General features: G+C 75.1%; 28 protein-coding genes (1 of these 28 cut by a window edge). 10 read left to right on the forward strand and 18 right to left on the reverse strand.

The window, feature by feature from the left end:
• Window positions 1-117: 117 nt before the first annotated feature.
• Together ACZ51D_RS19640 and ACZ51D_RS19645 are read right to left on the reverse strand one after the other, a co-directional pair.
• A complete protein-coding gene (locus ACZ51D_RS19640; protein ID WP_465624198.1) occupies window positions 118-483 on the reverse strand; it encodes a hypothetical protein in 366 nt (121 codons plus the stop codon).
• Between the two features lie 441 nt (window positions 484-924).
• Window positions 925-1,248 carry a hypothetical protein gene (locus ACZ51D_RS19645; protein WP_465624200.1) on the reverse strand — a complete coding sequence of 108 codons (324 nt, stop codon included), beginning with the start codon at window positions 1,246-1,248 and terminating at the stop codon, window positions 925-927.
• Window positions 1,249-1,390: 142 nt separating this feature from the next.
• On the opposite strand from ACZ51D_RS19645, the gene ACZ51D_RS19650 reads away from it, so the two are divergent.
• Together ACZ51D_RS19650 and ACZ51D_RS19655 are read left to right on the forward strand one after the other, a co-directional pair.
• On the forward strand, window positions 1,391-1,930 hold the full coding sequence (locus ACZ51D_RS19650; protein ID WP_465624202.1) for an ArsR/SmtB family transcription factor: 540 nt from the start codon (window positions 1,391-1,393) through the stop codon (window positions 1,928-1,930).
• Complete coding sequence (locus ACZ51D_RS19655) at window positions 1,927-3,213, forward strand: MFS transporter (protein ID WP_465663035.1); 1,287 nt, start codon at window positions 1,927-1,929, stop codon at window positions 3,211-3,213. The genes ACZ51D_RS19650 and ACZ51D_RS19655 overlap by 4 nt, the downstream gene beginning before the upstream one ends.
• Window positions 3,214-3,340: 127 nt before the next feature.
• On the opposite strand, the gene ACZ51D_RS19660 is transcribed toward ACZ51D_RS19655, so the two are convergent.
• Together ACZ51D_RS19660 and ACZ51D_RS19665 are read right to left on the reverse strand one after the other, a co-directional pair.
• Window positions 3,341-4,171, reverse strand: coding sequence for a YhjD/YihY/BrkB family envelope integrity protein (locus tag ACZ51D_RS19660; protein ID WP_465663037.1), 831 nt, complete (start codon window positions 4,169-4,171; stop codon window positions 3,341-3,343).
• Between the two features lie 267 nt (window positions 4,172-4,438).
• Complete coding sequence (locus ACZ51D_RS19665) at window positions 4,439-5,470, reverse strand: substrate-binding domain-containing protein (protein ID WP_465663039.1); 1,032 nt, start codon at window positions 5,468-5,470, stop codon at window positions 4,439-4,441.
• 408 nt (window positions 5,471-5,878) lie between these two features.
• On the opposite strand from ACZ51D_RS19665, the gene ACZ51D_RS19670 reads away from it, so the two are divergent.
• The 8 genes from ACZ51D_RS19670 to ACZ51D_RS19705 all read left to right on the forward strand — a co-directional run bounded on the left by ACZ51D_RS19670 (window position 5,879) and on the right by ACZ51D_RS19705 (window position 17,759).
• Window positions 5,879-7,999, forward strand: a complete 2,121-nt coding sequence (locus ACZ51D_RS19670; RefSeq protein WP_465663041.1) for an alpha-galactosidase — start codon at window positions 5,879-5,881, stop codon at window positions 7,997-7,999.
• Between the two features lie 190 nt (window positions 8,000-8,189).
• Window positions 8,190-8,996 carry a DeoR/GlpR family DNA-binding transcription regulator gene (locus ACZ51D_RS19675; protein WP_360503621.1) on the forward strand — a complete coding sequence of 269 codons (807 nt, stop codon included), beginning with the start codon at window positions 8,190-8,192 and terminating at the stop codon, window positions 8,994-8,996.
• A 324-nt stretch (window positions 8,997-9,320) separates the two neighbouring features.
• A complete protein-coding gene (locus tag ACZ51D_RS19680) occupies window positions 9,321-10,319 on the forward strand; it encodes a substrate-binding domain-containing protein (protein ID WP_465624212.1) in 999 nt (332 codons plus the stop codon).
• Between the two features lie 47 nt (window positions 10,320-10,366).
• Window positions 10,367-11,962, forward strand: a complete 1,596-nt coding sequence (locus ACZ51D_RS19685; protein ID WP_465624214.1) for a sugar ABC transporter ATP-binding protein — start codon at window positions 10,367-10,369, stop codon at window positions 11,960-11,962.
• Window positions 11,959-12,999 (forward strand): ABC transporter permease, encoded by a 1,041-nt coding sequence (locus ACZ51D_RS19690; RefSeq protein ID WP_360503613.1) that lies wholly within the window; start codon window positions 11,959-11,961, stop codon window positions 12,997-12,999. Before ACZ51D_RS19685 ends, ACZ51D_RS19690 begins: the two co-directional genes overlap by 4 nt.
• Before the next feature lie 130 nt (window positions 13,000-13,129).
• Complete coding sequence (gene galT, locus ACZ51D_RS19695) at window positions 13,130-14,242, forward strand: galactose-1-phosphate uridylyltransferase (RefSeq protein ID WP_465663043.1); 1,113 nt, start codon at window positions 13,130-13,132, stop codon at window positions 14,240-14,242.
• Window positions 14,239-15,369: a galactokinase gene (gene galK, locus ACZ51D_RS19700; protein ID WP_465663045.1), complete on the forward strand. Its 1,131-nt coding sequence runs from the start codon at window positions 14,239-14,241 to the stop codon at window positions 15,367-15,369. The genes galT and galK overlap by 4 nt, the downstream gene beginning before the upstream one ends.
• Before the next feature lie 290 nt (window positions 15,370-15,659).
• Window positions 15,660-17,759, forward strand: coding sequence for an alpha-galactosidase (locus ACZ51D_RS19705; RefSeq protein WP_465663047.1), 2,100 nt, complete (start codon window positions 15,660-15,662; stop codon window positions 17,757-17,759).
• 146 nt (window positions 17,760-17,905) lie between these two features.
• On the opposite strand, the gene ACZ51D_RS19710 is transcribed toward ACZ51D_RS19705, so the two are convergent.
• From ACZ51D_RS19710 to asnB, 14 genes are all read right to left on the reverse strand, one after another.
• Window positions 17,906-18,361, reverse strand: coding sequence for a hypothetical protein (locus tag ACZ51D_RS19710; protein ID WP_465663049.1), 456 nt, complete (start codon window positions 18,359-18,361; stop codon window positions 17,906-17,908).
• Between the two features lie 5 nt (window positions 18,362-18,366).
• Window positions 18,367-20,904: a penicillin acylase family protein gene (locus ACZ51D_RS19715; protein ID WP_465622574.1), complete on the reverse strand. Its 2,538-nt coding sequence runs from the start codon at window positions 20,902-20,904 to the stop codon at window positions 18,367-18,369.
• 107 nt (window positions 20,905-21,011) lie between these two features.
• Complete coding sequence (locus tag ACZ51D_RS19720) at window positions 21,012-22,295, reverse strand: ATP-grasp domain-containing protein (RefSeq protein ID WP_465663051.1); 1,284 nt, start codon at window positions 22,293-22,295, stop codon at window positions 21,012-21,014.
• Between the two features lie 2 nt (window positions 22,296-22,297).
• Entirely contained in the window at window positions 22,298-23,500 is a 1,203-nt protein-coding gene (locus ACZ51D_RS19725) for an argininosuccinate synthase-related protein (RefSeq protein WP_465663053.1), read from the reverse strand.
• A complete protein-coding gene (locus ACZ51D_RS19730) occupies window positions 23,497-25,326 on the reverse strand; it encodes a non-ribosomal peptide synthetase (protein WP_465663055.1) in 1,830 nt (609 codons plus the stop codon). The genes ACZ51D_RS19725 and ACZ51D_RS19730 overlap by 4 nt, the downstream gene beginning before the upstream one ends.
• A gap of 72 nt (window positions 25,327-25,398) precedes the next feature.
• Window positions 25,399-28,515: a non-ribosomal peptide synthetase gene (locus ACZ51D_RS19735; RefSeq protein ID WP_465663057.1), complete on the reverse strand. Its 3,117-nt coding sequence runs from the start codon at window positions 28,513-28,515 to the stop codon at window positions 25,399-25,401.
• Window positions 28,512-34,028: a type I polyketide synthase gene (locus tag ACZ51D_RS19740; protein WP_465663059.1), complete on the reverse strand. Its 5,517-nt coding sequence runs from the start codon at window positions 34,026-34,028 to the stop codon at window positions 28,512-28,514. Before ACZ51D_RS19740 ends, ACZ51D_RS19735 begins: the two co-directional genes overlap by 4 nt.
• A 270-nt stretch (window positions 34,029-34,298) precedes the next feature.
• On the reverse strand, window positions 34,299-42,989 hold the full coding sequence (locus ACZ51D_RS19745) for an amino acid adenylation domain-containing protein (protein ID WP_465663061.1): 8,691 nt from the start codon (window positions 42,987-42,989) through the stop codon (window positions 34,299-34,301).
• Window positions 42,986-47,467 (reverse strand): type I polyketide synthase, encoded by a 4,482-nt coding sequence (locus tag ACZ51D_RS19750; RefSeq protein WP_465622561.1) that lies wholly within the window; start codon window positions 47,465-47,467, stop codon window positions 42,986-42,988. Before ACZ51D_RS19750 ends, ACZ51D_RS19745 begins: the two co-directional genes overlap by 4 nt.
• A gap of 76 nt (window positions 47,468-47,543) precedes the next feature.
• Window positions 47,544-48,281 (reverse strand): aspartyl/asparaginyl beta-hydroxylase domain-containing protein, encoded by a 738-nt coding sequence (locus ACZ51D_RS19755; RefSeq protein WP_465622559.1) that lies wholly within the window; start codon window positions 48,279-48,281, stop codon window positions 47,544-47,546.
• Window positions 48,282-48,285: 4 nt separating this feature from the next.
• Window positions 48,286-54,759 (reverse strand): amino acid adenylation domain-containing protein, encoded by a 6,474-nt coding sequence (locus ACZ51D_RS19760; RefSeq protein ID WP_465663063.1) that lies wholly within the window; start codon window positions 54,757-54,759, stop codon window positions 48,286-48,288.
• Window positions 54,756-56,501 (reverse strand): non-ribosomal peptide synthetase, encoded by a 1,746-nt coding sequence (locus ACZ51D_RS19765; RefSeq protein WP_465663065.1) that lies wholly within the window; start codon window positions 56,499-56,501, stop codon window positions 54,756-54,758. The genes ACZ51D_RS19760 and ACZ51D_RS19765 overlap by 4 nt, the downstream gene beginning before the upstream one ends.
• Window positions 56,498-57,241 carry an aspartate/glutamate racemase family protein gene (locus ACZ51D_RS19770; protein WP_465622593.1) on the reverse strand — a complete coding sequence of 248 codons (744 nt, stop codon included), beginning with the start codon at window positions 57,239-57,241 and terminating at the stop codon, window positions 56,498-56,500. Before ACZ51D_RS19770 ends, ACZ51D_RS19765 begins: the two co-directional genes overlap by 4 nt.
• Window positions 57,238-57,671: the 3' portion of an asparagine synthase (glutamine-hydrolyzing) gene (gene asnB / locus ACZ51D_RS19775; protein WP_465663067.1), read on the reverse strand. 1,450 nt of this gene lie beyond the right edge of the window; the window shows 434 of its 1,884 coding nt (coding positions 1,451-1,884); the start codon falls outside the window, past its right edge; the stop codon is at window positions 57,238-57,240. Before asnB ends, ACZ51D_RS19770 begins: the two co-directional genes overlap by 4 nt.

Raw genomic sequence — 57,671 nt, forward strand, 5'->3', positions numbered from 1 at the left:
CTCCCCAGGAGTACTACGGCGCGCCCGCCGCCGGCCACCCACTCCGGCGGGGACGCGTCGAGGACGATCACAGATCGGACGGCCCGTTGGCCGGCCCGTCCGACCGGATCGTCGGCCTCAGTGGTACCAGGCCGTGTCGTTGCTCTGGCTGCCGTTGGAGATCGCCATGGCCACCGCGTGGACGACGCTGTCGTGGTAGAACTGGCCCGTGTCACCGCTCCCGCCAGGCCCGAAGGAGATGGTCTGGGAGCTCATCGCATGGGTTTGGTCGTTCCGATCGAAGATGGTCAGCCAGCAGGTGGTGGTGTACGAGTCCAGGTGGCCGTAGGCCCAGTTGGCCGCGAGGTTCAGATGGCCGATGCAGCCCGGAACCGAGATGCTGACCGAACCGGTCGTGCCGGCGTGGGCGGTTCCCGACATGCCGACAATACTGATGCCGGCCAGCGAGGCGGCAGCGATCATTGCTCCGATACGACGACGCATGGTTCCTCCGTGGTTCGTTGGCCCCGGGGCACTGGAACGGTGGACAACAGCGACCTCTGGCATGGGGCGCCCCCTGTCGTTGTCCGCACAGCAGTCTGCCCGTGCACCGGCAGGTCGAGGAACGACGTTGGCCGGACGTTTCCCTGACACTTCGTCCGGTGCGCGGCCCGTGCCAGGCCGACCTCCCTGCCGACCCGCCTACCGCTGGGTGAGCGCCCGGGCGACCAGTGGCTCCGGGGCGTCAGCGGTGGCGTCCACGCGTACGTCACCGCTGACGCGAACCCGGGCTTCAGGGCACCGAGATGGGGCTGCCCGTCATCTGGTACCACGCCGACCTTTGGTACCTCGCCGACCTTCTCGGACTCCCCGACGCCCTGGGCTGCCGCCCGCGCGGCACCCGGCGTGGCAGGTCGGCTCTCGGCCGACGTGGTACCTCCGGGATCAGGCGCCCCAGCCGTAGGCGTCCTGGGTGGAGAGCTCCCGCCAGACCTTCGGTTCGATCTGCGTCGTTACTCCTGCGGCTTCGAACATCGGCCGGATCTCGGAGTCCTGCTCCTGGAAGAACGACTCGAAGCTCTGCCGGTCGGGCCACTCGTCCAACACCATCAGGCGGCTACCGTCCTCGGTGCCGTAGAAGCGGTGGGCGATGAGCCCATGACGCTTCGCCGCTTCGAGGACCCCGTGGAAGGTCTTCCTGTTGTCCTGGGCGTACTGCTCCAACGCCTTCGGATCGCCGGCGACCTCCAACGTCAGGATCACGGACATGGCTCCTCCTCTGCAGTCACGGACATGTACGGAGATATTGGCAACAAATGCTCCACAACCGGGGCAAACACGCTGCACCGCCTGCGCTCGGCCGGGCGAAACCCCCTTGACCAATGGTCAAGAGTCGTTGACCATTACTCGCATGCCTACCGATGATCTTCCCGAGACGTTCCACGTCACCACGGACGAGCAGCTACGCGCCGTCTCCAATCTCACGCGTCACCGGATCATGGCCGTGCTCCGCTTCGAGCCCGCGACGATCACGCAGATCGCCGAGCGGGTGGGCCTCGCGAAGGGGAGTTCCAGCTACCACGTACGACTGCTCGAACGGGCCGGCCTGGTGAAGGTGGTGCGAACCCGGAAGGTCCGGGGGGTCACCGAGCGGTACTACGCCATGGCCGCGCGGTCGATCGAGCTGCCGGATCCGGGCGAGGGAGGGCCCGACGTGCTGATGCGGCATGCGGTGGCGGACCTCGAGGCGTCGCCGGCCGACGGCGAGCGCCACGTACGGATGGCGCATCTGCGGCTCACCGAGGAGCAGTTCGCCGAGCTGGGGGCGCGACTGCAGGCGCTGGCGGACGAGTACCGGGAGCTGTCCGATCCGTCGCTGCCGGACGCGTCACTCGTCTTCGCACTCTTCCACCCGGCACAGCGCGCGCAGGCCGAAGGGGACGCCAAGTGACCTACGACGTCAAGAAGTTGCCGACCGGGTTCGGACGGCTGTGGACCGCTCAGACGGTGTCCTCGCTCGGTGACGGGGTGTCGCATGCCGCGCTGCCGCTGCTCGCGCTGACGTTGACGCGGGATCCGATGGCACTCGCCGTCGTCACGGCCGCCGGAACGCTGCCGTGGCTGCTCTTCGGGGTGCTCGGCGGTGCGCTGGTGGACCGCTGGGACCGTCGGCGCACGATGTGGGTCACGGACGCGGCGCGTGCGGTGCTGCTTGCGATACCGGCGGCAGCGGCCGCGCTCGACGTGCTGAGCATTCCGCTGCTCGCGGCCGTCGCCTTCCTGCTCGGCCTCGGCGGACTCTTCTTCGACACGGCCGCCACGGCCTATCTGCCGGATCTGCTCGGCCGCGACACCGCGCTCCTGGAGCGCGCCAACTCCCGCCTGCGTGGCGCCCAGACCGCCGCGTCCGGCTTCGCGGGGCCGCCCGCGGGCAGTGCCCTGCTCGCGCTCGGGCGGGCGCTTCCGCTGCTCGCCGACGCGGTGTCGTTCGCGCTCTCCGCGGTGCTCGTACGGTCGCTGCCTGCCGCACCCCGGCCCGTACCGCAGGCCCGTGAGTCGCTGCTGCGGCAGGCCCGGGCCGGCGCGTCGTACGTCTTCCGGGATCGGTTGCTGCTGGGGCTCGCGCTGCGTCCGGCGGTCGGGAACATCGCCTTCCTCGCCGTGGAGACCGTACTCGCCCTGTTCGCGCACGATCGTCTCGGCGTCGGCACCTTCGGCTTCGGCCTGCTCCTCACGGCGGAGGCCACCGGCGGTCTGCTCGGCGCGGGCATCGCCTCCTTCCTCGGCCGACGGCTCGGCACCGGCGCCGCACTGACCTGCACGGCCGCGGTCGAGGGACTCGCCATCCTGGGCCTTGCCGCCGCCCCGAACCCGTACGTCGCCGGCCTCGCGCTCGCCGTCTGCGGAGCGGGCATGGGCGCCACGATGGTGCTCGGCCCCTCCCTCCGGCAGACGATCGTCCCCGCCCACCTGATGGGCCGGGTCGCCTCCACCTCCCGCATGCTCGGCATGTGCGCCGCCCCCTTCGGCGCCTTCCTCGGCGGCTGGCTGGCCACCACCTACGACGTACGCACCCCGCTCTACGCCGCCGCCGGCCTCCTCCTCACCATGACCGCCGTCACGTCGACCATGACGAGCAACCGCCGGGTCGAGGCGGCGCTGCGTGCCGCCGCCCCGGTCGATGGTCCGGATCAGCAGGAATCCCGGGTTCCCGTTCACGCGGGCGCCAAGTGAGGTCCTGACCGGGCCGGCGTCGCGTACGGCGAAGGCCTGGTAGGTGAGGGTCAGTGGGCTGACGTCCGGGTTAAAGAGGTGTTCCTGGGTCCTGCCGTGCACGGCGTGGGCGTTCCACGGGAGCCGGTCAGCGGTGCTTCGGGTCCTCGGGTCCGTGGTGCCGGGAGAACTGCTCCCGAGCCGGACGCCAATGCGATCGAATCTGCTCCACCAGGCTCTCCCACTCGCGCAGGACCTCGTCGTGGGGAGGGCGCTGCCCCCGACGGATCCGGCCGAGCTCGTCGCCGACCTCCCGTCCGAGGGCCGCCGATCCGACGACGACCAGCATGACGGTGAAGAGCGCCGAGATCATCGCGACGACAGCGCCCACCGGGCCGTAGCGAGTGGTGTAGGAATCGAAGAGGTGCGGCAGATAGACGGTCGCGCCGACCGAGTAGGCCGATGTCAGGACCGCCCCGACGACGGCGAACGGGAGCAGCTCCCGCCAGGCGATCCGCTGTGCGGAGAGGAGCCGGCCGCTCCAGAGGAAGAAACCTGCCGTCAGCGGCGCCTGGCACAGAGACACTGTCAGTTCGAGGCGCCCACGACCGAGCTCGACGCGCAGCCAGCCGGTGACGACCAGGTACGCCAGGAGGACGAGAACCCACCGCAAGCCGTTCGGTGTGTTGCGCACGCTGAGCGGCTTGAGCTGCCAGGTCTGTTCGAACAACCGCTGCGCGGACCGGGTGAAGCTCAACACGGAGATCACCAGGAAGAGAGTCCCGAGGACGCCCTCGCCGGCGGTCGCGTCGGTGGCCGACGAGAAGAGCTGTCTGACCGCCTCGGCTCCACCGCTGGTGAGGCCGTACCGACTGATGATCGGGTTCGCGACGTCCTGGCGTCCGACGAGGCCGAGGAGGGCGCTGGTGAGCATCGCGAGCGGGACCAGCGCCGCCAATGCCCCGGAAGCCAGCGCCATCGACCGGTCGAAGCCGACGATTCGCTGGAAGCGGTTGACGACGCGCAGCGTGAAAGCCGGACGGAACCAGAACGTCAGCGTCTTGGTGAGGCGCTCGTGGTTGATGTGTGCCGTGCCGCTCTCCTCGGGTATCGGAGCTCCGCAACGACGCGAGCCTAGCGCGACCGCCCTGCCCGGGAAGGTTCCGACGCGGACGCGGGTGCGAACGGCCTTCGGTCCGGGCGGGGAGGCTGAGACCGGCCCCGACCGCTGTCGCTTCCAGGGCCGTCAGGTGCAGACGGCGCCGGACGCCTGCCAGTTGGAGGGGTCGACCATGGTGGCGGGGACGGTGGTCTCGCGCGGGAGCGCCTTGTCGTCCTTCAGCCGGTCGACCATCTGTTGGACGGCGAGCGCGCCGACCTGGGAGCCCTTGAGGAGGAGCGCGGCCCGCATCGCGGCGGGCTTGCCGGTCAGCCAGTCCTTGCAGGCGAGGTAGGCCCCGATGCCGACGCCGATGACGTTGTCCGGTCCGAAGCCCGCCTCACTCAGGGCCTGGATGCCGCCCTCGGTGTCCTCGTCGTTGCAGCCCCAGACCACCCAGTGCTTGACGCCGGGTTTGGAGGTGAGGGCGTAGGCGGTTCGGCGGCGGGCGTCCTCGACGGTGTTGGCCGCCCACACCTTCGCGGTCTTCAGCGCCGCACCGCCGTGGACGGAGAACGCGTCCACCGCCGCGTTCATGCGGTCCCGGCAGACCGGGATGTCGCTGTTCCCGATCGACAGCGTCCAGGTGTCGGCGGCCTTCCAGCCGGCCTTGGTGTATTCGCCGGCCGCGCGTTCACCCACCGCGGCGCCCATGGTGGCGCCGTTGAAGCCGACCCGGGGCACCAGTCCGTTGGCGAAACAGGCACCGGGATCGGTGTAGTCGGCGCAGATCTGGTCGTCGGCGGAGAGCAGGGGCAGGCCGGCCTGGCGGGTGAGGGCGACGAGTTCGGGGCCCACGGATGGGTCGGGCACGACGGCGATGAGGCCACCCGTCTTGTGGTCGATCGCCTTCTTGGCCTCCGTGAGCGAGCGGTCGCGGTCGTTGCCGACGTCCACGAGGGTCAGCTCGACGCCGAGCTCGCGGGCCTTGGCCTTGGCCCCGGCCGCCTCGTCGACGAAGTAGCCCTGGTCGCCCTGCTTCTGCAGGAAGGTGATGGAGATCGGGCCGTGGCCCGAGGTGCCCGGCCCTTCGCCCGAGCACCCGGTCAGCGCCAGGGCGAGAGCGGCCGCGCCGGCCGCGGCGGCGGGTGCCGGTCGGCGGGCTCGAGTGGAGCGCATGGCCTGGTTCCTTTGAACGGCGACCGTCCGGTGTGCGGCCGGCGGAGCGGATGAGTGCGAAGCGCAGGAGGGCAAGAGCGTAGGAGCGTGGGAGCGCAGAAGGGCAAGGCAGAGCGAATGTGACGGTTTGAACGTTCAAACCGATCAGAAGCCAACGTGTTCGAACGCAGAGCTGCTAGGAAACGCCACGTTCACCTGGCCGTCAAGATCTCGCGACGACGAGATGCAGGCCGATACCCGCTCGTTATCGCTCCTGGGAACGGCACTTGAGTCGGACCGGGGCGAGCCACTAGCCTGCGCCTGCCCCTGTTGAGGCCTGAGTGGCTTCCGTCGGCTCTCGACATTACTCAACACATCTCAACAGGCGATCGCTCTGGCACCCCCACTGCCCACCATCTTGGAGCACCCATGCGCCCACGCCTGCGCCCACGCCTGCGCTCATTCACCGCAGGGTCACCCCGCGCCATAGCCGGTGCGCTGCTGTCGCTCGCCCTGGCGACCTCGGGCCTCGGCGCCGTCGCGCTGACCACCGCCACCCCGGCCGCCGCCCTGGACAACGGCACCGCCCTCACCCCGCCGATGGGCTGGAACTCCTGGAACTCGCTCGGCACCAACGTGACCGAGCAGCAGGTCAAGCAGACCATCGACTTCATGTCCGCCAACGGCCTGGTGGCGGCCGGCTACGACACCGTCACGATCGACGACGGCTGGTCGCTGTGGCACCGCGACGGCCAGAGCACCGACCTCGTGCGGACCTCGTACGGTTCGATGCAGCTCTACGACGCGGCCGGGAACCCGGTCGCCGGCACCGACGGCACCGGCAACGACCCCACCTCCGGCCATCTGGTCCCGCGCGCGGACACCTTCCCCTCACAGACCGTCAACGGGCAGACCGTCAACGGCATCCAGTACCTGGCCTGGTACGCCCACAGCAAGAACATGAAGTTCGGGCTGTATGCTACCGACACCTACCTCACCTGCCAGATGCACCCCGGCAGCCTCGGCCACGAGACGACCGACGCGAACGACTTCGTCTCCTGGGGCGTCGACTTCGTCAAGTACGACGACTGCCCGTACGGCCCGCCGATCACCGGCCCGGACGGCCACAACTACGGCACCCAGGGCGAGGGCAAGGAACTCACCCAGTCCATGTACGCCCGGGTACAGACCTTCCAGCGGGCGCTCGACGCCGCCTCCGCCGCCCGGGGCAGGCCCAAGGTCGCCCTCAGCCTCTCCGCCCAGCCCGTCCACACCGGCGTCCCGTACCTGCTGAACGCCAACGACCCGGCCCGCACCGACCCGGTGGTCCAGGCCGCCGGCACCCCGCCGTACCAGTCCCCGGGCTATGCGCCGACCGGCGTCTGGTGCGGGCAGGTCGCCAACATGTGCCGGATCGGCGGCGACCGCGCCAGCGACCTGAGCGGCGTGCTGTACGGCGGGCAGCTGCAGACCGCGCTGCAGTACCCGGGCAACGTGCGCCCGGGCAGCTGGAACGACATGGACATGATGTTCGCCGGCTGGCAGGACGTCTACGGTTCCTGGGGTGTCACCGACACCTGTTCCTGTCACAAGCCGTTCACCGACGACGAGTCGCGCACGGAGGTGTCCGTCCTGTCGATGATGGCCTCGCCGCTCGTGTCCGGCGCGGACCTGCGCGCCGCGGCCGACTCGCAGCACACCGACGGCGGCACCACCTGGTCCACCGGCATCACCGCCGCCAGTCTGGCGATCATGAAGAACGCCGACGTCATCCGGATCGACCAGGACGCGCTCGCCAAGCCCGCCACCCTGGTCGGCGCCGCGCCGAACAGCAGCACCGGCCCGGTGGTCCTCAAGCGCCGACTCGCGGGCGGCGACACGGCCGTCCTGCTGGTGAACCAGGACCCGAACAACTGGCAGACGATCGGCAGCAGCCTCGCCTCGCTCGGCCTGACCGGCAACGGCTACACGTACAAGGAGCTGTGGACCGGCGCCACCGGCACGGTCGCCGCCGGCGGCACGGTCGGCGGCAACCGGGTCGCCCCGCACGGCGTCGCGATGTTCCGGCTCTCCCCCCAGGCCGCCACCGTGGCGGCGGCAGTGATCGGTGACGGCAAGTACCACGGGATCAGCGCGGGCGGCACCGGCGGCCAGGCCCTGGAGGTCCAGGGCACCTGCAGCGCCGCGGACGGTGCGATCGTCGACGTCAACACGTGGTGGAACACCCACACCTCGCAGCAGTGGAACTTCGCCGCGAACGCCGACGGCACGGTGCACATCACCGACAACTGCTCCACCGGCACGCAGGTCCACGGCACCCTCACCGCACCCGGCTCGGCCGGCGCGGCGGCATACGTGACCAACGGCTACGACCCGAACAACGCCCAGCAGAAGTGGCGGGTCGTCCAGAACACCGCCACCGGCGCGCTGACCGTCACCGACGTCGCCACCGGCCTGGTGCTGGACGCCCCCAACCCGGCGGCCACCTCCGCCGTGGTCACCGATCAGCCCAACTCCTCGGCGGCGCAGGGCTGGACGACCCTGTCCTGACCCGACACCGCCGCCTTCCACCACCCCGTGGCCACGGGACCACCACCCGTCGGCATCGGGAGAAAGGCCGACGACCCGGACACGTATAGTCACACGTTCCACCACCAACAGACGCACCCGAAACGGTCGGGCCGTCGGGCCGTACCGCCCGCGGGCCGGCCGCGTCCGCGTGCGTACCTAGGAGTGCCACGTGACTGACAACGCACAGCTGCTGGCGCGGCAACGGCGCGCGATGATCCTCGACTGGCTCCGGCAGCGGGGCGGGGTGCGGGTGAACGAACTCACCCGTGAGTTCGGCGTCTCGGACATGACCATCCGCCGGGACCTGGACGCCCTGGCCCGCCAGGGGCTGCTGGACAAGGTGCACGGCGGCGCCGTCCCGGCCGGCGCCCCGAGCAGCCAGGAGCCGGGCTTCGAGGCGAAGTCGTCCTGGCAGCTCTCCGCCAAGGAGGCGATCGCCCGGGCCGCCGCGGAACTGGTCCGCCCCGGGATGGCCGTGGGCCTGGGCGCGGGCACGACCACGCACGCCGTCGCCCGGGAGCTGGCGTCGGTGGACGGGCTGACCGTGGTGACCAACTCCCTGCGGATCGCCGAGGTGTTCGAGCAGGCCGGCCCGGGGGCGGGGGCCGGGACCACCGTGCTGCGCACCGGCGGGATCCGCACGCCCTCCGACGCCCTGGTGGGCCCGCTCGCCGACCAGGCGATCCGCTCGCTGCACGTCAACGTGCTCTTCCTGGGCTGCCACGGCATCTCCGTCGAGGCCGGGCTGACGTCGCCCAACCTCGCCGAGGCGGAGACCAACCGGGTGTTCATCGGCTCCGCGCGCCGGGTGGTCGTGGTCGCCGACAACACCAAGTGGGACACCGTCGGCCTGGCCACCTTCGCCGCCCTGGACCAGGTCGACGTGCTGGTCACCGACGAGGGGCTGTCCGCCGAGCGCCGGACCGTCGTGGCCGAGCAGGTGGGCGAGGTGATCGTCGCAGAGTCAGTCAACTGACCCTCTGGTCACGGCAGTTGTTTCCTCGACTCCCGGTGGGGAGAGCGGGTGGGGCGCAGTCGCGCGGCTCCGGCGGATGCGGATAACGGGATCGTCTCGAATCGACGCGAGCGGGAACGAAGGTCTTGACGAACGCCCGACAGGAGAGTTTCCTGTGCGAGCACGTTTGATCAAGTTTGGTTCTGATCGATTGTGTTTGATTCAAGCGCTACCGGCTCCGCGGATGTTTCCCGCGGGCTCTTCCCTCACCCTTCTCTCCTTACCGGGAGTCTTCGCATGTTCATTCGTCGTGGTCGGGTTCTGTCCGTTGCCGTGCTGGGCTGTGTGTCCCTGGTAGCCGCGGTGGGCTGCTCGACGGGCCAGGAGTCGTCGTCGGGCGCGGGTGACACCGCGAAGGTCGAAGGCAAGGTGTCGCTGACGTACCTGCAGAAGCAGGGGGACCAGGAGTACTTCGTCGGCGAGGCGGCGGGCGCGAAGGCGAAGGCCGCGGAGCTCGGGGTGGACCTGAAGGTCGTGAACCTGGGCAACGACGCCAACAAGACGGTCAGCGAGGTGCAGTCGGCGATCGCCGGCAAGAGCAACGGGCTGATCGTGGTCGTGCCGGACCCGGCGGTGGGCCCGCAGGTCGTGCAGACCGCCAAGGACGCCAAGGTCGCCCTCCTCACCTCCGACGACCAGATCTGCGTCACCGGCCCGGCCCCGGGCGCCTGCGCGAAGAGCGATCTGGTCCCCCGGGTCGGGTTCAGCGGCGAGCAGATGGGCGGGGAGGTCGGCAAGCGGGCCGCCGCCGAGTTCAAGAAGGCTGGTTGGAACGCGGCCGACACCCGGATCATCTCCGCCTGGAAGCAGGACGTCACCGTGTGCGGCGACCGCGTCAAGGCCGCGAAGGCCGCATTCGCCCAGGCCGCGGGTGACGGCGTGAAGAACATCGACGTCGCCACCGACAACACCCCCACCGGCGCCCAGGACAAGACCGCCGCCACCCTCACCGCCAACCCCGGCGTGAAGCACTGGATCGTCTGGGGCTGCAACGACGAGAACGTCCAGGGGTCCGTCACCGCCCTGCAGAACGCCGGCGTCAGCCCCGACGACATCGCCGGCGTCGGCCTCGGCGCCTACCTCGCCTGCAAGGACTGGACCAGCGGCAAGCCCACCGGCATGAAGGCCGCACTCTTCATCAACGGCAAGGACGTCGGCGCACTGGCCGTCCAGACCATGTACGACAAGCTCAAGAACAACAAGGACTTCCCCGCCGAGGGCTTCGCCCCCACCACCATGGTCGACGCCGCCACGTGGCAGAACAGCGGCATGACCTGCAACTGACGGTGCCGCACCAGAACCGTCCGATTCGCACCTCCAGCGAGGCACACATGACCGCACCCGAATCCCCGCCCGGCGGCGGACCGTCCCCGCAGCCCGTCCTCGGCCTGGCCGCCGAGAACGTCGGCAAGGCCTTCGGCAGTGTCCGGGCACTGCACGGCGTCACCGTCGCCTTCCCGCCCGGGCAGGTCACCGCCCTGATGGGCGAGAACGGCGCCGGGAAGTCGACCCTGCTGCGCATCCTGAGTGGCGACCACCGCCCGACCGAGGGCCGGGTCCTGCTCGACGGCGTCCCCCTCGACCTCTCCTCGCCGACCGACGCGCGCCGCGCGGGCATCCGGATCATCCCGCAGGAGCCGGAGATCATCCCGCACGTGTCGGTCGCCGAGAACGTCTACGCCGGCAGCCTCCCCCGCCGGGCCGGCCGCCGCCTCGACCGCGCCGAACTGCGCCGCAGGATCACCGCCGACCTCGCCGCACTCGGCTTCGACCAGGTTCTCGATCCTGACCTGCTCGGATCCGAACTCACCGCCGCACAACGCCAGTTGGTCGAAATCATGCGAGCGCTCACCGGCGCCGTGCCGCCCCGGGCGATCGCCTTCGACGAACCCACCTCCTCCCTCTCCGAACACGAGGTGGAGGCGCTGTTCGCCCTGATCGGCCGGCTGCGCGACCAGGGCATCGCGATCGTCTACGTGTCGCACCGGATGAAGGAGATCTTCCGGCTCGCCGACCGGATCGCCGTCCTGCGCGACGGCACCCTCACCGGCGTCCTGCCCGCCGCCGAGACCGACGAGCGCGAGCTGGTCCGGCTGATGGTCGGCCGCGACCTGGCCGGCCTGTTCGTCCGCCAGGACGTCGCCACCGACCGGGTGGTGCTGGACGTCCGCGGCCTCACCACCGACGACGTGCGCGACGTCAGCCTCCAGGTCCGGGCCGGCGAGGTGGTCGCCCTCGCCGGGCTGATCGGCGCCGGCCGGTCCGAACTGGCCCTCGCCCTCGCGGGGGACGCGCCGATCCGCTCCGGCGAGATCATCCTCGGCGGCCGGCCGGTGCGCCTGCGCTCCCCCAAGGACGCGATCCGGGCCGGCCTCGGCCTGGCGCCCGAGGAGCGCAAGGCCCAGGCACTGTTCCTGCACCGCGCCATCCGGGACAACACCTCCCTGGTCAGCCTCGACCGGCTGCGGCGCCGACGCTTCGTCAAGCGCGCCGCCGAGAAGCAGCTCGCCCAGGAGTACGCGGACCGGCTGCGGGTGCGCGCCCCCTCGATCGAGACCGAGGTCCGGACGCTCTCCGGCGGCAACCAGCAGAAGGTGGTGCTCGCCCGCTGGCTCGCCCGCCGCCCCGAGCTGCTGATCCTGGACGAACCGACCCGCGGCGTCGACATCGGCGCCAAGGCCGAGATCTACCAGATCATCGCCGACCTGGCCCGCGACGGCGTCGCCGTCCTGGTGATCTCCTCCGAGCTGCCCGAGGTCCTCGGCCTGGCCGACCGGATCCTCGTCATGCAGAACGGCCGGGTCACCGGCGAACTCGGCCGCGCCGAGGCCTCCGAGGAGGCCGTCCTCGCCCTGGCCATGACGGACGACCTCGCCACCGGCCCCCGTACCACCGACACCGACGCCACCACCGGAGTTGCCCGATGACCACCCCCTCCGCCACCGCCGACCAGCGGCCGCAGGCCCCGGCCGGGCCCGCGCGGCCGACCGGTCCGCGGGCGCTGCTCGACGTCGTCGGTGGCCAGAACCTCATCCTGCTGCTGGCCCTCGCGGCCGTGCTCGCCCTGTTCGGCTCGCTCAACATCAACTACCTGAGCTGGAACAACATCCAGGTGATCGCCGAGGCGGCGACCATCGCCGGGCTGCTCGCCGTGGTCCAGACGGTGGTGATCATCTGCGGCGGCCTGGACATCTCGGTAGGCTCCCAGGCCGGCCTCGCCTCCGTGGTGAGCGCGATGGTGTTCACCTCCACCGGCTCCAGCGCGCTGCTCGGCATGGGCGCGGCCGTGCTGGTCGGCGCCGCCGTCGGCCTGCTCAACGGCGCCGTGATCATCTACGGCCGGGTCAACCCGACCATCGCCACCCTGGCCGGACTGGCCGCGTACAAGGGCGTCGCCCAGCTGATCTCCGACGGACGTGCCCAGGGCTACGTGCTCGGCGACCCGCTGTTCGTCTTCCTCAGCCGCGGCAAGATCGCCGGCCTGCCGACGATGGTGTGGATCCTCATCCTGATCGCCGCCGCCGTGCACGTCCTGCTCACCTACACCGACATCGGGCGCAACATCTACGCCCTCGGCGGCAACGACACCGCCGCGCGGCTGGCCGGCATCAACCTCAACAAGTACCTGCTCTCGGTGTACGCGCTCACCGGCATGGTCGCGGCCGTGGCCGGTGTCCTGCTCACCGCGCGCACCGGCTCCGGACAGCCCACCTCCGGCAGCGAGGGCCTGGAACTCCAGGCCATCACCGCCGCCGCCCTCGGCGGCTGCGCCCTCAAGGGCGGCAAGGGCGGGATCGGCGGCACCCTGCTGGCCGTCGCCCTGCTCGGAGCCCTGCAGAACGGCCTCACCGTCCAGGGCATCAACACCTTCTGGCAGAACGTCGCCCAGGGCCTGCTGCTGGTCGCCGCCGTGGTCATCCAGCAGCGGCGCGGCCGCGAGCGGGCGGTCGGCCTGCCGGCCTGACCCGCCCTCTCCCGAGCCCCCTGGAGGCCGCCTCCGCCCCCCACCGGAGGCGGCCTCCGCCATGGGCACCGCCGACCATCCTGGAAACGCCGACCTCCGTGACGTGCCGGAGGTCCCGGAAGGCAGAACAGTGAAGAAGACCACCACCAAGCTCGCGGACGGCCGCGAGCTGATCTACTACGACACCGACGAGTCCGTGGTCCGCGACGCCACCGACCTGCGGCCGCCGGAGGCCACCACCAGCCTCTCCGCGATCCGTCTCGATCCCGCCACCGGCGACTGGGTCACCATCGCCGCCCACCGCCAGGCCCGCACCCACCTCCCGCCCGCCGACGAGTGCCCGCTCTGCCCCTCCCGGCCGGACCGGTCGAGCGAGATCCCGGCCCTGGACTACGAGGCGGCGGTCTTCGAGAACCGCTTCCCGTCCCTCTCCTTCGACGCGGCCGCACACGTGCCCGCGGAGTCCGACCCGCTGCACACCGGCGGTCCCGGCGCCGGCCGCTGCGAGGTCGTCTGTTTCACCGCCGACCACGACGCCTCCTTCGCCGACCTCACCCCCGAGCGGGCCCGCCTGGTCCTCGACGCGTGGACCGACCGCACCGCCGAACTCTCCGCCCTGCCGGGCGTCCAGCAGGTGTACTGCTTCGAGAACCGCGGCGCCGAGATCGGCGTCACCCTCGCCCACCCGCACGGCCAGATCTACGCCTTCCCCTTCACCACCCCGCGCACCGCCCGGATCGCCGCCCGCGCCGCCGAACACCGCGCCGCCACCGGCCGCAACCTCTTCGACGACCTCCTCGCCGCCGAACGCGCCCACCCCGAAGGCGCCCACGGCGAACGCGCCCACGGCGACCGGGTGGTCCTGGCCGGCGAGCACTGGACGGCCTTCGTCCCCTTCGCCGCCCGCTGGCCCTACGAAGTCCACCTCTACCCGCACCGCCGGGTGCCCGACCTGACCGCCCTGGACGAGCCACAGCGCGCCGAGTTCCCCGGCCTCTACCTGGAGCTGCTGCGCCGCTTCGACCGCCTCTTCGGAGGCGGCCGCACCCCGTACATCTCCGCCTGGCACCAGGCCCCCGCCGGCCACCGGGACGAGCTCGCCCTGCACCTGGAGTTGTTCACCATCCGGCGCACCGCCGACAAGCTCAAGTACCTGGCCGGCGTGGAATCCGGCATGGACGCCTTCGTCAACGACGTCACCCCCGAGGACGCGGCCCGCCGGCTGCGGGAGGTCGGCGCATGACCGACTTCGAATCCGTCTTCGGCACCACCCCCACCGGCGTCTGGGCCGCGCCCGGCCGGGTCAACCTGATCGGCGAACACACCGACTACAACGACGGGTTCGTCCTGCCGATCGCCCTGCCGCACACCGCGCGGGTGACCGCGCGCCGCCGCAGCGACGGCCTGCTCCGGCTGTACAGCACCCTGGGCGACGGCGGGGTGGTCGAGTTGACCGTCGACGAACTGGCCCCCGAGCGGGTGCCGGGCTGGGCCCGGTACCCGGCGGCCGTGGTCTGGGCGCTCCGCGAGGCCGGCTGCCCGGTCGGCGGCGCCGACCTGCACGTGGACAGTGACGTGCCCAGCGGCGGCGGCCTGTCCTCCTCCGCGGCACTGGAGGCCGCGGTCGCCCTGGCTTACCGCGATCTGTACGAACTCTCGCTCACCAGGCCGCAGTTGGCGCTGATCACGCAGCGGGCCGAGAACGAGTTCGTCGGAGTGCCCTGTGGCGTGATGGACCAGATGGCCTCGCTCTGCTGCACCGAGGGCCACGCCCTCCACCTGGACACCCGCGATCTGACGCAGCATCCGATTCCGTTGGACCCGGCCGCCCAGGGGATGCGGCTGCTGGTCGTCGACACCCGGGTCAAGCACGACCTCGGCGACGGCGCGTACGCCGACCTGCGGGCCGGCTGCGAACGGGCCGCCACCCTGCTCGGACTCCCCGCCCTCCGGGACCTCCGGCCGGACGGCCTCGCCGCCGCCCTCGACCGGCTCCCGGACGAACTGCGGCCGCTGGTACGGCACGTGGTGAGCGAGAACGAGCGCGTCCGGCTGGCCGTGAAGCTACTGCAGGCGGGCCGGCTCGACGCTCTGGGCGCCGTGCTGACCGCCGGACACGCCTCGCTGCGCGACGACCTCGGGACCTCCTGCCCGGAGACCGACCTCGTCGTCGAGACCGCCGTGGCGGCCGGCGCCCGTGGTGCCCGGATGACCGGCGGCGGCTTCGGCGGCTCGGTCATCGTCCTGGTCGACGAGTCGGACGCGGACCCGGTGTCCGCCGCGATCGTCGAGGCCTTCCACCGGGCGGGCTACGCGCAGCCCCACGTCTTCCCCGCCCTCCCCGCCGCCGGCGCCCGCCGACTGCACTGAGCCCGCCTTCGGATGGGCGGTTGTGTTGACTCTTGTAGGTTTCCGATCAGTGAAATATCATATGACACTATCGTCGATGCCAGCGGCCCAGCGGTTTCGCCGCGTCAGCGCCTCGCCGATGGCGACTGTCTGAGCTGTCGTCACACCCGCCACCGCGGTGCCGCCGGCGCCGACGTGCCCCCCATCAGCACATCGCTGCGCCAGAGCTCAGAGCACCGCACCCCCACCAGCCGTGCTCAGGACCGCCCTTCGGGCGGCCCGTCCCGGCCCGCCTCTCGGGAAGCCCCCACATGCGCACACCGCCACCCCGCGTCGTCGGCATGCTGGCCGTCCTGGCCCTCGCCGCCTCCGGCATCAGCGCCACCGCCCTCGCCACCGCTGCTCCGGCCGCGGCCCTGGGCAACGGCAACGCCCTGACCCCGCCCATGGGTTGGAACTCCTGGAACAGCCTGGGCACCCAGGTCAACGAGAACCAGGTCAAGCAGACCATCGACTTCATGTCCGCCAACGGCCTGGTCCAGGCCGGCTACAACACCGTCACCATCGACGACGGCTGGTCGATGCGCCACCGCGACGGCCAGACGACGGACTTCGCGAAGACCGCCGACAACGCCATGCAGCTGTACGACAACAACGGCAATCCGGTGTCCGGCACCGACGGCACCGGCAACGACCCCACCAGCGGACACCTGGTGCCCGACCCGAACACCTTCCCCTCGCAGAGCGTCAACGGCCAGACCGTCAACGGCATCCAGTACCTGGCCTGGTACGCCCACAGCAAGAACATGAAGTTCGGCCTCTACGCCACCGACACCTACACCACCTGCCAGGGCCACCCAGGCAGCCTCGGCCACGAGAGCACCGACGCCAACGACCTCGTCTCCTGGGGCGTCGACTTCGTCAAGTACGACGACTGCCCGTACGGCCCCACGATCGTCGGCCCCGACGGCTACAGCTACTACCCGCAGGGCGAGGGCAAGGAGCTCACCCAGTCCGTCTACGCCCGGACGCAGACCTTCCAGCGAGCCCTCGACGCGGCGACCGCCGCCAGGGGCAAGCCGAAGGTGACCCTCAGCCTGTCCGCGCAGCCCGCGCACACCGGCATCCCCTACCTGCTGAACGCCAACGACCCGGCCCGCACCGACCCGCTGATCGTGGCCGCCGGCACCCAGCCGCACCAGGCACCCGGCTACTCGCCCACCGGCGTGTGGTGCGGGCAGGTCGCCAACATGTGCCGGATCGGCGGCGACCGGGACAGCGAACTGGACGGCGTGCTCTACAACGGCCAGCTGCAGACCGCGCTGAAGTACCCGGGCAACGTCCACCCCGGCAGCTGGAACGACCTGGACATGATGTTCGCCGGCTGGCAGGACACCAACGGCATCTGGGGCGTCACCGACACCTACAAGGGCAACAAGCCGTTCACCGACGACGAGTCGCGCACCGAACTGTCCGTCCTGTCGATGATGGCCGCCCCGCTCGTCTCCGGCGCCGACCTGCGCACCGCGGCCGACTCGCAGCACACCGCGAACGGCTACACCTGGTCCACCGGCATCAACTCCTCCGCACTGGCGCTCCTGAAGAACCCCGACATGATCGCCATCGACCAGGACAGCCTCGCCAAGCCCGCCACCCTGGTCGGCAGCGCGCCCTCCTCCCCGACCGCGCCGGTGATCCTCAAGCGCCGGCTGGCCAACGGCGACCTGGCCGTCGCCCTGGTCAACCAGGACCCGAACAACTGGGCCATGCCCAGTGCGAGCTTCACCGACCTCGGCCTGACCGGCTCCAGCTACGGCTACCGGGAGATCTGGAGCGGCGCCACCGGCACCACCACCGGCACCCTCGGCGGCAACTGGATCCCCGCGCACGGCGTCGCGCTCTACCGCATCACCGGCGGAAGCGTCGGCATGGGCGGCGACACCGGTTCCGGCGGCACCCGGGCGAGCGTCGTCGGCGACGGCAGGTACCACGCGATCAGCGCCGGCGGTACCGGCGGCCAGGCGCTCGAGGTCCAGGGGGGCTGCTACGCCGCCGTCGGCGGCAACTCCGGCATCAACGCCTACCAGAGCGGCAGCGCCGCCCAGCAGTGGCTGTTCACCCCGAACGCGGACGGCACGGTGACGATCACCGACAACTGCTACACCGCCGCCCAGACACACGCCGTGCTGGCCGGCGGTGGCGGAGTCGGCAGCGCCTACCTGCTCAACCCGTCCGCCGACAACCCCTGGCAGAAGTGGAAGGTCACCCAGAACAGCGCCGGTGCGCTGACCGTCACCAACGTCGGCAACGGCCTGGTCCTGGACGTCGCCGGCACGACCGCCGGCTCGACCGGGATGACCAACCCGGCCAACTCGGCCGCGGCCGGACAGAGCTGGACCGTCCTGTCCTGACCCCGGCCGGGCCGGGCCACGCCAGACGGGCCGGGCCCGGTGCGCGGGAGTTCGCGCACCGGGCCCGGCCCGGAGGTCCGCCGGCAGGTCCTCGGACCGCCGACGCCTCGTCCCGTCGTCACCTCACCGTCGTGTGTCCGCCGCCGTCACCGCCCGGGCCGCAGGGCCGCGGTCGCCGTCCGGCCGAGCCAGACGCCCAGCAGCGCCTGGACCAGGCCGATCAGCAGGGTGATCGCGACCACCAGCGAGGCCAGCGCCGGCAACCCGGCCAGGGCGGCCACCGTCCGGGCGGTGCCGGCCACGGCCTCGCCGGACGCGACGCGCCACAGCAGCGGGGCGCCCCAGCCGGCCAGCGCGGCCATCGCCGCCACCAGCACCGCCGCGCGGGCCCGCAGGCCGCGGACCGCCGTCACCGCGCCGATCAGCAGGCCGCCGGCGAAGGGCAGGTACCACAGGCTCCACAGCGAACCGACGGCCACCAGGACGCCGGCGCCGACCAGCGCGGCGGGGAGCACCAGCCGCTCGGCGAGGGCCCGGCCGCCGTCGGCCGGGGACGGGGCCGCGGACTCCTGCGGTGCGGACTGCTTCTGAAGGTCGGTCACGGTGCTCACGCTCCCGGTCGCAGGGTCCACACCTTGGTGGAGGCAGGTTGGTCCGCGGCCATCAGCAGCGGCAGGGAACGGCCCGCCCACCAGTACGGGATGAAGTTCCGGTACCACGGCGAGGCCGGGTTCTCGCTCTGGCCGCCCGGGTAGACGGCCTGGGCGGTGGCGGTGCCCGGTCCCTTCCAGTCGACCACCATGCGCCAGCTGGGGCCGAAGGTGGAGTTCATGCCGCCGTCGGCCGCGTTGACGGTCCAGCGGTCCCCCTCGGCGGGCTCGGGGCCGTAGCCGAGCGCGTCGGCGCCGGTCAGCGAGGGGATCTGCCGGGTGTGCACCCGGTCCCAGGTCCAGGTGGCGGGGTCGTTCCCGAGGTCCTGGGAGAGCTCGGAGACGGCCTGGGCGAACGCGGTGCGCATGGCCTCCGGCGCGGTGCGGGCCGGGCCGCCGGGGGAGGTGAACGCCGGGTTGGCGGGGTCGTGCAGGGTCCAGCTCTCCAGGTCCTCGTCGAGGCTGGGCAGCGCGCTGGACACCTTGAGGTACCAGCGGTCCCTCTCGACCGGCACCTTGGCCTGGTCCCACCAGGGCTGGAAGGTGGTCTGCAGGTAGTCGTTCCAGAAGGTCCACCAGATCGGCCCGCCGGCGACGGAGGGCCGCATGGTGGTGTCCCAGTGGTCGAGGACGTCGAGCGCGGCCTGCTGGCGGGTGTCGAGCTCGGTGCCGGCCAGCGCCTCCTTGAGGTGCGGCAGGATGACGGTCGCGAGGTAGTCGGTCGTGTCGTTCTGCAGCGTGGTGAAGTCGGCGGCGGTCATCGCCGGGTGGCTCTCCAGGAACTGGTAGATCCGGTTGGCCCGGTAGCCGTTGTCGAAGGCGTTGAAGGAGGTGCCGATGTAGTACGGGTAGTCGGCCGACACCGGGCGCTGGTTGGCCGTCGCGATCACGTGGTTCGGCGGGTTGTGGGCCTGCGGGGTGGCGTCGAAGGGGATGGCGCCGACCACGTCGTACTCGCCGGTGCCGGGCAGCGGGAACCAGGGGTTGCCGCCCTTGGTGAGCGGGAAGTAGCCGGCCGCGACCACGCCGATGTCGCCGCCGCCGTCGGCGTAGGCGAAGTTCAGCGTGGGGGCGTGCCAGTCGGCCAGCGCGGTGCGGAACTCCCGGTAGTCGCGGGCCTTGTCGATGGCGAGCAGCACCGCCAGGTCGGGGGAGGGGACGTTGCCCATCCAGCTGACCGAGGTGGTCTGCCCGGCCCGGGTGATCACCGGCCCGTGCACCGTCAGGTCCACGGCGAGCTGCTCGGTGTCCCCGCCCCGGACCGGGATGGTGTACTCCACCCGCTGCATCGGGTGCCAGGCGTTGTTCCAGAAGTACTGGCCGGGGTGGTCGGCGCTGGTCTGCTCGCTGTAGAAGACGGTCGACTGGTTCTGGGCGTCCGTCAGGGACCAGGAGATGTCGGCGTTGCGGCCGATCAGCACCCCGGGCAGGCCGGCCATGCTGGCGCCGGTGGCGTTGGTCTCCGGAGAGGAGAGCGCGATCTGGTACCAGTACGAGGGCAGGGTCATCGGCAGGTGCGGGTCCCCGGCCAGCATCGCGTTGCCGCCGGCCGTCGCCGGGCCGTTCGCCACCCAGGCGTTGCTGTCCGGGAAGGTGTGCATCTGGGTGGCGGGCAGCGCGCGGATGGTGTCGAGCAGGGTCCGGGCCGCGGTGGCCTCCCCGGCGGGGTCGGGCGTGCCGGTGGGCGCGACGGGTGCGGTTCGCGGCTGCGAGCGGTTCGCGGCGGCCGGGGCCTCGGGCCCGGCGGCGTTGACGTTGGCGGGCAGCGGCGCGACGCCGAGGTCGCGGTACGGCCCGGGGTCGTACGGGCGCTGGTCGTTGGGCGCGTGGACCGGGAACCAGTCCATGGTGCGCTGCTCGCCGAGGGAGTCCCGGAAGATCGCGTAGTCCAGCGGGGTGCTGGTGAAGTCCATGCTCTGGGTGAGGACCTCCTGGATCACCAGGCTGTCCACCGGGGTCCAGTCGGCGGGGTAGACGCCGGTGAGGGAGAAGAGCGTCGGCCACTGCCCGTTGTGGCGCAGCTCGGAGATCCAGGCGTTGACGCCCCGGGTGTAGCTGGTGAGGGCGCGGCCCGCCGGGCTGTCCGGCGGGGTGGCGGCCCATTCGGCCTCGGCGGTGCGCAGCAGCCCCATCCGGAGTTCGAAGCGGTCGGATTCGAGGCCGGCCGGCCCGTTCAGCTCGGCCAGCCGGCCGCGGCCCGCGCGCCGTTCCAGGTCGAGCTGGGCGAGCCGGAACCGGGCGTGCAGGTAGCCCTGGGCCTGGAACAGGTCGTCGTCGGAGCCGGCCTTGACGGTGGGGACGCCGTTGTCGTCGAAGGCGACCGTGACGGGCGCCCTGAGTCCGGCCAGGTGGAGGGTCTCGGTGTGCGGGAGTTCGGCGCCCGCGGCGGAGTCCCACACTCCGGCCCCGGGGACGAGGGCGGTTCCGAGGGCGGGGACCGGCCCGATGCCCAGCGCGAGCAGCGCGAGGACCAGGCCGGAGACGACGGCTGCCACCGCCGCGTGGGTGGCTGTGCGTATTCGCCGCGGCACGTTGACTCCAGGGGTGCGAGGTCGGTCGGATGGTGCGGTGGGGGTGGGGCGGTTTCCGGGGCGGTGCGGCCTCAGGACCAGAAGGCGTCCATCCGGCGGTGGATGCCCTCGACGGTGGTCCGCAGTGCGGCGTGCCCGGCCGCGGAGCCGTAGACCGTCCCGATCAGCCACTCGGTGCCGGCTCGCCAGTCGGCTCGCCAGGCCGGGTCGATCCGGGTGTCCACCAGGTCCACGCCGGGGACGGCATGGAGGTCGTCGACCAGCTTGCGGTCGCCGGGGGCGAGCCCGTCGGCGGGCGGGGAGAGGAGGTACTGGAAGGCGACGGCCGGGCAGTCGGTGCTCGGGCCGAGCACCGGTGCGGGCGGGGTGAGGTCGCCCAGGGCCAGCCGCAGGGCGAGGACCAGCAGGTCCGTGCCGGCCGAGCGCTTGAGGACGTCCGGGACGTGCCCGCCCAGGCGTCCGTTGACCTCGATCAGCCGCGGCCCCTCGGGGGTGAACTTGATCTCGGTGTGGGTGACGCCCTCGCGGATGCCGAGGGCCCGCAGCGCGCTGCGCTCCAGGGCCACCACCTCCTCGGCCAGGCTGCCCGGGAGCAGCGCGGGCGCGAAGTAGCCGGTCTCCCGGAAGGGGTGGGCCGGCGGCAGTCTGCCGGTGACCGCGACGGTGTGGATCTCGCCGTCCCTGCTCGCGGACTCGATCGAGACGTAGTCCCCCCAGAACTCCCCCACCACGGTGGGGTCGCCGGGCAGGTACTCCTCCAGCACGAACACCGCCGGAGTAGCCGTACCGTCGGTGAACTCGGCGTACCGCTCGGCCAGTTCGGCGGCGCTGCGGACCAGGCAGGTGTCCACGCTGCCGGCACCCGAGCGGGGCTTGAGGACGGCGGGCAGGCCGGTCGCGGCGAGCGCCGGGGCGAGGTCGGCGGCGGAGCGGACCGTCCGGCAGGCGGTGGACTGCACCCCGGCCGCGGCGAGCGCCGCGCGCTGCCGGAACTTGTCGACCAGCACCTCGACGGTGGCGCGGTCGTGGAACGGCACACCGCACCGCTCGGCCAGCGCGGCGGCCGTGCGGAGCAGGTGGTCGCTGAAGGTGATCACCCCGGAGACGCCGAACTCGGAGGCCCGGTCGCCCAGTTGCTCCTCGGTCAGGCCGGCGGTGTCCACCACGGTGGCCGACTTCGGCAGCTGGGCCAGGTCCGCGGCCGCCTTCGGGTCGCCGAGGTCGCCGAAGAAGACCACGGTGCAGACCCGCCGGGCGGCGGTGAGGACGCCGCGCGGGGTGGCCGAGCCGCGGCCGTAGACCACCAGCAGCACCGGCAGGGCCGAGGACTGGGGCTTGGTGTCGGAAGGTGCCACGGTCAGTGCTCCTGAGGCCGGATCGGGGTGAACGCCGCCCGCTCGGCGGCGACGGAGCGGTGCTCCCAGGCCTCCCGGTCGCGCAGGTAACGGGGCCGGTCGGCGACGATGGCCCGGGTCTCGGCCGAGCCGGCCGCGAGCCGCCAGCGCACCGAACCGGTGACCCGCGCCGAGCAGACGTCGATGAACGCCTCGGCGGCTTCGCGCAGTTCGCCGAACCAGCGGCCCTCCAGCGCCTCGCGCACCCACAGCTGCTCCTGGTGGATCTTCTCCCGCAGCAGCTCGGCCGAGAGGGTCGCGGTCTCCAGGTGGCGGCGGGTGCGCAGCAGCAGCCAGGCGGCGGGCATCTCGCGGATCTCCAGCACCTTCGGCCCGTGGTCGAGGTGTTCGAGTCCGCTGTAGCGGCCCAGCCCGTGGGCGCCGACCAGGTGGTTGAGGGTGTCGATCAGTTCGGTCAGCGGCAGGGTCCGGCCGTCGACGGCGACGGGCCGGCCGGCCTCGAAGGCGACCTCGACCGACTCCGGGGCCTCGGCGGGGCGCAGCGCGCTCCAGCGGTAGAGCTCCTCGGGCACGGCGTGGTCCTCGGGGTCGTCGAGGACCCCCGCCTCGAACTCCCGGCACCACAGGTTGGAGTCGCCGCTGACGAGCCGCCCGCTGAGCTGCTCCAGGCCGGCTTCCTTGAGTTCGCGCATCTTCTGCTCCCGGTCGACCGGGTCCAGGTCGTACGGGCTGCCGTAGCGGCCGGCGAAGCCGAGCAGGCCGATGGCTCCGTTGAGCCGGCGCAGGGTGTTCTGCGAGCGGTTGGCGGTGTGCAGCACCGTGGCGGCGCCGAGTTCCCGGGCTTTGCCGAGGGCGAGCTTGGCGATCAGCGGCCGGCTGAGCGTGGAGCTGACCGGGTGGGTGTCGAGGTAGACGGCGTGCGCGGTGATCGCCGGGCGGACGAAGTCCTCGGCGAACTCCCGTTGGCCGTCGAGCAGGTGGACCCGGATGCCGAGCCGGTCGGCGATCCGCTGCTTGTGCTCGCTGCTCTCGTCCTCGCCGAGGTCGACGCTGACGGCGTGGACGTTGCGGGCGCCGGCCCGGACCAGGCGGTGCAGCAGGTAGCTGCTGTCCAGCCCGCCGCTGAACAGGGTGACGACGGGGGCGGACGGGTCGCGGGCGATCGCGTCGAGCTCGCCGAAGGAACGGACGACCTGGGGCGTCATCGGGCGGACACCGCCACCCCGTGCTCGGCGAGGGCGGCGGTGAAGGCCGTCACGGTGGGCTCGTCGAAGGCGAGGTCCATCGGGACCTCGACGCCGAGCAGCGCCTCCAGCTTGCGCACCGCGCGCACCACCTTGAAGGAGTCCCCGCCGATGTCGAAGAAGTCGTCGTCCGGGCCGATCGCGGGCAGTCCGAGGACCTCGCACCACACCCCGGTGACCACGCCGGCCAGGTCGTCGCCGGCCGGGGCCTTGGCCTCGGCGGCGGCGCCGACGCTGGGCAGCACCTCCCCGGCGCGCTCGGTCAGCAGCGCGCGGTCCAGCTTGCCGTTGGCGGTCAGCGGCATCGCCGCCAGGGTCGCGAACGACGCCGGGACCATGTACGGGGGCAGCGCCGCGCGCAGCGCCTCGCGCACGGCGGCGGTGACGGCCTCGGGCTCGGCGTCCGCCTGCGGCACCAGGAAGCCGACCAGCCGGGCGTCGCTGCCGCGGCCGTGGGCGACCGCGGCGGCCTGCCGGACGCCGGGCACGCGCAGGGCGGCGGACTCGATCTCGCCCAGTTCGATCCGGTAGCCGCGGATCTTCACCTGGAGGTCGATCCGGCCCAGGAACTCCAGGCCGCCCACCGGGTGGGTGCGGACCAGGTCGCCCGAGCGGTAGAGCGGGCCGGTGCCGTCGCCGAGGTGGTCCGGGACGAAGCGCTCCGCGGTCAGCTCGGGGCGGTTGAGGTAGCCGAGGGCCAGGCCCGCGCCGCCGATGTAGAGCTCGCCGGGCTCGCCGTCCGGCACCGGCTTGCCGTCCTCGTCGAGGATCCACAGCGTGGTGTCCTCGATGGCCGGGCCGATGTAGACGGTGTCCAGGTCCGGGTCGCGCGGGGGCACCCAGGCGGTGCAGTAGATCGTGCACTCGCTCGGGCCGTAGAGGTTGGTGAGCGGGGCCGTGGACTGGGCGTGGAAGCGGCGGACCAGCTCGGGCGCGAGCGCCTCGCCGCCGGTGAGGACGCGGCGCAGGCCGTCGAAGCGCTCCTCGGGCCCGCGGGCCAGCAGGAACAGCTCCAGCAGGGAGACCACGCAGTAGAAGACGGTGATCTGCGCGGAACGGATGGTCTCGGCGAGGTAGTCGGCGTCGCGCTGGCGGCCGGGGGTGGCGATGACGACGGTGGTGCCGGTGATGAGTGGCCAGTACACCTCGATCAGGAACATGTCGAAGCTGCACGCCGTGTGGTGCAGCATCCGGTCGGACGGGCCGAGGCCGTGGCCGCGCTGCAGCGCCCGCAGCCGGGTGGTCACCGCGCGGTGCGGGATCAGCGAGGCCTTCGGGCGGCCGGTGGAGCCGGAGGTGTAGATGACCACCGCGGGCTGTTCGTCGAGGTCGGCGGCGGGTTCGAAGGCGGCGGCCGGTTCGGTGGCCGCGCACTCGGCGACGGTGACCACCTCGACGGCGAGGCCCTCGGGGAGGCGGGAGCGCAGTTCGGGGGTGGTGATGAGCAGCCGGGGCCGGCAGTCGCCCAGCATGTCGAGGGTGCGGGCGACCGGGTCGTTGACGTCGAAGGCGACCTGGGCGGCGCCGGCGAGGACGACGCCGGTCACGCCGATCACGAAGTCGGCCGAGCGCTCCAGGTAGACCGCGACCCGCTCGCCCGGGCGCACACCCCGCTCCCGCAGCAGCGAGGCCACCCGCACGGCCCGGTCCCTGACCTCGCCCGCCGGCAGCACCCGGTCGCCGTCGACGACGGCGGGGTGCTCCGGGGCGGCGTCCCACCGGGACAGCAGCAGGGTGTCGAGCCGGCGTGCGCCGTCGTCGAGAAGCGTGGCCGTAGTGCTAGCCATGGCGGTTCTTGTCCAATCAGTGGGGTCGGTGCAGGGGCGTCCCGGCCGGGGCCGGCCGGGACGCCGGGCGGTTCACTGGCCGGTGGTGCCGAGGACCGAGCCGAGGGCCGAGGTCAGCTCGCGGACCGTGGCCGCATCGAAGAGCAGCTCGATGTCGAGCTCGCAGCCGAGTTCCGCCTCCAGCCGGGAGAGCAGGCGCAGGGCGCGCAGCGAGTCGCCGCCCAGTTCGAAGAAGTCGTCGTCCGGACCGACCTCCGGCACTGCCAGGACTTCACGGAACAGCCGGGTCACCAGCGCCTCGTGATCCGCCGCCACGGCGGGCCGGCCGGTCGGCGCGGGCTCGGTGGTGGACTTCGCCGGGGTGGCCAGGGCGAGCAGGTCGGTCTTGCCCGCCGGGGTGAGCGGCAGCTCGGTGAGGACGGTGACCGCTTCGGGGACCATGTACGAGGGCAGCGAGCGGCGCAGCTCGGCCTGGAGCCCGAGGGCGTCGAACGGGGCTCCCCGTTCGGCGGGCACCACCCAGGCGACCAGGCGGTCCTCCCGTTCGGCGACCGCGGCGCCCGCCACCGCGGGCAGGGCGAGCAGCGCCTGCTCGATCTCGCCGGGCTCGATCCGGTATCCGCGCAGCTTGAGCTGGCGGTCCATCCGGCCGAGCAGCTCGATCCGGCCGTCGGGCAGGCGGCGGGCGTGGTCGCCGGTGCGGTACATCCGGCCGCCCGTGAACGGGTCGGTGACGAACCGTTCCGCCGTCAGCTCGGGCCGCCGCCAGTAGCCCTGGGCGACGCCGTCGCCGCCGATGCACAGTTCGCCGACGCAGCCGACCGGCAGCAGCCGGCCGTCCACGGTGTCCAGGACGTGCAGCACGGTGTTGGAGATCGGGCGGCCGACGGTGACCCGGGTGGTGTCGGCGGTGATCGGCTCGACGCTGGAGTACACGGTGGTCTCCGTCGGCCCGTACATGTTCCACACCGAGGAGCCGCGCTCGGCCAGTGGCGCGGCCAGGTCCGCCGGGAAGGCCTCGCCGCAGCTGTAGAGCCGGGGCCGCCCGGCGCCCTGCCAGCCGGACTCCAGCAGCGCCCGGTAGCGGGAGGGGGTGGCCTGCACCGCGGTGATGCCGTGCTCCACGGTGTAGCGGTCGAGCTCCCGGCGGCTCAGCCCGAGGGTCTGGCCGCCGACGTGGACCGTCCCGCCGACCGCGAGCGGCACCAGCAGTTCGGCGAGCGAGGTGTCGAAGCTGAGCGTGGTGAGGGCGAGGAAGCGGGTGTCGCCGTCCAGGCCCGGGTGACGGCGGGCCAGGCTGTCCACCAGGTTCGCCAGCGCCCGGTGGCCGACGGCGACGCCCTTGGGGCGGCCGGTGGAGCCCGAGGTGAAGATCAGGTAGGCGAGTCCTTCCGGATCGGCGCCCGGGAGATCGTCGGCGGCCGGGGAGGGCGAGAGGTCCACGGCGGCGAGGTCGACGACGGTGCCGTCCCAGCCGGCCAGTGCGGGCACTCCGGTCGCGTCGACGAGCACCACGGCCGGCGCGGCGTCCTCCAGGACGAGGCCGATCCGCTCCACCGGGTGGGTCGGGTCGAGCGGGACGAACGCGGCCCCGGCCCGGGCGACCGCCAGCGTTGCGGTCACCAGGTCCACGCAGCGGCCCAGGCAGATGCCCACCCGGTCCCCCGGCCGCACCCCGTGGTCGGCCAGCCACCGGGCGAGGGCGTCCGCCCGCAGGTCCAACTCCCGGTAGCTGTACCGGGTCTGCGGGTCGATCACGGCCGGATGGTCGGGCCGGCTGCGGACCGCCTCGTCGATCAGCCCGGCGAGCAGGGTCGGCGGCTCGCTGCGGTCGACCTCGGTTCCGTTCCAGGTGTCCAGCTGCCGGGCGCGGGTCTCCTCGGTGACGTCCAGCAGCTCCCCGACGGTACGGCCGGGTTCGGTGGCGAACCGGGTCAGCACGGCGACGACGTGGTCGAGCAGCGCCCGCGCCTCCTCCGGGGTGATCCGGCCGGCGTCCACCACCGCCTGCAGCTGCATTTCCGCGGCGGCCCGGACGACCAGGGTGACCGGGTAGTTGGTCCGGGTCTCGTAGCGGACGTCGCTGACCGTGACCGCGCCGTGGGAGAGCACCGCCTCCGTCCGGTCCGGGTAGTTCTCGACCACCACGACGGTGTCGAACAGCGGCACGCCGGGGGCCGTCTCGGCCCAGCGCTGGATGTCGGTCAGCGGGGTGTGCTGGTGGTCCAGCACGGGGTGACGGGTGGCGGCGTGGCCGGCCAGCCAGGCGTCGCCCGGCAGGTCCCGGTCGATCCGCACCCGCACCGGGACGGTGTTGATGAACATCCCGAGCATCTGCTCGGCGCGGTCGAGGCCGACCGGGCGTCCGGAGACGGTCACGCCGACCACCACGTCGTCGCGGCCGGAGTGACGGGCGACCGTTCCCGCCCAGGCCGCCTCGACCAGGCCGCTGAGCGTGGTGGCGTTGGCGGCGGCCAGGCGCCGGAGCGCGGTGAGGGTCTCGGCGGGCAGTTCCGCCCGGACGGTCCGGAACTCGCCGGACGGCTTGGCGCCCGGGTGCATCCCGGGCAGGGTCAGTGCCGCCGGCTCGCGATAGCCCGCCAGGTAGCCGGTCCAGAACTCGCGGTCGCGCTCCGGCTCCTGACGGCCCAGCCAGGCGATGTACTCGCGGAAGGCGGGCGGCGCGGGCAGCTCGGCCGTGTCGCCGGACAGCCCGGCGGTGACCTCGGCCAGCAGCAGGGCGGCGGACCAGCCGTCCAGCAGCAGGTGGTGGTACGTCCACACCACCAGGTGCTCGCCGGGCAGGCGCAGCACCAGCAGCCGCATCAGCGGCGGCCGGGTCAGGTCGAAGCGCTCGCGGGCCCGCTGCTCCAACTCCTCGGCGACGGCCGCCGCGCGGGCCGCGTCGTCCAGGCCGGTCAGGTCGCGGAACTCGATCGGCAGGTCCGCCTTCGGCAGCACCACCTGGTGCGGGGTGCGGATCCGCTCCCGGACGAAGGCCGTGCGCAGCACCGGGTGCCGGGCGATCGCCCGCTGCCAGGCGGCGCCCAGTACGGCGACGTCCAGCTCGCCGTGCACCCGGAAGGTGGTCAGCTCGACGTAGAGGCCGTGCTCGGGGGAGGTGGTGCTGTGGTAGAGCATCCCCTCCTGGGTGGGCGAGAGGGGGTAGATGTCCTCGATGTCGTTCACTTGGTGTCCTCTCCTGACCGGAACAGGGCGAATACCCGGGCCAGGTCGTCTTCGCTGAGATCCGCGTCCGAGAAGGCCTCGCGCGGCCCCGGTGCGGGGGCCGGGTCGGATCCGGCGGGAGCGGTGGGCGGGGCGGGGGTGTCGGGCGCGGGCGCGGCGGCCGGTTCGCGGTCCGTGCGGAGCCGGGCGGCGAGCTGCCCGACGGTGGGGTGGGCGAAGAGGTCGCCGGGGGAGACGGCCAGCCCGAGCCGCTGGAGCTCACCGGTGATCTGGACGATCAGCAGGGAGTCGCCGCCGAGCTCGAACAGGCTGTCGTCCGGGCCGATGTCGGGCACCCCGAGCAGTCGGGACCAGACCGCGGCGATCCGCTCCTCCAGCTCCTCGGGCGCGGTCGGCCCGGGCTCCGGCGGCGCGGTGGCCGCCGGGGCGGTGCGGGTGGCGCCCGGGGCGGTCGCGGTGGTGGCGCGGGGGCTGACCAGCACGTGCGGGAGGTGACGGTTGGCCAGGATCCGGTCGAAGGCCAGCAGGCCCTCGCGCGTCGGGATGCCGCCCCGCTCGGCGGCGGCACCGGCGGTACCGGCGGTACCGGCCGTCACACCTGTGCCGTCCGGGCCGGGCGCCGGGGCCGGGCGCAACACGAAGCCCTCGACGATCACGCTCGGCGTGCCGTCCGGCCCGGCGACGGTGACGTCGACGACCAGGGTGCCGCCCGCCCCGGCCGCCCCGGGGCGGCGGACCACCCGGACCACCGCGTCGGGGCCGAGCGGGCCGAGCACCACCAGCCGCCGGTAGGCCACCGGCAGGTGGCTGCCGGTCCGGGCGGTGACCGCCCCGGTGGCGGTGTCCAGCAGCGCGGGGTGCAGCGGGTGTGCGGCCAGGTCGCCGTGGAAGCGCTCGGGCAGCTGCAGCCGCAGCATCGCCTCGGGCGCGTCCCCGTCGGTGCCCTCGCGGACCTCCAGCAGGCTCTCCCAACGCGGTCCGGTGCGTAGCCCGCTGGCCCCGGCGGGCTCCCGGCCGGCGGCCGGGGCGACGGGGGCGCAGCGGCCCGCGAGCGCGTCGAGGTCGAGGCGCTCGGGGGAGCCGCCGCGGTACGGCGCGATCCGGCCCTGGGCGTGCGGCCTGGACGGCGCGGCGCTGGAGCGGACCTCCCACAGGTGCCCGCCCTCGGGCGCCGGACGCAGCCGCAGGGTGACCTGCGGCGGCTGGTCGGCGGGCAGCCGCAGCGGGTGGGTGAAGACCGCGTCCAGTTCGACCGGACCGTCCCCGAGCGTCAACCGGTGCCCGGCGACGGCGAGTTCGAGTAGTGCGGTGCCGGGCAGCACCGGGACGTCGCCGATCCGGTGCTCCGCGGCCGGCCACTCGGTCTGCTCCGCGCGGCGCAGCCGCAGCTCCACAGTGCCGTCCGGCTCGGTGCGGCGGGCGTCGAACAGGGCGTCGTCCAGTGCCTCGCCGCCGTCGAGCCAGTCCCGCAGCCCGGAGCGGACCGCCATGCCGGTCTGCGACCAGCGGTCCCAGCCGATCGACACGGCCGCCGGGCTGCCGGTGGCGAAGCTGTCCAGGAAGGCGTTGGCCCCGGTGTAGTCGGCCTGGCCGACCGCGCCGGTGACCGTGAGCGCCGAGGAGCAGAGCACCAGCAGCGGCCGGTCCCGGGCCGTCAGCCGCTCCAGCAGGACGGTGCCGAGGACCTTGGGGGCGAGCACCCGGGCCATCTCCTCGGGCCCGCGCAGGGCGGCCACACCGCCACCGGGCACCCCGGCGGCGTGCACTACCCCGGCGAGGGGGCCGTACGCGGCCCGGACGGCGTCGAGGGCGGTGGCCAGCGCGGCCTCGTCGGTGACGTCGGCCTGGACGAGGCAGAGCCGGGCGCCGTGGGCGGTCAGCCCGGCGAGCGCCTCGGCCAGCTCCGGCGGGCAGTTCCGCGCCGGAGCGGAGCCCGCGGGCCGCACGCTGTGCCAGCCGTCGCCGTCGGGGACGGCGCGGCGGGTCAGCAGCACGAGGGTCCGCGCGGGGTCCTCGGCGAGCCGGCCGGCCACGGCCAGGCCGATCCCGCCGAGACCGCCGGTGACCAGCCACGGGCCCGCGGGCAGCGCGCGCTGCGGGGCGTCCGGGTCGGTGAGCACGGGCCGGTCCGGGGCGGGCACCAGGTGGGCCCGGCCGCGGACCGCGGTGAGCGGCGCGGGCGCGAGCTCGGAGCACAGCCGGGCCACCACCGTGTCGGCGGCCAGGGCGAGTTCGGCGGGCTCCCGGGTGGGGCAGTCCAGGTCGAGCGCCTCGGCGGTGAGGCCGGGCACCTCCTGCGGCAGCACCCGGACGGCGCCGAGCCCGGCGGCGGCCTGCGGGGTGCGGGCGGGCTGCCCGTTGACCCCGTGGGCGGCGTCGGTGACCAGCAGCATCCGCAGCGGCCGGCCCGGGAAGGCCTCGCCCAGGGCGCGGGCCAGCTGGACCGGGACGGTCAGCGCGCGCAGGGCTCCCTCGGTGGCCCGGCCGGGGGTGGCCCGCTCCAGCGGCGGCTCGTCCAGGGCCCAGCAGGAGACCACGGCGTCCGGCGGGGTGCCGCGCCCGGCCAGGGCGGCGGCCAGCGCGGAGTGCGCGGCGGCGTCGGCGGGGTCGAGGGTGAGCGCGTTCGTCTCCTCGGCGGCCGCTCCGTCGGCGGCCCGGACCACGGTGACGGCGGCGCCGGCCGCGGTGAGCCGCTCGGCGACCGGCCCGGCGAGCCCGGCGTCGTCGGCGAGCAGCAGCACCGAGGCCGGGACGGGCCCGGTGCCGACCGGCGGGAGGGCGGGGGTCCAGAACAGGACGTGCAGCCAGGAGTCCACCCCCTCGGCGGCCGGGACCGGCGCCGGGGCGGCGGGCCCGGCGGGGGCAGCGGGCGGCGCGCTGTCCTCGGCCGGTTCGAACCAGTGCCGGACCGGCTCGAACGGGTAGCCCGGCAGCGAGGCGTGCCGACGCCCGGCCCGCTCGCCGAGGGCCGACCAGTCGAGCTCGGCGCCGCGCTCCCACAGCCGGCCCAGCGCGGTGAGCCGGGCGGGCGGCGGCGTCCCGTCGGTGGCCGTGTCCAGGGTGGGCAGGGCCGGCCGGTCGGTGCGCAGGGTCCGCACGGCGAAGCCGGTCAGGCCCCGGCCGGGGCCGAGCTCCAGCAGCGGGCCGTCGCCCGGCAGGGCGGCGAGCGCGTCGGCGAAGCGCACGGTGTGGCGCAGCTGGCGCGCCCAGTACTCCGGAGAGACGGCCTCTTCGGCGGTCAGTTCACGCCCGGTCAGGCCGGAGACCACGGGCAGGGCCGGGGCCTGCGCCGGGACGCCCGCCACCAGCCGGGCGAACTCGGCCAGCAGCGGCTCGGCGTCCCGGGTGTGGAAGGCGTGCCGGACGGCCAGCGGCCGGGCGGAGACGCCGCGCGCGGCCAGGCGTTCGGCCAGCCGGGCCACCGCCCCGGGGGTGCCGGCCGCGACGCAGCGGTCGGGGGCGTTGACGGCGGCGAGCTCCGGGCCCTCGGGGTCGTCCAGCAGCGCGCGCAGCTCCGCCTCGGGCAGCGGGACGCTCAGCATCGCGCCGGGCGCCATGGTGCCCATGAGCCGGCCGCGCTCGGCCACCAGCCGGGCGGCGCCGGGCAGTTCGAAGACCCCGGCGGCGCAGGCGGCCGCGAACTCGCCGACGCTGTGGCCGGCCAGCGCGACCGGCCGCAGGCCGAGCGCCGTCCACCACGCGGTGAGCGCGTACTCCACCGCGAACAGGGCCGGCTGGGCGACCTCGGTCCGGTCGAACAGGTCCGCGTGGGCCGGGTCGAGCAGCAGCGCGCGCAGCGGCGCGGCCGTCCACGGGCGCAGGGCGTCCAGGCCGCGGTCGAGCGCGGCGCGGAAGACCGGTTCGGCGCGGTACGGCTCCGCGGCCATGCCGGGGCGGCCGGCGCCCTGGCCGGGGTACAGGAAGGCGACCTCCCGGCCGGTGGCGGCGGCCCGGACCGGGCGGGAGCGCAGCTGCTCCCCGGGTCCGGTCAGGACGGTGCGCCGCCACGGGTGGTGCCTGCGCCGGGTCTGCAGGGTGAACGCGGCGTCGGCGGCCGCGGGCGCGGCCGGTCCGGCCAGTGCCGCGTCGAGCCGCTCGGTGGCCCGGTCGAGCGCCGCCTCGGTGCGGGCGGACACCGGCAGCAGCTCCCACCCGCCGGCCGGCCCGGCGGGCGCGGCGGGCAGTGGGGGAGCGTCCTGGAGGACCAGGTGGGCGTTGGTGCCGCCGATGCCGAAGGAGCTGACCCCGGCGACCCGGGTGCCGTCCGCGCCGGTCCACGGCTCGGCCTCGGTGAGCACCCGGAACAGGCGGGGGTCCAGCTCGGGGCTGGGGCTCTCGAAGTGGACGGTCGGCAGCAGCGTGCGGTGCTGCAGCGCGAGCACCGTCTTGATCAGCCCGGCCATCCCGGCGCAGGTGTCCAGGTGGCCGACGTTGGACTTGACCGCGCCGAGCACCCGGCGGGAGTCCGGCGCGTCGCCGAACACCCGGGCCAGCGCGGCGAGTTCGATCCGGTCGCCGAGGGCCGTCGCGGTGCCGTGCGCCTCGACGCAGGAGACCTCGCCGGGCGAGACCCCGGCCACCGACTGGGCCGCGGTGATCACCCGGACCTGGCCGTCCAGGCTCGGCGCGGTGAAGCCGACCTTGCGGTTGCCGTCGTTGTTGACCGCCGAACCGAGCAGGACGGCCCGGACGGTGTCGCCGTCGGCGACCGCGTCGGCCAGCCGCTTGAGCACCACCACGCCGACGCCGCTGCCGAAGACCGTGCCGGTCGCCGTGGCGTCGAAGGGGCGGCAGTGCCCGTCGGCGGAGAGGATCCCGCCCTCGGCGTGCAGGTAGCCGAGCCCCTGGCCGACCCCGGCGGAGACGGCCCCGGCCAGCGCCACGTCGCACTCGCCGCTCAGCAGCGCCTCGGCCGCCAGGTGGACGGCGACCAGGGCGGAGGAGCAGGCGCTCTGCACGCTCAGGCTGGGGCCGGTCAGGCCGAGTCGGTAGGAGGTCTGGGTGGCGAGGTAGTCCTTGTCGCCCGCGGCCAGCCACTGGACCTCGGCGCGGTCCGCCAAGTGTGCGGCGCGGGGCAGCAGTTGGTGGGTCAGGTAGGAGTTGAAGCCGGCCGAGGCGTAGACCCCGACGCCGCCCTCGACCCCGTCGGTCGGCTGGCCGGCGTCCTCCAGTGCGGTGACCGCGCACTGCAGGAACAGTCGGTGCTGGGGGTCCATCAGCTCGGCGTCCCGGGGCGGGATGCCGAAGTACTCGGCGTCGAACTCGGCCAGGCCCTCCAGGACGCCGCCGGCGCCCACGAACCGCGGGTCGGCCAGCCGTTCGGCCGGGACGCCCAGGGCGGCCAGCTCGTCGGGGGTGCGGAAGGTGATGTTCTCCCGGCCCGCGACCAGGTCGGCCCAGAAGGTCCCGGCGTCGGGGGCGCCGGGGAACCGGCAGGCAAGGCCGGTGACGGCGATCGCGTCCGGCAGGTCCGGCGCTGCGGTGGCCGGCCCCTCGGGGGCGTGGGTGGACATCGGACTGTTCTCCTCACAGGTGGTCATCGACGCGGCTCGGTGGGTCGGCGGGGGGGGCGGGGCGGGGGGCCCCGCCCCCCCCCCCCCCCGCCCGGGGCGCCGGGGGGGGGGGGGGCGGGGCCGGCCGGGCGGGGGGCGGGGCGGCGCGGCGGGGGGGGGGGGGGGGGGCCCCCCCCCCCCCGCCCCCGGGGGGGGGGGGGGGGGGGGGGGGGGGGGGGGGGGGGGGGGGGGGCCCGGCCCCCCCCCCCCCCCCCCCCCCCCCCGTCCGGGTCAGCCGGTCGGTGCGGTGCCGGGGCCGCCTCGGCGGGCGGCGCGGCGCCGTTCGTGGTGCTGCCGGCGGTCGCCGCCGGCGGTCTGGGCACTGCTCTCCGGGGCCGGCGAGGGTTCCGCAGCCGCGACCGGAGCCGCGACCGGGGCGGGGGCGACGGCGGGGTCCGGCCGGTCCAGCAGCTCGGCGAGGTGCCGGATGGTCGGTCGGTCGAACATCTCGACCACCGACAGCTCCCGGCCGAAGTCCTCGGCGATCCGCCGCTGGACCCGGACCAGGTGGATGGAGTTGGCGCCGGCCTCGAAGAAGTTGGTGTCGAGGTCGACCTCCGCCCCGTCCATCACCTCCCGCCACAGTGCGGTGAGCCGCTCCACCGCTCCGGGCCCGGTGGGCTGGGCCACCGCGCGCGGCGCCGGAACCGGTGCCGCGGGTGCCGCCGGGGCGGCCGGGGTGCCCGGTCGGGCCGGTGCGCCCGCCGTGACGGCCGGGGCGCCGAGCCGGGCGAGCGCCGCCCGGTCGACCTTGCCGTTGGCGGACAGCGGCAGCGCCTCCACCGCCCGGACCAGCTGCGGCACCATGTAGCCGGGCAGCCGCTCGGCGAGGGCCTCCCGCAGCCCGAGCGTCCAGTCGGCGCCGGAGTCCGGCTGCTCGGCCGCCGCACCGGGCGGGCGGCCGCCGACCAGGGTGTGCAGCACGCTCTGGCCGTCCTCCAGCAGCAGCGCTCCGCGCAGCGGCTCGGGGAACACGTCGCCGATCGGGCAGAGTGCCACCGTGCAGTCGCCGGCCCGGTGGCGCAACAGCTGCGCCATTGCCCCGGCCTCCAACAGGCAGAACCGGTCGGCGAGTTCGCCGTACACCGGGGCGATCGCGGTATTCCTGGCGACCAGGAAGAGGGCGAAGCCGGCCCGTTCGAGCAGCGGCCGGTTGGCCTCGCTGTAGAGCGCCGGGTCCAGCGCCCGCTCCGCGCCCGGCGCGCCGTCGAGGGGGACCAGGGCCGGTCCGGCCGGGTCGACGTAGTAGGTGCCGGCCGCCAGGCCCGCCACCCCGCCGGGGGCGACGGCCAGGTAGGTCTGCACCGGGTACAGGCCGCCGGCCGACCCGTAGGCGTACCGGGGCACGCCGTCCTCGTCCTGGCGGGCGAGCACGGTCAGCAGCGCGTCCAGGTCGGTCCGGTTCACCGGGACGTCGGCGAAGCCGGTGGCGGCGCCGCGCAGGGCGGCGGCCCGGCGCAGCTCCAGGGTGTCGGCCGGCAGCGCGAACGGCAGCACCTCACGGCCCGCCAGGTCGGCCCGGCGGCCGGGCTGGCGCAGGCGCGCCTCCAGCCGGCGGACCCGCTCGGCGTCCAGTGCCGGGGCTGCCGCCGGGGCCGGGGCCGTGGTCGCCGGGGCGGCCGACAGCGGACGGGCGGCCTCGCGGACCACGTAGACCGCGAGCCGGGCACCGAGCCCGTCGCCCTCGACCAGTGCCGCGGCCTCCCGCACGCCGTCCATCCGGACCAGGGCGGACTCGATCTCGCCCAGCTCGATCCGCATGCCGCGCACCTTGACCTGGGAGTCCTCGCGGCCGAGGAACTCCAGGTCGCCGTCGGGCAGCAGTCGGGCCAGGTCGCCGGTGCGGTAGAGCCGCTCGCCGGTGACCGGGTGGGCCGGGAAGGCCCGGGCGGTGATCTCCGGGGCGTTGCGGTAGCCGACGGCCAGGCCCACGCCGGTGATGAACAGGGCGCCGGCCACCCCGACCGGACGCGGCCGGAAGGCCTCGTCCAGGACGACCATGCCCTGGTTCCGCATCGGGTGGCCGTACGGGATGCTCGGGCGGCCCGGTTCGACCTCGCCGACCGGGTGGAGCACCGACCAGATCGACGCCTCGGTGGCGCCGCCCAGGCTGATCACCTCGGCCTTGGGCGCGAGCGTGCGGACGTTGCCGGGCATGCCGACCGGGATCCAGTCGCCGCTGAGCATGACCAGGCGCAGCGACTCCAGGTCGGCGGCCGGGTTGCCGTCGGCGTACGCCAGCAGCATCTCCATCAGCGCGGGGACGGAGTTCCAGACCGTGACCCGGTGCTCGGCGACCAGCCGGGACCAGCGCGAGGGGTCGCGCTCCTCGCCGGGCCCGACCAGCACCAGGGCGGCGCCGGCGGCGAGGGTGCCGAAGACGTCGTACACCGAGAGGTCGAAGCCGAGCGAGGAGATCCCGAGGACCCGGTCGGACGGCGTGACCCGGAAGCGGTCGTTGACGTCCACCACGGTGTTCAGCGCCCCCCGGTGGTCGATCATCACGCCCTTGGGGTCGCCGGTGGAGCCCGAGGTGTAGATGACGTACGCGAGGTCCGCCGGGGTGGTCGGGACCGGGGCCGGTGGGGTGTCGGCCGGGGTGTCCAGGGCCTGTTCGAAGCTCAGCAGGGTCACTCCGGCGGGCACGGCGTCCTCGGGGGCCCAGGACTCCCGGGCGAGCAGCGCGGTGGCGCCGGCGTGTTCGAGCGAGCGGGCGACCCGGGCGGCCGGGAGGCCGGCGTCCAGCGGCAGGTAGGCGCCGCCGGCCCGGACCACGCCGATCGCGGCGGCCACCTGCTCCCAGCCCCGGTCGGCGCGCACGCCGACCAGCTCGCCGGGGCGCACCCCGGCCGCGCGCAGCGCGTGGGCGACGGCCGCCGAGGCCCGCTCCAGTTCGCCGTAGGTCACCGTGCCGGTGGCCGAGACCACGGCGGTGCGGTCGGGCGAGGTCCTGGCCCGGTCGAGGAAGGGCTCGTGCAGCAGCCCGTCGGGCCGCGGGCCGTCGGTGGCGTTGAGCGCCCGGTAGGCGTCGAGCTGGGCGGCGGGCAGGACGACCAGGTGCGGGTCCGTCCAGGCGCCGGGCTGTTCGGCGAGCGCGGTGAGCAGGCCGGTGTAGGCCTCGAACATGGCGTCGAGCACGCCCTCGGGGAAGAGCTCCTCGACGGCGTCCCAGGTCAGCCGCAGCCGGCCCTCGTCCTCGGAGATCTGGTGGTCCAGCCAGACCTGCGGGGTCTGGGTGATGGTGTGGGCGACCTCGGCGCCCAGCTCGCGGAGCACCTGGCTGCCGCCCACGCCGTCGGCGCCGAGCTCACTGGTGAAGACGACCGGCATGGCCGCCTCGGCGACCCCGCGCCGGCGGGCGAGTTCGCCGCCGACCCGGACGCCGCTGACCAGCTGGTGGTCGAGGTCCTCCCAGAGCCGGTCCTGCAGCCGGCGGGCCCGGTCGGCGAAGGAGCCGGCGGTGGCGCCGTCCACCTCGAAGAGGCTGAGCGCGGTGAAGTCGCCGACCATGGCGGCCAGGTCGGGGTGGTCGCCGACCCGGTTGAACAGGGTGAGGTTGAGGGTGAAGCGGTCGGCCGTCGACCAAGTGCCGATCACGGTGGCGTAGGCGGCCAGCGCGAGCGCCGAGGGGGTGACCCGGCCGGCGGCGGCCCGGCTCTTCAGCCGCTCCCACAGCTCGGCGGGCAGGTGCGCCTCGCGGCGGCGGAACCTGGTCTCGGCCAGCTCCTCGGGGCGCCGCGCCAGCGGCAGCGCGGGGGCGGGCGGCAGGGTGTCCAGGCGGCCGTGCCAGTAGTCGAGGTCGCGCTGCAGGGCCGGGCCCCGGCGGCGGTCCTGCTCGGCCAGCACGTAGTCGCGGAAGGAGAGTTCGAACGGGCTCGGGTCGAGCGTGCCCTGGTAGACGGCGAGCAGTTCGCGCAGCAGGATCTGCACGCTGCCGCCGTCGGCGATCAGGGTGTCGATGCTCAGGTGCAGCCGGACGTCGGCACCCGCGGTGCGGCTGGCGCGCAGCTCGAACAGCGGCCAGGCGTCGGCCGGCAGCACCTGGTGCGACATCCGGGCGCGGGTCCCGGTGAGGTGCTCGGCCCGGTCCCGCTCCGGCAGCTCGCGCAGGTCGTCGACGGTCAGCTCGTACGCGGGCACCTCGGGCAGGACGCGCTGGGTGCCGTCCTCGCCGAAGACCAGGCGCAGGGCGTCGTGCCGCAGCACCATCGACCGCCAGGCGTCCTGGAGGCGCAGCGGGTCGACGTCGGCGACGTCCACCTCCAGGTAGAGGTGGCAGGCGACGTCGCCGCCGACGGCGCCGCTGCGGCCGATCCAGTAGGCGCGCTGGACGTCGGTGAGCGGGAAGGGCTCGTGCCGGCGGGCCGGGTCGGGGAGCAGCGCGGTCCGCTCGGCGGGCGCCTCGGCGGCCCCGTCCGTGCCCAGCGCGTCCACGGCCCGGGCCAGCGCGGCCACGGTCGGCGAGTCGAACAGGGTGCGCAGCGGCAGCTGCACGTTCAGCCCGTCGCGGATGCCGGCGACCATCCGGGCGGCCAGCAGCGAGTGACCGCCGAGCTCGAAGAAGTCCTCCCCGGTGCCGACCTCGTCGAGGCCGAGGGCCTCGCGCCAGATCGCGGCGATCCGCTCCTCGGTGGGCGTGGCCGGCGGGGTGCGGTCGCGGCCGGCGGCGGGCACGGACTCGGGCGCGGGCAGCGCCGCCCGGTCGACCTTGCCGTTGCCGGTGAGCGGCAGCGCGTCGAGCGCGATGAAGCGGGACGGGATCAGGAAGCCGGGCAGTTGCCCGGCCAGGGCGGCCCGCAGCTCGGCCGGGGCCGGCGGCGCGGCCGGGTCCGCGGGCACCAGGTAGGCGGCCAGCGCGGCCCGGGAGGTGCCCAGGCCGTAGGCGGTCACCACGCACTGGCGGATCCCGGGCAGCGCGGTGAGCGCGGCCTCCACCTCGCCGGTCTCGATCCGGAAGCCGCGGATCTTGACCTGGTGGTCGTTGCGCGACAGGTACTGGATCCGGCCGTCGGGGCGGGTGCGGACCAGGTCGCCGGTGCGGTACAGCCGCCCCGTTCCGGCGCCGGCCGCCTCGGGGTCGGTGACGAACCGTTCGTCGGTCAGCTCGGGCCGGTCGAGGTAGCCGGCCGTCACGCCCGCGCCGCCGATCAGGAGTTCGCCGGGCACGCCGACGGGCACCCGGCGCCCGTACGGGTCGAGGACCCGTACGGTGGTGCCGGCGATCGGGCGGCCGACGGTGACCAGGCCCTCCTGCGGGTCGACCTCGTCGGTGGTGGACCAGACGGTGGTCTCGGTCGGCCCGTACATGTTGAGGATCCGGCCGTCGAGGTGCCCGGCCAGGCGGCGCACCAGGTCGGCGTCGAGGGCCTCGCCGCCGAGCAGCAGCCGGCGCAGGCCGCGCAGCGCCTCCGGGTCGGCCTCGTCCAGCAGGGTGCGGGCCCGCGAGGGGGTGCACTGCAGGTGGGTGACGCCGTGGGCGCGGATCAGCGCGGTCAGCTCGCTGTCGGCCGGGCCGGTGGCGGCGGGTGCGGTGGCCGCGGTGCGGCGCAGCTCCGCCAGCCGGGGCAGGGCGGCCAGCGCGACATCGGTGTCGACGCCGAAGTCGACCAGGCAGCCGATCTCGTCGACCCCGATCTCGGCCAGCCGGTGCACCAGCGGCAGGCACTCCTCGGCGGTGCCGATCAGCGAGCCGTGGCCGAGGTAGCGGGCGCAGGCGTGGTCGAGCAGCGCCTCCTGGTCCTCCGCGGTGAAGTCGCTGCTGCGGACGTCCATGCCGAGGCTGCGGGCCAGGTTCTCGATCAGGCCGACCGAGCTGCGCAGGTAGTCCCGGAACGGCTGCCAGGCGTGCGCCCGGACGTCGGCCGGGTCGGCGCCGAGGTAGCTGTGCAGCATCAGGGTGACGTGCGGCTCGCCGGCGTGGCCGGCCTCCCGCCAGGCCTCGCGGTACAGGGCGATCTTCTCGGCGAGGTCCTCGGTGCTCTGGCCCAGCAGGTGGGTGAGCAGCTGGGCGCCGACCCGGCCGGCCGTGCGGCAGGTCTCGGGGTTGCCGGAGGAGGTGAGCCAGTACGGCAGTTCGGCCTGGACCGGGCGGGGCAGCACCTCGACGTCGACGGTGCGGCCGCCGGGCCCCTCGAAGGGGAGTCGCTCGCCGCGCCACAGCCGCCGGACCTGCTCGATGCCGCTGACGGTGAGCGCCTGGCGGTCCTGGTAGGCGTCCTTGGCGAGGACGAAGTCGTCGGCGTGCCAGCCCGAGGCGAAGGAGAGGCCGACCCGGCCGCCGGACAGGTTGTCGACGACCGACCACTCCTCGGCCACCCGCACGGGGTGGTGCAGCGGCAGCACCACGCTGCCGGCCCGGATGCCGATCCGCTCGGTCGCCCGGGCGATCGCGGCGGCCAGCACCGAGGGGGCCGGGAACGGCCCGCCGAAGGCGTGGAAGTGCCGCTCGGGGAGCCAGACCGCGGAGAAGCCGTTGGTGTCGGCGAAGCGGGCGCCGTCCAGCAGCAGCCGGTACTGCTCGGGGCCGGGCTCGGCGCCGGCGGTGCCGCTGGCGAAGTAGAACAGGCTGAACTCGGGGACGGCCCGGTCGGCCCGGGGCGCCGGGGCGGTGGTCGGGGCGGGCAGCGCCGCCCCGGGGTCGGGGTTGACCACGACCCGGTGGCCCCGGCTGAGGGTCCAGAGCAGTTCCAGGACGGAGATGTCGAAGGAGACGCTGGTGACGGCCAGCCAGGTTGACGGCTCGGCGGCGGCGGTGCCGTCGGTGGCCTCGGCGCCGTCGGTGCCGTCCGCGCTGTCCGTGCCGTCCGCGTCCTCGGCGAGTACGCGGTCCATCGCCGCCAGGAAGGCGGTGAGGTTGCGGCGCAGGACCACGACGCCCTTGGGGCGGCCGGTCGAGCCGGAGGTGTGGATGACGTAGGCGGGCGCGTCCGGGTCCACCGGCGCGGGTTCGGCGGACGCGTTCCCGGCCGGGGCGGGGGCGTCCAGGTCGAGCAGCGGGGCACCGGCCGGCGCCGCGTCCCGGGTCGCGGCGTGCACCAGCACGGCGGTGGGCCGGGCGTCCTCGACCACGTGGGCCAGCCGGGCGGCCGGGTAGTCGGGGTCCAGCGGCAGGTAGGCGGCGCCGGCCCGGAGCACGGCGAGCATGGCGGCCGGCAGGTCGGTGCCGCGGCGCAGGCACAGGCCGACCCGGTCGCCGGGGCGCACCCCGGCGGCGCGCAGCCGGACGAGCAGCTCGTCGACCCGGGCGTCCAGGGCGGCGTAGGTCAGGGCCTGGTCCGGGCGGCCGCCGGGCAGCACGGCCTCGGCGCCGGGGCGGGTGCGGACGGCCTCGGCGAAGGCCGTCACGACGTCCACGGCGTCCTCGGGCAGCGGCCCGCCGTCCCCGGCGGCGGCCAGCAGGGCCTGCTCCACGGGGGTGAGCGCGAGCAGTTCGGACAGCCGCAGGCCGGGGTCGGCGGCGCCGCCGGCGAGCACCCGCCGCAGCGCCTCGGTCAGCTCGCGCACGGTGTCGTCGTCGAACAGGTCCCGGCTGAACTCGCAGACGCCGGCGGTGAGTCCGCCGTCCCGGGCGAGTTCCAGGCTGAGGTCGGTGCGGCACAGGCCGTTGTCCAGGTCGACGAGCTCGACGCCGACCCCGGGCAGGTCGATGTCCGGGGCGGGGACGTTCCGGTAGCCGAACTGCACCTGGTAGAGCGGGGCGTGGCTGAGGTCGCGGTCCGGGCGCAGCTCGCGGACCAGGCGCTCGAAGGGCACCTGGGCGTGGGCGAGCGCGCCGAGGGCGGTCTCCCGGACCCGGTCGAGCAGTTCGCCGAAGGTCGGGTCGCCGGAGAGGTCCGAGCGCAGCACCAGGCTGTTGACGAACATGCCGACCAGGCCGGCGAGTTCGGGCCGGTCGCGGCCCGCGGTGGGCACGCCGACCAGCACGTCCTGCCGGCCGGAGTGGCGCATCAGGACGGCCTGCCAGGCCGCCAGGGTGACCATGAACGGGGTGGCCCGGGCGGTGCGCGCGGCCTGCTCCACGGCCTCGGTGGTGGCGGCGTCCAGGGTGAAGTGCACCCGGCCGCCCCGGTGGCTGGGCACGGCCGGCCGGGGCCGGTCGGTGGCCAGTTCCAGGACGTGCGGGGCGCCGTCCAGGCGCTCGCGCCAGTAGGCGAGCGGCTCGGCCAGCGCGCCGTCGGTGAGTTCGGCGCGCTGCCACTGCGCCCAGTCGGCGTACTGCACCGTGAGCGGCCCGGGCACCGGGCCGCCTTCGCGGAAGGCCCGGTAGCGGGCGCAGAGTTCCTCCACCAGCACCGAGCGGGACCAGGCGTCGCCGACCAGGTGGTGGTTGACCACGACCAGCAGGGCGCGCTCCGGCGCGGAGCGGATCAGCAGGGCGCGCAGCAGCGGGCCGTGCTCCGGGTCGAACGGCAGGGCCGCCTCCCGCTCGGCGAGTTCGCGCTCCCGCTGCTCGTTCCAGTCGTCCTCGCCGTCCTGCGGCTCGACCACCCGCAGGACCGGGCCGGTGTGCTCCAGCACCCGCTGCACCGGGCCGTCGGCACCGTCGGCCACGACGGTGCGCAGCGCCTCGTGCCGCTCCACCAGGCCGGTCAGCGCGGCCTCCAGGGCGGCGACGTCCAGCGCGCCGGTGAGGCGCAGTCCGACGTACTCGTTGAACACCCCGAGGCCGGGGGTGAGCTGCTCCACGAACCAGAGCCGCTCCTGGCCGAAGGACAGCGGCGCGGGCACCGAGCGGTCGCGCGGCGGCAGCGTCGGCGCGGCGCCGGGACCGGCGGGACCGGCGGCGGTGGGGCCGGTGGCGGTGACCGGGGCCGTGCCGGCGCGGCCCCGGGCGCGCGCCTCGAAGGCGGCGCGCTGCTCGGGGGTGAGCCGGGCGAGGCGGTCCTCGCGGCCCTTGGGGTTGCGGCCTGCGGGGTTGGTCACTGCTGCTCCAGTTCGGCGATGATGCGGTCTTCGATCTCGACGGCGAGGTCGGCGATGCGGCCGCCCTCGAAGAAGACCCGGGCGGGGACGTCGACCTCGAACTCGGCCCGCAGCCGGGCCGCGACCTGGGCGGCCAGCAGCGAGTGGCCGCCGAGCTCCAGGAAGTCGTCCTCCACCCCGACCCGGTCGAGGCCGAGCAGTTCGGCGTAGATCTCGGCCAGGCGCTCCTCGGTCGCGGTGGCCGGGGCGGTGTACGGGGTGGCGAGCTCGGGGCGGGGCAGGGCGGCCGTCCGGGGCAGGTCGGCGGCCGGGGCGGCGGAGGTCCGCAGGGTCCCGTCGGTGATCCCGGCGCCGACCCGGGCCACCACGGCCCGGCCGGCCGGGCCGTCGAGCAGGGCGGCGAAGGCGCGGGCGCCCTGCTCGGGGGTGAGCGCGCCGGCCAGCATCTCGGCCTGGAAGGCCCGCAGGGCCTCGGGGACCTCGGCCTGGTCGGCCATGCCGACCTGGGCCCACATGTCCCAGTCGACGGCCACCGCGAACCGCTCGCCGCGCGCGGCCTCGGCCTCCGCGACGGCGGCCAGGTAGGCGTTGGCGGCCGCGTAGTCGCACTGGCCGTAGGTCGGGATCAGGGTGGCGAGCGAGGAGCAGAGCACCAGCACCTCGGCCTCGCCGGGCCGCAGCGCGGCCAGCAGGTGGCGCAGGCCTGCGGTCTTCGGGGCGAGCACCGTGCGCATGCTGTCGTCGGAGCGCAGCTCCACCGAGCCGCCGCCGGGCACACCGGCCGCGTGGATCACGCCGTCGATCCGTCCGAAGGCGGACCGGGCCTGCTCCAGCGCCCGGTCGAGCGCCTCGGCGTCGGTGACGTCGGCGCGCACGGTCAGCACCTCGGCGCCGGCCGCGCGCAGTCCGGCCAGGGCGGTCTCGGCGGTCTCGCCGCCGGCCCCGCGGCCGAGCAGGACGAGCCGGGCGACGCCGGCGCCGGCCAGGTAGCGGGCCAGGGTCAGGCCGATCCCGCCGAGGCCGCCGGTGATCAGCCAGGTGCTGTCGGCGCGCACCCGGGCCGGGGCGGCGGGGACGGGCCGCTCGGCGCGCTCGACGGTGCGGGCGAGCAGGGCGCCGTCGCGCAGGGCCAGCAGCGGGGCCGGGCCGGTGAGCACGGCGCGCACCACCGCGGTGGCGGACGCCTCGTCGAGGACGGTCCCGGCGGCGAGGTCGACCTGGGTGCAGCGCAGGTTGCGGTACTCCTCGCCGAACACCTGGACCGGGCCGCTGAGCAGGGCCGCGGCGGGCCGGGGCCGCTCGCCGGGGGCGGCCGGGAAGGCGCCGGCGGTGACCACGCCGAGGCGCACCTCGTGCACCACGCTCTCGGCGGACATCGCCCGGGCGAGGTGGACCAGGCCGAAGTAGCCGTCGGTCTCGTCCGCGGTCTCGTCCAGTCCCCAGCCGTACAGGACGGCGGTGGGCGTGCGGACCAGGGCGCGCAGGTCGGCGAGCAGCTTGGCGTACTGGGCCGGGTCGGCCGGGTCGAGCTCGTAGACGCCCCGGCGCACCCGGCGGTAGCCGGCGCCGGGCTGGACGGTGGTGACGATCTGGCCGCGCGCGGTCAGCAGGTCGACCAGCGGCTGGGCGGTGCCGGCCCGGTCCAGCAGGACCAGCCAGGTCTGGCGGCGCCCGCTCAGCGGGTCCGCCTCGGCCGTCGGCCCGGCCGGCGGGTGCCAGCCGATGGTGGCGTGTACCGCGTCGGGGTCCGAGGCGGGCAGCGCGGTGGCGGGCGCCCGGCCGGGGATGGCGGGCTCGATCCAGTGCGGCAGCCGCTCGAAGGGGTAGCCGGGCAGGTCGGCGGGGCGGGCGGCGTCGAGCGGCTCCCAGTCGACCGGGGCGCCGTGCGTCCACAGGCTGCCGAGGGCGAGCACGGCGCTGCCGGGCTCGTCCTCCGGGCCGCGGCGGCCTCGGGTGGGCAGCGGCGGCTGGGCGAGCCGCGCCGCGGCGGTGCCCTCGGCGGCGGAGCGGGCCAGGTCGGTCAGGACGCTGCCGGGGCCGGTCTCCACCAGCACCATCCGCTCGTCGAGCGCGGCCAGGCGGGTGAGCCCGTCGTGGAAGCGGACCGGGGAGAGCATCTGGCGGGTCCAGTACGTGGGGTCGGTGGCCTGCTCCGGGGTGATCCAGTCGCCGGTGAGGTTGGAGAGGAACGGCACGGTGGGTTCGCGCAGCGTCACCTTGGCCAGCTCGGCGGCGAACTGTTCGGCGGCCGGGGCGCACAGGGCGCTGTGGAAGGCCCGGTCCACCGGCAGCGCGAGGGCGCGCAGGCCGCGCTCGCCGAGTTCGGCGGCGGCGCGCCCGGCGGCCTCGGGAGTGCCGGACAGCACGGTGGCGGCCGGACCGTTGACGGCGGCGAGGTCCAGGCCGTGCCGGGCGGCGAGTTCGGCGGCGGCCGCCTCGTCCAGCGGGACGGCCAGCATCGCGCCGGGCGCGGTGGCCTCCATCAGCCGGCCGCGGGCGGCGACCAGGGCGAGCGCCTCGGGCAGGTCGAGGACGCCGGAGAGCAGCGCGGCGGTGTACTCGCCCAGGCTGTGGCCGAGCAGGGCGGCCGGGCGCACGCCCCAGTGCCGCCACAGCGCGGCCATGGCGTGGCCGACCGCGAGAACGGCGGGCTGGGTGACGGAGCTGCGGCGCAGCTGCTCGGCGTCTCCGTCGCGGAGCAGCTCGACCAGGTCGAGGCCCAGGTGCGGGCGCAGCAGGTCGGCGGCCTCGTCCAGGGCGGTGCGGAACACCGGGTGCGCCGCGTGCAGGCCGAGGGCCATGCCCGGGTACTGGGCGCCCTGGCCGGGCAGCAGGAAGGCGACGGGCGCGGCGCCCTGGCCGGCGCGGGCCCGGACGGACTCCCGGCGGCCGCCCCCGCGCAGCGCGGCGATCGCGCCGGCGGTGTCCCGGGCGACCACGACCCGGCGCTGGACCAGTCGGCGGCGGCCGGTGCGCAGGGTACGGGCGACGTCCGCGAGCGGGCGGTCCGGGTGGGCGGCGAGGTCCTCGGCGAGTCGCTCGGCGGCGGCGTCCAGGGCGGTGCCGGTGCGGGCGGACAGCGGCAGGGCCACCGGGACGGCGGTCGGCTCGGCGGCCTCCCGGGCGGCCGCCGCGGGGGCCTGCTCCAGGATCAGGTGGGCGTTGGTGCCGCCGATGCCGAAGGCGCTGACGGCGGCCCGGCGCGGACCCTCGGCGACCGGCCAGTCGGTGAGGTCGGCGGGGACGAAGAACGGGCTGTCGGCCAGGCCGAGTCCGGGGTTGACGGACTCGGCGTGCAGGCTGGCCGGGATCCGGCCGCTGCGGACGGCCAGGATGGTCTTGATCAGGCCGGTGATGCCCGCGGCGGTGTCCAGGTGGCCGAGGTTGGACTTGACCGAGCCGAGGCCGCACCAGCCGGTGGCCGAGCGCAGCTCGGCGTCCTGCTCGGCGCGGAAGGCGGCGGTGAGCGCCTCGACCTCGATCGGGTCGCCGATCGGGGTGCCGGTGCCGTGTGCCTCGACGTAGCCGATGGTGTCCGGGGCGACGCCCGCGACGGACAGCGCCTCGCGGATCACCGCGGTCTGCCCGGCCACCCCGGGGGCGGTGTAACCGGCCTTGTTGGCACCGTCGTTGTTGACGGCCGAGCCGAGGATGACGGCGTGCACCCGGTCGCCGTCGGCGAGCGCGTCGGCGAGGCGCTTGAGCACCACGACGCCCGCGCCGTTGCCGAAGACCGTGCCGGCGGCCTCGGCGCCGAAGGGCCGGCAGTGCCCGTCCGGGGACTCGATGCCGCCGGGCACCGGCAGGTAGCCGGAGCGGTTCGGCACGGTGACGGTGACGCCGCCGGCCAGGGCGAGGTCGCACTCCTCGGAGAGCAGGCTCTGCACCGCGAGGTGCACCGCCACCAGCGAGGTCGAGCAGGCGGTCTGCACGCTGACCGCCGGGCCGCGCAGGTTGAGCTTGTACGCGGCCCGGGCGGCCAGTTGGTCGGGCTGGTTGCCCTGGAAGAGCATCGGCACGCCGAGCGAGTCCCGCAGGTCGGTGCGCGGCAGCAGGTTGTGGATCAGGTAGGTGCTCAGCAGCGATCCGGCGTAGACCGCGACCGGCCCGCGCGCCCGGTCGGGGTCGCAGCCCGCGTCCTCCAGCGCCGCCCAGGCGCACTCCAGGAAGATCCGCTGCTGGGGGTCGATGACCGAGGCCTCCAGCGCGTTGTAGCCGAACAGCTGGGAGTCGAAGCCGGCGACGTCCGACAGCACGCCCTTGGCGGCCACGTACCCGGGCTTGCCCGACTGGTCGTCCGGCACCCCGTCGGCCCGCAGCTCCTCCGGACCGAAGCGGCTGATCGCCTCGGTGCCGGCGGCCAGCAGCTCCCACAGCGCGTCGACGGAATCGGCTCCGGGGAAGCGGCCCGCGAGGCCGACGACGGCGACCCGGCCGTCGGTCTCGGCCGGGTCGGGAAGGACCGGCTGTGCGTTCAAGGTGTTCTCCGTGGTGTGGTGGGCTCCGCGCGCGGCGGGGCGGGCAGGACCGGGGACGACCGGGTACGACCGGGGCTCAGACCGCCATCAGGTAGCGCTGGAAGCGGGGCATGAGGATCTCCAGGGCCCGGACCTCGACGGGCGTCAGCTCGGGGTGCCAGACGTCCCAGAGCAGGACGGCACGCTGCTGGGTGCCCTTGTTCCACGCCTCGTGGATGAAGCTGTCGTCGAAGAGGATCACCTTGCCCTCCTCCCAGCCGCGCTCGTCGTCGGCGACCTTGATGGCGCAGCCGGGCGGGACGATCAGCGGCAGGTGCGCGGTGAGCAGCAGGTTCACGCCGCCGGTGTGCGGGGTGATGTGCACGCCGGGGTTGAGGATGGTGAACATGCCGTCGCGCGGCCCGTGCGGGGTCGCGGACACGGCCGCGTGGGTCTCGGGGCAGCGCTCCCGGACCTCGTCGCGCCACTGCCCGTTGCGGTACAGCTGGTAGGTGTCCCAGCCCTGCCAGCCGAGCTCCTTGGTGTACAGGTCCTCGTACGGGGCGAAGCGGGCCTGCTCCTCGCGCAGCGCCAGGAACTCCGCCTTGATCGCCTGGTACGACTCCTCCACCCGTGCCACCCAGGGCAGTTCGGCGGTGTCGTGCCAGGGCAGGGCGCTGATCCCGGGGAAGAACAGCCGGGTCGGCTCCTGGTCCTCGTGCAGGTACTCGGGGACCTGCTCCCCGGTGAGGATGCGCAGGCACTCCTCGACCCGCTCCAGCCCCTCGGTGCCGAGGGCGCCGTGCAGTTCCGTCATCACGCTCTGGACGTCCATGGATTCAGTCCCTCCCTGTCGGTGTGTACCGGTCGGCGGCGTCCGCCCCCTCGGCCCGGTCCCGGGCCTCGCGGCGGGCCCTGGCCCGGGCGCGGACGGCGTTCTGCCGACGCTCGCCGCGCGGTTCGGCGGTGGCGGCCGGGGTCCGGCCGTCCGCGGTGCCGGTGCCGTCGGTGAGGCCGGCCGCGAACTCGGCGATGGTCGGCCGGCCGAAGACGTCGACCAGCCGGACCGGCCGGTCCAGCCGGCGGGCCAGCTCCAGCTGGAGCCGGGCGGCCAGCAGCGAGTCGCCGCCGGCTTCGAAGAAGTTGGTGTGCCGGCCCACCGGGCCGCCGCCCAGCAGCTGTTGCCAGGCGTCGGCGACGAGCTGTTCGACGCCGGCCAGCGGGGTGGCGTCGGCGGGCCGCGCGGCGGCCTCGGGGAGCGGCAGCCGGGCCCGGTCCCGCTTGTTGGTGCGGGTCCTGGGCAGCGCGGCCAGCAGCATCACGGTGTCCGGCACCACCGCGGCGGGCAGCCGTTCGGCCAGGTGCGCCCGCAGGTCGGCGCCGGTGACCCCGGGGGCGGCGACCGCGTAGCCCACCAGCCGTCGGGCCGAGCCCTCGCCGTGCGCGGCGGCGGCGGCCTCGCGCACCCCGGGGTGCAGCTCCAGCAGGGCCTCGATCTCCTCCAGCTCGATCCGGTTGCCGCGGATCTTCAGCTGGCTGCCGATCCGGCCGGTGAACGCCAGTTCGCCGTCCGGCAGTCGGCGGCCGAGGTCCCCGGTGCGGTACAGCCGGCCGCCGTCCTCCCAGGGGTCGGCGACGTAGGCCCGCTCGCTCTCCTCGGGCCGGCGGTGGTAGGAGCCGGCCAGCAGGTCGCTGCGCAGGTGGATCTCGCCGACCACCCCGACCGGGCAGAGCCGGCCGCGGTGGTCCAGGACGACGGCCTCGCGGCCCGGGATGGGCAGGCCGATCGGCACCCCGTTGGGGAACTCCTCGCCCGGGGCCAGCTCCCGGTGGGTCGCCAGCACGCACTCGGTGGGCCCGTACAGGTTGTGCAGCCGGGGCCGGTCGGGGCGGTGCGCCCAGGCGGCGGCCAGGGCCACCGGGAGCACCTCGCCGGCCATCAGCACGTGCTCCAGGTCGGGCAGCTGCGTGCCGGTGGCGTCCAGTGCCTCGGTGACCAGCTGGAAGAAGGCCGGGACGGTCTGGATCTGGGTGATCCGCTCGGCCCGCAGCCACTCGGCCACCGCCAGCGGGTCGCGGCGCAGCCCGTCCGGCGGCAGGCAGAGCACCGCCCCCGAGCAGAGCGCGGCGAACACCTCGGTGTACGCGGCGTCGTACGTGAACGGCGCCCACTGGGCGATCCGGCTGTCCGGGCGGATGCCGAAGCGCTCGCGCTGCCAGTCGGCGAACTGGGCGAGCGCCGCGTGCGGCAGGGCGATGCCCTTGGGGGTGCCGGTGGAACCGGAGGTGTAGACCAGGCAGAGCGGGTCGCCGGGGTCCGCGGGGGAGGCGGCCGGGGCGGGGCCGGCGGGGGTCGCGGCGTCCGGCGGGCACGGGTCGAGGGTCTCGACCGGGACGCCGGCGAAGCCCCCGTCCTCCGCGCGCAGCCCGGGGTGGCGGGCCAGGGCCGCCTCGGCGGCCAGCAGGCAGACCGGTTCGGCGTCGGCCAGCAGGGTCGTCAGCCGGGCGTCCGGGTCGGCCGGGTCGAGCACCGCGAAGGCGGCGCCGGTCTTGGCGACGCCGAGGATCGCGGCGGTCTGCACCGGGCCGGCGGGCAGCAGCACCGAGACGAACCGGCCGGGTCCGGCGCCGTGCGCCAGCAGCCGGGTCGCGACGGCGTCGCTCCAGGCGTCCAGCTGCCGGTAGTCCACCGTCAGGCCGTAGGCGCGGATCGCGGGCGCGTCCGGGTGGGCGGCCGCCCGGGCCCGGAACAGCTCGGTCACCGACCGGGCGTGCCCGGCGCGCACCCGGCCGGCCGGGCGGGCCGGTACGGGGGAGGGCAGGGCCGGGTCGGCGAGCTCGACCGCGTCCAGCGGGGCGTCGGGCGCGGCCAGCGCGGCTCGCAGTAGGGCGTCGAGGTGCCGGGCGAACCGGGCGGCGAAGTCCGGGCCGAAGCGGTCCGCGGCGTACTCCAGGCCGCCGTCGATCCGGTCGGGGTGCTCGTCCAGGGCCAGCGTGAGGTCGTACTTGGCGGTGCCGGTGGGCAGTTGCCGCAGCACGCCGGTGGCCTCGCCCAGCCGGAGTCCGGCCGGCGGCGCGTCCTGGAACACCAGCGAGGCCTGCGCCAGGGTGGGCCGGCCCGGTTCGCGGGGCAGGCCGAGGCCGGCCACCAGCCGGTCGAAGGCGACCAGCGGACGGCCCAGGTCGGCCGCCAGCGCCCGCCCGGTGCGGGCTACCAGTTCGGCGAAGGACGGTACGCCGGACAGGTCCACCCGCACCGGCAGGGTGTTCACCAGGGAGCCGACCAGCGGCTCCAGTTCGGGCCGGTCCCGGTTGGCCACCGGGACGCCGACGACCACGTCGTCGCTGCCCGCGTAGCGGCCCAGCAGGGCCGCGTACACCGAGAGCAGCACGGTGAACGGCGTGGTGCGCAGGCGCGCCGCGCCCTCGCGCAGTGCGGCCGTCAGCTCCGGTGCCAGCGCGACCGGCAGGGTCTCGCCGGAGCCGACCGGCCGGGTCAGGGCGGGTACGTCGGTGGGCAGGTCCAGCACCCCGGGGTGCCCGTCGAGCCGCTCCAGCCAGTAGTCCAGCTGCGCCTGACGGTCCGTCACGGCCTGCGCGGCGGCGAGGCCGGCCGCGTGGTCGGCGAAGCCCGGCTCCAGCGCGGCCGGCGGCTCGGCCAGGCCGAGGCGCGCGGCGTAGAGCGCGGCCAGCTCGCGCACGGCCACCCCGATGGACCAGCCGTCCACGGCGAGGTGGTGCGCGGTGCACAGCAGCACCGAGCGCTCGGGGCCGATGCGGACCAGGGTGAGCCGCAGCAGCGGCCCGGCGGCCAGGTCGAAGGGCCGGACCGCCTCGGCGCGGGCGAGCGCGGGCACCTCCCCGGGCGTCGCGTCCAGCACCGCGAGGGCCGGTACGGCGGTCGGCGCGAGCAGCAGGACCGGGCCCTCCTCCCGCAGTTCGCAGCGGGCGGCCAGCACCGGGTGGCGCGCCACCAGGTCGGCGAAGGCGCCCTGCAGGGCGTCCCGGTCCACCGGGCCGGTCAGCTCCAGCGCGGCCGGCAGGTGGTAGGCGGGCGAGTCCGGGTCGAGCCGGTGCAGCAGCCACAGCTGGCGCTGCTGGTCGGTCATCGGGACGGTGTCGGGCGCGGACCCGGCGGTGCGGGCGGCCGGGCCGGGCGTGGCCGGCCGGGTGCGGGCCAGCGCGGCCGGCGTGGGGTCGGTGTAGAACTCGGCGAGCGAGGGCGCGCCGCCGAACCGGGCCCGGACCCGGCCGAGCAGCCGGGTGGCGGCGATGGAGTTGCCGCCCGCGGCGAAGAAGTCGTCGGTGGTGCCGACCCGTTCGGCGGGCAGGCCCAGCACCTCGGCCCAGAGCGCGACGGCGGCCCGCTCGGCCTCGCTGACCGGCTCGGTCCGCCGCGCGGCGGCGAACTCGCCGACCCGGCGCAGCAGTTCGGGCCGGTCGACCTTGCCGCTGGTGTTCAGCGGCAGTGCGGGCAGCACGGCGATCGTGCCGGGCACGGCGGCCGCGGGCAGCCGCTCGCGCAGGTGACGGCGCAGCGACTCGGGCAGGGCGTCGTCCCCGGGCAGCGCGTCGTCCTCGGGCAGGGCGTCGTCCTCGGCGCGGGCGGTGACGAAGGCGACCAGCCGGGGGCCGGCCGGCTGCTGCCGGTCCACCACCACGGCCGCCTGCCGGACCGCGGGGTGGGCGCCCAGCAGGGCCTCCACCTCGCCGACCTCGATCCGGTGACCGAGGATCTTGACCTGCTGGTCGGCCCGGCCGAGTACCAGGATCCGGCCGTCCGGGAGGTGCCGGGCCAGGTCGCCGGTGCGGTAGACGGTGCCGCCGGCCGGGTCGACCGGGTCGGGCACGAAGGCGGCGGCGGTGAGCTCGGGGCGGTTGCGGTACCCGGCGCTCACGCCGGCCCCGCCGATCACCAGTTCGCCGACGGCGCCGCGCGGCACCGGCCGCAGCCGCCGGTCGAGGACGTAGCAGACCGTGTCGGCGACCGGGCGGCCGACCGTGACGGGCTCGCCGGAGCGCACCCGTCCGACGGTGGACCAGATGGTGGTCTCAGTGGGCCCGTACAGGTTCCACAGCTCCGCGCAGCGGGTCAGCAGCCGTTCGGCGAGGTCGCCGTCCAGGGCCTCGCCGCCGCACAGCGCCCGCAGTTCGGGCCGGCCCGGCCAGCCGCCGTCCAGCAGTCCGCGCCAGAGCGAGGGGGTGGCCTGCATCGCGGTGGCGCCGCTGCTCTCCAACAGGGCGCCGAGCGCCTCGGCGTCCCGGACGCTCGCGCGCGGGGCGACCACGACCCGGCCACCGGCCAGCAGCGGGGCGAACAGCTCCAGGACCGAGATGTCGAAGGTGATCGAGGTGACGGCGAGCAGGGTGTCCTCGGGGCCGAGGCCCGGCTCGGCGGAGACCACGCTGTGCAGCAGGTTGGCCACGCAGCCGTGCGGCACCGCGACGCCCTTGGGCAGCCCGGTGGAGCCCGAGGTGTACATCAGGTACGCGAGGTCCTCGGGCGCGGGGCCGGGCGTCGGGGCGGTGGTCGGCTCCGCACCCTCGGCCAGCAGCGCGGCCGGGTCGGCGGCGGGCAGGCCCGGGAGGCCGTCGCCGACCAGCAGCCGGGCGCCGCTGTCGGTGAGCACGTGCTCGGCACGCGCGGCGGGCATGGCCTCGTCGAGGGGGACGAGGACGGCGCCGGCCCGCCAGATGCCGACGATCAGCGGCACCAGTGCGGCGGCACGGTCCACCCGCAGGGCCACCCGGTCGCCGGGCAGCACGCCGTGCCGGGTGGTCAGCCGGTGGGCGACCCGGTCGGCGGCCGCGTCGGCGCCGGCCCGGGTGTAGGCGGTGCCGGGGGACTCGACGGCCGGTGCGGCGCCGTCCCGCCGGGCGAGCCCGGCCAGCGCCTCGGGGACGGTGGCCCAGCCGCGTGCGCCGTCGGGCGCCCGGTTGAAGTCGGTCAGGACCTGGTGGCGGCGGTGCTCGGAGAGCACCGGCAGCTCGGTCAGCGGCCGGTCCGGGTCGTCCACGGCGGCTTCCAGCAGGCACAGCAGCGAGTCCGCGAAGTCGGCGGCCGTCTCGGGGGCGAGCAGCGCGGTGCGGTACTCCAGGGTGGCGTCCAGCGCGCCCGAGGGGCGTGGCCGGAGGAAGAAGGTCAGGTCGTACTTGGCGGTGCCGCTGTGCGAGGGCGCGGGGGTGGTCCGGACGCCGGGCAGCTCCAGGGTGGTGGTGGGGCCGCTGTGGAAGGAGTACATCAGCTGGAACAGCGGGGTCCGCCCGCCGGCGGCGCGGCCGAGGCGCTCCACCACCAGGTCGAACGGGGTGTCCCGGTGCCGGAGGTCGGCCTTCAGCTGCCGGCGGGTGCGGGCCAGGGCCTGCCGGAAGCCGGGCTCGCCGCCGAGGTCGCCGCGGTGGGCCACGATGTTGAGCAGCGGGCCGACCACGCCGGCCAGGGCGGTCCGGTTGCGGGTCGCCACCGGCATGCCGACCACCAGGTCGTGCTGGCCGGTCCAGCGGGCGGCGGTGGCGCAGAAGGCGGTGAGCAGCACCGTGGACAGGCTGGCGAGTTCGGCCCGGCCGAAGGCGCTGAGCCGGGCCGCCAGTTCGGCGGGGACGGTGAAGTGGTGCAGCGCCCCGGCGACCGGGTCGCCGCCCCGGCCGGGGTCGGCGGGCAGGTCGGCGGTGGGCAGTTCCCCGGCGAGCCGGGACGTCCAGTGGTCGAGCCCGCCGCCGTCGCCCGCCCCGGCGCGCTGCCAGGCGGCGTAGTCGCCGAAGTCGGGGCCGCCGGCCGGGGCCTCGGCGGTGCCGGGAGCGGTGGCGTAGCGGGCGGCGAGGGACTCCAGGAAGACGCCGAAGCCCCAGGCGTCGACCACGATGTGATGGGCGGTGAACAGCAGCAGCGAGCGGTCCTCGCCCAGCCGGAACAGGTGGGTCCGCATGAGCGGGGGCCGGTCGAGGTCGAAGGGCACGGCCACGGCGCGGGCGACCAGCTCGGCGAGCCGCTGCGCGCGGTCGGGCTCGGGCACGTCGGCCAGGTCGACGGTCTCGACGGTGGGCCGGACCTGCTCGGCGAACAGCTGCCAGGGCTCGCCGGCGGCGTCGGCCACGACGGAGCAGCGCATCATCTCGTGCCGCCGGGCGGTCTCGGCGAGCGCCCGCTCCAGGGCGGCCGGGTCCACCGGGCCGCTGACGTGGAAGGCGGCGCTCTCGTTGTGCAGGGCGGTGCCGGGCAGGACCTGCTCGGCCCGCCAGATGGAGCGCTGGGCGTAGGAGAGCGGGGCGCGGCCGCGGTCGGCGCGCAGCGGCAGGGAGGTGTCTCGGCTCATCGGGGCTCACCGTCCGCGGCGGCCCCGGCGCGGCCGGCGGCGACGGCCGCGGCCAGCCCGGCGACGGTCGGGGCGCCGACGTACACCCGCAGCGGCACCTCGACGCCGAAGCGGGTGCGCAGCCCGTCCAGCAGCCGGGCGATGCCCAGCGAGTCCCCGCCGAGCAGGGCGAAGTCGTCGTGCCGGCCGACGGCGGGCACGTGCAGCAGTTCGCGCCAGAGCTCGGCGATCCCGGCCTCCAGGCCCTCCAGCGGCTGTTCGCCGGTGTGGCCGGCCCGGGCGGCGGCGGGGCTGGGCAGCGCCCGCCGGTCGGCCTTGCCGCTGAGGGTGCGCGGGATGGCGGCGAGCCGCAGGTAGAGGGCGGGCCGGGCGGCGGCGGGCAGGGTCTCGGCGGCGTAGTCGCGCAGTTCCTCGTCGGTGACGTCCGGGGCGACCAGGTAGGCGCACAGCACGGGCTCGCCGTCGGTCTCCTCGACGAGCGCGGCGCAGACGTCGGCGACGCCGGCGTGGCGGCGCAGCCCGTCCTCGATCTCGCCGAGTTCGACCCGGGCGCCGTGCACCTTGACCTGCTGGTCGCGGCGGCCGAGGACCTCCAGGGCGCCGTCGGCGCGCAGCCGGCCGAGGTCGCCGGTGCGGTAGCGGTCCGGCCCGGCGAAGCCGCCGGGGGTGTCGCCCAGGTAGCCGCGCAGCGGGAACGGGGTGCGGATCTCGATCTCGCCGATCGCCTCCGTGACGGGGCGTCCGGCGACCAGCACGCTGACCTCGACGCCGGGCATCGGGCGGCCGGCCGGGACGGTCTCGGCCTCGGCGTCCTCGGCGGTGAGCCGGCGGAAGACCTTGGTCATGGTGGTCTCGGACGGGCCGTAGAGGTTGACCAGCTCCTTGTCGGCCCCGAACAGGCCGCGCCACCAGGCGATGTCGGCGGGGCGGACCGGCTCGCCGGCCAGCAGGGCGGCGCGCAGCCGGGGCAGCGAGCCGGTGTCGAGCCCGGCGGCGCGCAGGGTGCGGAACACGGTGGGGACGCAGTGCAGCAGGTCGATCCGCTGCTCGGTCAGCCAGTGGCCGAGGGCCGCGCCGACCGGGATCGGGCCGGGCGCCGGGACGACGGCGGTGCCGCCGGCGCAGAGCGGGACGAGGGCGTCGCGCAGGAAGGCGTCGAAGCCGGGGGAGGTGAGCATGGAGACCCGGGTGCCGGGCGCGACACCGAACTCGGCGATCTCCCAGTCCAGGAAGTGGGCGACGGCCTCGAAGCTGCCCCGGATGCCCTTGGGGCGGCCGGTGGTGCCCGAGGTGAAGTACACGTACCCGGCGTCGGGGCCGCCGAGGCCGCGCCAGTGGTCGGCCGTCCACGGCAGGCCGGTGACGGACTCGGCCTCCAGCAGGGGCGGTTCGTCCGCTCCGGCGGCGGCCAGGCCGGCGCGGCCGGCGGCGTCGGCGAGCACGGTGCCCGGCCGCAGGTCCGCCAGCAGGGCGGTCCAGCGCGCGGCGGGCTGGCGGGTGTCGACCGGGGCGAACGCGCGGCCGGTGGCGGCGCAGGCGAGGACCGCGGCGACCACCGGGACGGGGTCGGCGCAGGCCACCAGGACGGGGCCGGTGCCCTCGGCGAGCCGGGCCCGCAGACCGGTGGCCAGCTCGGCCAGGTCGCGGTGGCTCCAGTCCCGGCCGGCGGTGGCGAGGGCGGGTTCGGCGGCTCGGCGCTCGACCTGGTCGGCCCAGCGGTCGAGGATGCTCGTGTGGCTCACAACTCTCCGTTCATGATCCGGCGGGCCACGACCGTCAGCGGGTCGAGGGAGGGCAGTTCCCCGCCCAGGCCGGCGTCCTCGATCGCCCTGGTGACCAGGTGCAGTTCGGTGCAGGCGGCGACGAAGGCCCGCACGCCGTAGCGGGGCAGGGTCTCGCGCAGGAAGTCGATGGTGCGGGCGGGGTCCTCGCCGCGCTTGAGGCGGTGGATCTGCTCGTGCAGCGCGTCCTGGTCCGCCGGGCGCAGCGCGACCAGCCGTTCGGCGGCGCGGGCGCCGGCCGGGCCGGAGGTGAGCAGGCCGGCCCGGGCGGTGCCGGAGGAACAGAGCAGCAGGTGCGGTTCGGTGGCCGCCGCCAGTTCCTCGTGCACCACGTCGACCAGGGAGACGCAGCGCGCCGCGAGGTCGGCGGGCAGGTCGCCGAGCACGTGGTGGGCGGTGATGCAGGCGATCACCGTGCGCTCCGCGCCGGCCGCCTGCAGGCCGCGCAGTGAGGTCTCCACGGCGCGCCGCAGCACGTCGAGTTCGCCGCTGCCGATGGCCTCGGTGCGGTCCACCACGGCGGGGTCGGACCACAGCAGCAGCCGGGGGGTGTCCTGTTCGGGGTGGAGCCGGCAGGCCCGGTAGACGGTGCGCAGCAGTTCGGTGGAGGCCAGCGGCCCCATGCCGCCCAGCACCCCGATCAGCGGGTGGTCCGGGCGGGCGCCCGGGGCGGCGGACGGTGCGGCGGCGGTGAGGGTCATCCCAGGCACGGCAGGTCGAACTCCTCGACGAAGAGGGCGAAGGTCGCGACGAGCATCAGGTAGTCGGTGTCCAGGTGGGCGTGCACCTGGTGGCCGTCGGTGCGCTGGCGCGCGGTCAGGGCGGCGACGGTGTCCGGGTCGAAGTAGCCCTGGCGGCGGACGGTCGCGGGGGAGATCAGCTCCTCGAACCAGTCGGCGCCGGTACTGAGCAGGTGGCTGCTGGTCTGGCCGCGGAAGCCGTACTTCTGCCGGCCGAGCACCTCGACGGGAACGAGCCCCTCGGCGGCCCGGCGCAGGACGGCCTTCTCCCGGCCGTGGGCGAGCATCAGCTCCGGCGGCACCGTGGTGGCGTGGTCGACCACGGCGTTCGCGAGGAAGGGGAAGCGCAGTTCGACGCCGTTGGCCAGGGCCATCCGGTCGCCGTGGTCGC

The organism is Kitasatospora sp. NPDC033851, assembly GCF_055576085.1.

Excerpts from the sequence above, each read along its gene's own strand:
- ACZ51D_RS19650 (WP_465624202.1), top strand. The coding sequence starts at position 1,391 with ATGCCTACCGATGATCTTCCCGAGACGTTCCACGTCACCACGGACGAG.
- ACZ51D_RS19740 (WP_465663059.1), bottom strand. The coding sequence starts at position 34,028 with ATGTCCACCCACGCCCCCGAGGGGCCGGCCACCGCAGCGCCGGACCTG.
- ACZ51D_RS19645 (WP_465624200.1), bottom strand. The coding sequence starts at position 1,248 with ATGTCCGTGATCCTGACGTTGGAGGTCGCCGGCGATCCGAAGGCGTTG.
- ACZ51D_RS19640 (WP_465624198.1), bottom strand. The coding sequence starts at position 483 with ATGCGTCGTCGTATCGGAGCAATGATCGCTGCCGCCTCGCTGGCCGGC.
- ACZ51D_RS19760 (WP_465663063.1), bottom strand. The coding sequence starts at position 54,759 with ATGAGCCGAGACACCTCCCTGCCGCTGCGCGCCGACCGCGGCCGCGCC.
- ACZ51D_RS19770 (WP_465622593.1), bottom strand. The coding sequence starts at position 57,241 with ATGACCCTCACCGCCGCCGCACCGTCCGCCGCCCCGGGCGCCCGCCCG.
- galK (WP_465663045.1), top strand. The coding sequence starts at position 14,239 with ATGACCGACTTCGAATCCGTCTTCGGCACCACCCCCACCGGCGTCTGG.
- ACZ51D_RS19730 (WP_465663055.1), bottom strand. The coding sequence starts at position 25,326 with ATGGCTAGCACTACGGCCACGCTTCTCGACGACGGCGCACGCCGGCTC.
- ACZ51D_RS19685 (WP_465624214.1), top strand. The coding sequence starts at position 10,367 with ATGACCGCACCCGAATCCCCGCCCGGCGGCGGACCGTCCCCGCAGCCC.
- ACZ51D_RS19690 (WP_360503613.1), top strand. The coding sequence starts at position 11,959 with ATGACCACCCCCTCCGCCACCGCCGACCAGCGGCCGCAGGCCCCGGCC.
- ACZ51D_RS19725 (WP_465663053.1), bottom strand. The coding sequence starts at position 23,500 with ATGACGCCCCAGGTCGTCCGTTCCTTCGGCGAGCTCGACGCGATCGCC.
- ACZ51D_RS19670 (WP_465663041.1), top strand. The coding sequence starts at position 5,879 with ATGCGCCCACGCCTGCGCCCACGCCTGCGCTCATTCACCGCAGGGTCA.
- ACZ51D_RS19665 (WP_465663039.1), bottom strand. The coding sequence starts at position 5,470 with ATGCGCTCCACTCGAGCCCGCCGACCGGCACCCGCCGCCGCGGCCGGC.
- ACZ51D_RS19705 (WP_465663047.1), top strand. The coding sequence starts at position 15,660 with ATGCGCACACCGCCACCCCGCGTCGTCGGCATGCTGGCCGTCCTGGCC.
- ACZ51D_RS19660 (WP_465663037.1), bottom strand. The coding sequence starts at position 4,171 with ATGGCGCTGGCTTCCGGGGCATTGGCGGCGCTGGTCCCGCTCGCGATG.
- ACZ51D_RS19755 (WP_465622559.1), bottom strand. The coding sequence starts at position 48,281 with ATGGACGTCCAGAGCGTGATGACGGAACTGCACGGCGCCCTCGGCACC.